Here is a 53,080-nt window from a genome sequence, read left to right on the forward strand (position 1 = left end):
TTCGTCGTGAAAGCGGGGTTAGGACCGAGCCTGCCGGGTTCGATTTCACAGTGCTGGCAACGCTCGCCAGACGAAACGAATCGATCGGGTCGAGGCTTGTGCACACCAGACGCGACCCAAGAAAAATGGGGCCGGCATCGCTGCCAGCCCCACTCTCACCGATGCGTGGTCACTCCCGAAGGAATGAACCTGGCATCCGATGCTTTCGCCTATCGTCCGCACCGAAGCGCGGATAGCAGGCTAACTCACCGGCGCTCGCACCGGCATCCGGACCAACCCTCCGGTCAACCTCCGTCAGTGCAACAGGCAGATGCCGTCGCACTTTCGGCGGAAAACCTTCAACAGGCTGTTCCGCGGTCGGAGCTCCAAGCCGGTCCCTCGAGTGGTGACGTTCCGACTGGCTCGAAAGCCAGCGAACCGCCCCCATCGGGCGCCGACCGGTTGCAGCCGGCCCGTGAACGGAAATACTTGGCGACACTTTCACCGTAGCTTGCCATATGGCCGAAGCCATTGCTGCTAAGCTACTCCAGCGCCGCGCAACCAGATCCCGCCACGTCTTCCCAGTTCGGTAGCCCTCTGAAAGTCAGGCTTTTCAGCCGTTTTTTCGAAGGGATTTCTCGCTGTTCCGATGGATCGAGAATGCGATTCCAGGGGGAGATCCGCAAGGTTTCCAGCCCCGGCTTATCCCCAATCCCCGAATTTCCCTGTGGAGGAGCGGGGATAACTCTTCATTTCATCGCAGAACGTGCGGACGCAACTATCTGTCGCGCTTGGCGAGCAAGCGAAGCCGTAAGGCATTCAGCTTGATGAAGCCCCCGGCATCCTTCTGATCGTAGGCACCGGCATCGTCTTCAAAGGTGACATGCGCTTCTGAGTAGAGCGACTGGGGCGATTTGCGCCCCACCACGCTCGCCAACCCCTTGTACAGTTTGAGGCGGACGGTGCCTTCCACCCGCTCCTGGCTGTGATCGCACGCCGCCTGGAGCATTTCGCGTTCGGGGCTGAACCACAGGCCATTGTAGACCAGCTCCGCATAGCGGGGCATCAGTTCGTCCTTGAGGTGGGCCGCGCCACGATCGAGTGTGATCTGCTCGATGCCCCGATGCGCCCGCGCGTAGATTTCACCGCCCGGGGTTTCGTACATGCCCCGGCTCTTCATCCCGACGAAGCGGTTTTCGACCAGATCGAGGCGACCGATGCCATGTTTGCGGCCGAGCTCGTTCAGCGCGGTGAGAAGCGCGGCCGGGCTCATCGCTTCACCGTTGAGAGCGACACCGTCGCCGCGCTCGAAATCGATGGTGATATAGTCCGGCTGGTCAGGCGCATCCTCAGGGTTCTGCGTGCGCGAATACACGTAGTCGGGGGTCTCCTCCCACGGGTCTTCCAACACCTTTCCCTCGCTGGAGGTGTGCAGAAGGTTGGCATCGGTGGAGAAGGGGCTCTCGCCGCGCTTGTCCTTGGGCACCTGGATCTGATGCGCCTCCGCCCAGGCGATCAATGCCGTGCGGCTCGTCAAATCCCATTCGCGCCACGGAGCGATGACCTTGATGTCGGGGTCGAGAGCATAGGCGGACAGTTCGAACCGCACCTGATCGTTGCCCTTGCCCGTCGCGCCGTGCGCAATGGCGTCGGCGCCGGTTTCGTGGGCGATTTCGACAAGTCGCTTCGAAATGAGCGGACGCGCGATACTGGTGCCGAGCAGGTAATCGCCCTCGTAGCGGGCATTCATGCGCATCATTGGGAACACGAAGTCCCTGACGAATTCCTCCCGCAGATCTTCGATGAAGATGTGCTTTTCGGGTATGCCCATGGCACGCGCCTTGTCGCGCGCCGGGCCGAGTTCCTCACCCTGACCGAGGTCGGCCGTGAAGGTGACCACCTCGCATCCGCGCTCCACCTCAAGCCACTTCGCAATGACGCTCGTATCCAGGCCTCCCGAATATGCGAGGACGACGCGGCGAACGGACGATGTGGAAGGATCGGGCATCTTTGGTAGGTCCTGGAAAGACGGGATGGAAGGCGCGGGGGCGACTATCAGCCAACGCCGGGCGCTTCAATCCACCGTTTCGTTGGCCGCATTTCTTCGGCCACTTCGCGAAGGCAGGGCGTGCGACGAGCCGGGATGCGCAAATCGGCTCGACACCGCTATTATGCCAAACTGCCGGGCGGAGGCTTATTCTGCCGCTTCGCGAAACATCGGATCGAGGTGCCATGTCGGCACCGCTTCGGCGGCGCGAAGCCGCGCGGACTCCTCTTCGATATAGTCGCGTGTCATCGGGATGGCGGCGCGGTCTTTCACGTAAAGGAGCTGCCAGTTGACCATCGTCCCATGGCGGAAGCTCTGCTCCGCGCCCGCGAGGTAGAACAGCCACATGCGATAGAACTGTTCGTCGTACAGCGCCTCGATCTCTTCGCGATGCATCACGGTACGACGGTACCATTCCTCGAGGGTGTGCGAATAATGGAAGCGCATCGCTTCCACGTCCATGATCTGCCAGCCGGCCTGCTCGCTCTCGGTCACAAGTTCGGAAAGGGCGGGGATATAGCCGCCGGGAAAGATATATTTGCGCGTCCAGGCGTCCGTATGGCCCGGAGGGCCGGCACGACCGCAGCAATGGCTCAGCATCACGCCGTCGGGCGAAAGCAGCCGGTGGGTATGCTTGAAGAACTCAGGATAGTGCGGCGTGCCGACATGTTCGAGCAGGCCCACCGAACTGATGCGATCGAACTGCCCTTCCACGTCGCGATAATCGGTCAGGGAGAACTTGCACTTGTCAGCAAGACCCGCCGCTTCCGCGCGTTCCTGGCAAAATGCGATCTGATCGGGCGCGAGCGCGACGCCGAGTACCTCGGCATCATAATGTTTGGCCAGGAACAGCGCGAAGCCGCCCCAGCCGCAGCCGATATCCAGGATCGTCATCCCCGGCTTGATGTACATCTTGGCCGCGAGATGCGCCTTCTTGTCGACCTGGGCCTGTTCCAGGCTGTTATCGACATTGCGATAATAGGCCATCGTGTATTGCCGGTCTTCGTCGAGGAACAGCTCGTAGAGGCGGCGGGTGAGGTTATAGGTGTGCTCCGCGTTCTTGCGCGCCTTGCCCTTGGGATTGAAACCGTCGACCGCCGCCAGCGCCTTCTCTGCGATCTTGCGGAGCGGTCCCTGCGCCTGGATCGCCTTGTCGCCATGCGCCTTGGAATTCATCGTGAAGAACAGGATGAGATCGCGAATATCGTGCGGTTCTTCCACCTGGAGCCAGCCCCACATGTAAGCTTCGCCTGCGCCGACCTGCGGATGGCGGGCGATATGGCTGGCGGCCTTCTTGTCGGTCAGGCGAATGCGCAGCGGCTGTTCGGACCCCTCCGCCGCTCCGTATTCGTATGTCTTGCCGTCATGATCGGTCACGATCATCCAGCCACGCGCGATGACCTGTTTCAGAAGTTTGTCGAGAAGCCACATCGGCGAGATATTCCCTGATTTCGAATTTTTCGGAGTTGTGCGCAGCCCCCTGCGTCAAGTCAACGCAGGGCCCGCCTAAATCCCGGCATACCATTGATAGCCGGAACGGTCCTCCCAATAGCCACCCTTGCCATCGCCGATGCCCTCGAGGCTCGCCACAGCCTCGATCCCCGTAAGATATTTGGCATGCTTGTAGCCGAGCTGGCGTTCTATCCGCATGCGAAGCGGCGCGCCGTTTTTGATCGGAAGAGCCTCTCCATTGAGGCTGTGCGCAACGATCGTCTGCGGATGAAAGGCATCGACGAGGTCGACGCTCTCGTAATAGTCCCTGCCGTTCAGATTGTCGGCGCAGCGAAACACGATGAACCTTGCTGCGGGAAGGATCCCTGCGGAATCCAGAAGCAGGGAAAGCTGCGGTCCGGTCCATTCTCCGATCGCGCTCCACCCTTCCACGCAGTCATGCCGCGTGATCTGCGTGCGCTGGGGCAGGGCGCGGATGTTTGCGAGCGTGAAATCGAGCGGATGTTCGACCAGCCCGCGCACCGAAAGCTGCCAATCGGAAAAACCGGCGGCGACGTGGCTCTGGTAATCGCCATTGGTCGGGTTGGTCGATCCGTTGCCCCGGAAGAAGGGCGAGATATCGGCAGGGGTGAATTCCGGCACCAATGCGCCCGGAGGATTGAAGAACCGCTGCACGCTTCGATGCCACCCGTCCGCCGAGCGCAGGAGCGCTCCGCCGGTGTCGGTTTCCGCGATACGATTGCATCCGGCGAGCAGGCTCGCACCCGCGCCGGCGAGAAAGTTTCTACGACGCACGTTCGTGTCCCCCGGTGATCATGTCGGTCATTTGCCGGATAGGGTTCGACAGCAGCACCAGCGCGACATGGAGCACGAAAAAGCCGAACACTGCCCATGCGAGGATGAAGTGAAACGAGCGTGCCGACTGCCGCCCTCCCATCAGATCGACCATCCAGCCGAAGCTTGGCTCCATGCCCGGACTTATGGCGATGCCGGTGAAGATCATGCCGGGCAGCAGGATACCAAACACCGCGCCATAGGCCAGCTTCTGAAGAAAATTGTATTTTCCCGCGCCATGATCGAACTGCAGGCGAAGATGCGCCTTGATATCTGCCGCGATCGCCCGCGGCGCCCATTCGCGTCGCCTGGTTGCGATGTCGCGCGCGAAATGCCGGGTGACGATCATCGCGCCCCAGTAGAACAGCAGCAGCAGCGCGAAGGGCCAGGCGGTGAAGACGTGCCAATCCCGGGCGACCGACAGGCTGTAATAGCCGGGAATGGTCATCCAGTCGGGAAACCGCGGTACGGCGAGCCATTCCGTTCCCGCCTCGAACCCCCAATCGCCCCAGTAAAGCCGCGGGTGCGCGTTCGAGATGGTCAGGCCGGACATGAACAGCGTGACCACGCAAGCCAGGTTGAGCCAGTGCCAGATACGTGTCGTGATCCCGTGCCGCTTCATGCGATGCTCCCGTCGCGACCCTGGCTTAGCATTTCGCGCGCAAGATAGATGACATCGCGATCCTGATCCAGCAGGTGCTGGCCGGAATCGACGAACAGGGTCTTCCCGCTCGCCAGCCAGCCATGCGCCAGAAACAGCGCGGCGTCGGCGATCTCGTCCGGCCCGGTCTTGCGGTGCAGAAGATTGAGGCGGTGGGAGATTTCGGTTTCCTCCTCGCTCTGGTCATGGCTTGCGAGGATCGCACCGGGGGCAAGGCCATAGACCCGGTCGCGCGTGTCGGACTGTGCCTTGGCCAGCATCGGGATCGTGCTCGCCAGCGCGTGCTTGCTCATGGTGTAGCTGAAGAAATCGGGATTGGGATTGGCGATCTTCTGATCGGTAATCTGGATGACGCGGCGCCCCCCCTTGGATCTGGCGCGGGCGAGAAAGGCCTGCGCCATGCGGCTGGGTGTTACCGCGTTGATCTGCATGGCGCGCATGTTCGTTTCGGGATCGAGCTCCGTCGCATCGTCGCGAGTGAAGACCCCGGCGCTGTTCACCAGCACGCGCCAATCGTCCAGATCGTTCGCCAGCCGCCGGACCATCGCCACGGCTGCGTCTCCATCCGTCAGATCGCAATGGATCGAATCCGCCGAAGGCAGGCTGGCGGCCAGCGCCTCCGCGGCGGCGTAGGAGCGGCCATAGTGGATGACGACATGCCAGCCGGCCTCGCCGAAGCGGCGCGCGATGGCGGCGCCGATACGTTTCGCGCCGCCGGTGACGAGGATGGCCGGTTTACTCACGCCCGCACAAAAGCACACCGGGCGCGTGCTGACAAAGACAAACGCGCCGCCACCCAGCAAGGAGCGACGGCGCGTCTTGCGACCCTCGAGGGAGTCGAGGGCAAGCCAATTAGCGGCAACTGATCTTGCGGCCCCTGTCCACTTCGCGTCCGAGCAGCGCGCCCGCAGCGGCGCCGACCACGGTGCCGAGCGTACGGTCGCCGTCGGTATCGATCGCGCGGCCCGCCAGTGCGCCCACTGCGCCGCCGACGATCAGACCGGTGGTTCCGTCCGAACGCTTGCAATAATAGCGGCCGTTGTCTCCGCGCCAGTACCTCACGCCATTGTCGGAGGTATAATAGCGGCGGTCGTCATGGCGCTTCTTTGCGACGGCGGCATCCATAGGGAGGGCCATTGAGCCCGAAACGGTCATCGTCGCGGCTGCCAGGGCCATAGCGAAAGTCTTCATGATGCTGTCCTCATGCTTGTTGTCGTTTGCGATCCCACCTTCAATCGCCGATCTCGTTCAGCGATCCCCAACCTCAGATTAACGGATTGTTGGATGGGGAAATGAGGGACGAACCGTGCATCGACCGGGCACGAGCCGAGCGTTTCAGAGGCGATGGTGCGTCCGGCGGGAGTCGGCCTTGGCCCGCCATTCTGCGGATAGCGCCTCGCATTCCGCCAGCGCGGTGAGCAGCGTGCCATCGGGCAGGGAGCCGGGTTGGGCGACGGCAGTGAAGGCTTCGCGCACGGTATACGGCGATCCCGTTTCGGGGATCGGCACCATCCGATCGCCGGCCTGCGCCTCGCCTTCCTCGATCACGCGGCAGTACCAGCCGCAGCGGCCGCTTTCCAGGATGGCGGCAACCATTCCCTTGTGTTCGAAGCGCCGCTCTATCGTGGCGCAAGGCATGCGCGGCTGGCTGATTTCGATGACCGCGCTGCCGAGCCTGAAGCGTTCCCCGATCCGCACGTCGGTCTCATCGACGCCGCGCAAACCGATGTTGCCCCCGAACGCGCCCGCATCGTCCAGCGCTCCGTGACCGTCCAGCAAATCGCTCCAGAATTCATGATGATCGAGCGGATAAACATGGACCGCCATCTCCGGCCCGCCATGATGGCGCTTGTCCACCTGGGTATCCCCGGCAAGGCCCAGGAAGGAGACATGGACCGGCCCTTCCACCGGGCGTTTCACGATCGCGGAGAGCTTGCCGCCCGGCAGCGTGGAGGGTTTGCCGACGCACATATCCTCGATTCGCCAGCCCGATGCGGTCATTCCGGCGCCCCCGACAGGCGAGACATGGACCACTTGGACCACGGTTCAGGAGATGAAAAACCCGCCGGATTTTGGCTGTTTGTCGAGGCAGGACGAAGGGCGTTGTCGCGATTGGTCATGCCCCCTGTCTGTCACATCAGGAGGCATGTAGGACAGCGCGAATTATCGGCGCCTTGCGGTAAGCGCATACCAATCGCGGACCACGCCGTCGGCCCCTTCGCCGCGATAGCGTTCCGTGTGTTCCACTGCGAAGCCGGCGCCGCGATAGACATTATCCAGCCAGTCGGCAGTCGGCAGATTGGTCAGCCGCCCCAGCGGATCGCGCCCCTCCTGCGGGTCCGGCCCTTCGCCCAGCTTGTAATTTGCGAAGTGCCAGCCGCCGGGGCGCAGCGCGCGGTGAATGGCCGAGAGAACGGAGGGCAGGTCCCTGCGCGCCACGTGCAGCAGGCAGGCATGGGCCCAGACCGCGTCATAGGCGCCAATCGCGTCGAGATCCTCGAACCGCATGACGCGCGCCGGGATATCCCACCGTTCGCGCGCCTTTGCCGCCATGGCAGGGGTGCCGTCCGTAGCATCGAGGTCGAAGCCACGCTCCAAGATCCGCGCACTGTCGCGGCCCGCGCCGCATCCCAGTTCCAGCACGCGCGCACCCGGTTCCAGGCGGTCGAGAAAGCAATCGAGATGGCGGCTGGGCGCCTGTCCGAAGCTCAGCGTGTAGCGCGGCGCCGCCGCCTGATAATAGGCGATGGTTGCCGGGTCGGTGCTCAACGGTCGCTTATTCGGCAGGCGCGGGGGCCGCGCCTTTCAAATGTTCGGCCAGGAATTGCAATGTGGCAGGCCATATCCGTTGCTGCGCCGCGAGCGTCGCCTCGTCATACTGGGGTTGCCCGTCGGGACGCTGGATGCCCGGTCCCGACAGCGCATGGCTCGCACCCGGAAAGATCAGTGCGACGGTTTCCAGACCGCCCTTCTCGGCGCGGCGCTCTGCGATGGTCTGCGCCATGCCGCCCGAATTCCAGGTGTCGTCCGCATCCCCGCCCGCGACCAGCACCGGCTCGTCGATGTCCTCGACGCGAATGCGCGCCGGGGGAACCCGGAAGGGATTGGCGCGGCGCCCCGCATCCTGCGGCGTTCGCAGGCGGACCTTGGCGCCGGGGATGGCGTATTTCTTGAACTCTTCCTCCATGCCCAGATAGGGAACGTAGGGCAGGGGCTCCCCCTGCCACGAAAAGCTGCTGACCTGATCGGGTGTGATGCCCGGGCCCCAGCCTTCCCAGATGACATCGCTCGGCACGATGGCGACCACGGCGGCGAAACCGTCGATCCGGCTGGCGCCCGCCAGAACGAATTCCGCGCCCTTGGATACGCCATAAAGGCCGATGCTGTCCGCCTTCACATCGTCGCGCTTGCGCAGCCAGTCGCGCGCAATGGCAAGCTTTTCGAGCGGGATCGCATCGAAACCTTTCGGCAGCTCGGGAAGCTGGCGTTCGGGGGGCAGATATCCCGGCGAATAGTAGGGCAGGCCAAGCACGGCATAGCCCTGTTCGAGGAAGCGCGGCGCGCTGCCCCGCGATCCGCCGTCGCCGCCCTCGCTTCCCCCAAGCACGATCACGACGGGGAAGGGGCCCGGGCCCTCGGGCGTCGCGAAAAAGGCGTAGGGAAGCGGATCGCCGACCATGACTTCCGTAAGTGCGACCGGCGCGCCTGCCCCCGCGGCGAGCGGTGCGGCACTGGCCAGTCCGAATGCGGCGGCCAAGGCAAACAGAACACGCAAAGATCTTTTCTCCTCCGGTGGTGTGTTGTGCAACTATGTCACCTTGCGGAGGTCCCTGCAACGCCTTTGGTCGCCCGCGGGACAATGTCGCAGTCGCGAGCGATGTTGCTGTCCGCTGCGTTTCGGGGCTGGAATTTGATCCATTGTGCCGTTAGCGGCGACAGTCGATTTACGGTTATTTCGCATTTGCGGCCTAACGCAAGCCACGCTCAACAGCCGAAATTCATGACAGCCGCATTCATCCTCTGCATCAATCTGTTTGTTGTCGCGACCTTCGCGATTGCTTTCGGCGTGGTCGCGTCGACCAACCCGACGGTGAAGGGCGCACGCTGGCTGGAGGCCGCTTATGGGCTCGGGGTCTTCGACGTCGCGATGGAATTCGTACTGCGCTGGTGGGCGCATCCCAACGTGGCGATGTTCGCAATCTATACGCTTTATATGATCGCGTTGAGCTGCGGCGTTGTGGGGATCGCCGCGCATTACGGTGTCAGGCAACCGAAGAAGACCCTTGCGTTGATCGGGCTCGGCGGCCTGATGCTGTTCCCGGTGATGCTGAGCCTGCCCTATGGCACGCCGACCCGGATATTGCTGTATCAATTGCCCTATGCCGCCCTCCAGGTGCTGATGGCCTGGATCGTCCTGGTGTCGGGGCGCAGGATGGCGCTGGATCGGATTCTGATAGTGGTCAGCGGTCTGGCCGCGGCGACCTATCTGTCGAAGCCGCTCATCGCCATGAAGATCGGTGCGGCGCGCGCTCCGCAGGGTTATCTGGCCTCCGAATACGGGGCGATTTCGCAGACCCTGGGTTCGATCACGCTTGTGGCGCTAGCGCTCGTGCTGCTGCTGGTCATCATGCGCGATACGACCAGAGAGATGTTGGCCCGTTCGGAAACGGATTCCCTTTCGGGCGTACTCAACCGGCGCGGTTTCGAGAACCAGGCGCCGCCCCTGCTCGCAAGGGCCAGGAAAGCCGGGGAGCCGATGTCGCTGGTGGCGCTCGATCTCGACCGGTTCAAGGCCATCAACGACAGCTTCGGACACGCCGCCGGGGATCGGGTGATCAGCGAGGTCGCGGATCTGCTGGGCGCATCGGTGGCCAAGGGGGATCTGGTCGCACGCATGGGGGGCGAAGAGTTCGCCTTGCTTTTGCCCGGGCGCAATTCGGCACAGGCCCACGCCGTTGCGGAGGCCATACGAACCGCCATTGCCGAGGCGTTGCCAAGCAATCTCGGCGGCGATTTCCGCGTGTCGGCATCCTTCGGGGTCGCCGAACTGCTGATTCACGAAGGCCTTTCGGACGTGAGCCGGCGCGCCGATTTGGCGCTCTACGAAGCGAAGTCCGCCGGGCGCAACCGGGTGGCGAGCGCGAAACGGGTGAGCCCGATAGATACGAAGCCATGCAAGACCATGGCGGCGCGGTGATGAGGAGCCACGAATGTCAGGGGTCGAAACTGCGTAGTTGCAAGCTGGAATGAAAACGGGCGGCACTGGGTGCCGCCCGTTCCTGATTGCGAAATATCAGCGGTTCACGTTCCGCTGCGTCGGGTGACGACCACGACGCCGCGCTTCCTCTTGTAACTGCGCTTGGACGGCTTGAAGTACCGGCTCTCCTCGACGGGATCGATATAGGCGTCGCCGTCGCGGATCTCGATCTCGCTCACGGGCACACCGCGTCCGTCTTCCAGCACCAGCGCCGCCACGTGATCGTGTTCCGGATCCACGAGCATCCGGCTCACGGTTCCCAGGCGCTTGCCATCGGTGCTGTAAAGGCCGTGGCCTCGCAGGTCCTGCCCTTCGTGCTCGAGTTGATATTCGTCGAGCTCGGCCAGGTCGGTATATTGGTCTGTCATGTGAAGTCTCCTCAATCCGGGCCGGCTCAGGCGCCTTCGACTATTTCGATATTGCTCTCATCAACCACGAGCACGGCTTCCTGGCCCTGCATTGCGTTGATCGTATCCTGATCCATCGGGACTCCGGGAAGGTTTTCGACGTCGGCCGGGTTGCGGATCGTCCCGCCGGAGATACGAAGCGTCTGGCCTGGATTGATGTCCAGGGGAACTTCACGCGGTTCGTCGATGATGATGGCGAGCATGCGGCTGCCATCGTTCTCGATCCAGAACCCGCGATCGGTCAGGGGACCCCCCACCGCAACTTCGCCGGTGAATCCTTCGCGTCCGTAATAATCGGAAGGATTGGCGAGTATGGAAGCGATGGTCATTGTGCCCGCCATTTCCGGCGCGGCGGTCGCGACCTCGGCAGTCTGTTCCACGGCGACCGGTTCGGTCACCACGGCGTCGTCGTTGTTATCGGCTAGTAGCCACCAGAGCAGCAGTCCGAGCAGGACCGCCGCCAAGAGTATCCAGATCCATGTCTTGCTGGATTTCTTCTCGATTGGGATTTCGGCCATTGGCTCTTCCTCTCTGTGGGTTTTGCGCAGAAATCGGAGCAACGCGCCCAGGATGGGGCATGCCGACCCTCCAGGGTTGCGATCTGCGTATAGAAGGAAGAGCTGGGAGACGGGGATGTTCCCCGAAACCCGGCCTACTGATTAATATCATGTGAACCGCGAGTGTTTCCGCGGTGGTTACAGACCCGCGTCAAGCAGCGCTCGCCTCGCGATCGCGCTCGGCGCGGCTCTTCTTTTCGGCCGCCGTTTTCAACTGGCCGCAGGCGGCATCGATATCGCGTCCGCGAGGCGTGCGGACGGGCGCGCTGATGCCGGCTTCAAACACGATGTCGGAAAAGGCTCGCACCCGTTCGGGCGTAGAGCATTCGTAGGGCGCACCGGGCCAGGGGTTGAAGGGGATAAGATTGACCTTGGCGGGCAGTTTGAACTGCTTGATCAGGCGAACCAGTTCGCGCGCATCCTCGTCGCTGTCGTTCTTGCCCTTCAGCATGACATATTCGAAGGTAATGCGCCGGGCGTTGCTGGCGCCGGGGTAGGCGGCGCAGGCGGTCAGCAGCTCTTCGATGCCGTATTTGCGGTTCAGCGGCACGATCTCGTCGCGCAAATCCTTGGTCACCGCGTGCAGGCTGACCGCGAGGTTCACGCCGATTTCCTCTCCGCAACGCTCCATCATCGGCACCACGCCGCTGGTGGAAAGCGTGATGCGCCGTTTCGACAGGGCAAGCCCCTCGCCATCCATCACGATGGCAAGCGCGCCCTTCACATTGTCGAAATTGTAGAGCGGTTCGCCCATACCCATCATCACGATGTTTGTGAGAAGGCGACCGTCGGCGCGATATTCGCTTTCGCTGGCATCATCTGCCACGTCCATCGCCCCCTTGGGCCATTCGCCCAGCGCATCGCGCGCCAGCATCACCTGGCCCACGATCTCGCCCGGGGTCAGATTGCGCACCAGCCGCATCGTGCCGGTATGGCAGAAGCGGCAGTTGAGCGTGCAGCCGACCTGGCTCGATACGCACAGCGTCCCGCGATCCGCGTCGGGGATGAACACCATCTCGTAATCATGGCCGTCGCTGGTCCTCAGCAACCATTTGCGGGTGCCGTCGGTCGAATGCTGCGCTTCGACCACCTCGGGCCGATCAATGACGAAGCGTTCCGCCAGCCAGGGGCGCATCGTCTTGGCGATGTCGGTCATCGCCTCGAACCCGGTGGTCCCGCGGTGGTAGATCCAGTGGAATATCTGTTTGGCGCGCAGCTTGGCCTGCCGGTCGTCCAGCCCCGCTTCGGACAGAAGCTCGCGAATGCGGGCCTTGGGAAGGCCGAGCAAATCGGCGCGGCCGTCCGCGCGCGGCGTGATGTCGCGGGCGACGGGCACCGGATCGACGGTGCCGGGGATGGGCATGAGAGCGGTATCGGACATGAGAGGATGTCATATAGGCGATACGCCGGCGGTTCGCCAGCACTCGCGCAATGACCGGCTGCCTCTCGGTTCGTCGACCAAGCCGGTTCATCTCGTCGCAAGAATGTTACATCTTTGCCACAGATTTATGTTGTCTCACGTTCATGAAACTGCGTCGGCTTTTGCGCATTCCTCCCATCGACCCGCCAATGCGGGGACAACGATTGGAGTACCGAATATGAAAACTACCCTGCTTCTCGCCGCCGCTTCACTGGCTGTTGCCGCAAGCCCGGCCGCTGCCCAGAGCGTTGACGACAACACCTTTACGGGCCTGTGGGGCGGCGTGATCGCCGGTTATGACGTTTCGACCGCTGGCAGCGAAGTCGACGACGATGGTGCGGACCTCGAGGATCAGTCCATCGACGGGTTCGGCTATGGCGTGCAGCTCGGCTATGACATCGATGTCGGCGGCGTGGTCCTGGGCGCCGAGGCGGAACTGGCCGAAAGCACCGCCACCGTCGATTACAGCGATCCCGACTTCCAGGGCATCGGCCTGGGCACCGTGGACGCCAGCCGCGATCTCTATCTCGGCGCGCGCCTCGGCTACAAGGTGGCGCCCGACGCCATGGTCTATGTCAAGGGCGGCTATACCAACGCCAAGTATGACATTCTCGCGTCCGACGGCACGACCGATTTCGAAAACGATTTCGATCTGGACGGTTACCGCATCGGCGCGGGTGCCGAATACGCCATCAATCGCAATTCCTTCGTGAAGCTCGAATACCGTTATTCGAACTATTCGGAGGGCGAGATCGACTTCGACGGCGACAATCTCGACGACAGCAACCGCTTCGACGTGGATCTCGACCGTCATCAGATCATGGCAGGCGTCGGCTTCCGCTTCTAAGGTACGGCTTAGTCTAAAGAGAATGACGGGGGCCGCTTGGGCGGTCCCCGTTTCTCGTTTCTGGATACGACGGATTTTTACACATTGACCGCGGTGGAATGCTACTTCATCAGTATATGATGTCTTAGCCCTAAAGCGCGGTATATGCTGGAAGATTCGCTTGAGCTGCATTCCGGAATTCCCGCGATCGACATCGCCTTTCAGCCCATATTCGACATCTACACCAGCCGCGTAAGGTTCTACGAGGCGCTGGTACGCGGCCCGAACGGTGAAAGTGCCGCCAGCGTTCTCGAACAGGTACCGCCGGTACTTACCATGGCGTTCGACCAGACGGTCCGCTTCGCGGCCGTCGAAAAGGCGGTTCGGCTCGGCCTGCTGGACACCGATGCCGGTCTGTCCATCAACATGAATTTCGCCCTGGACATCATGAAGCCCGCGGCCCTCGATCGCTTCGCGCTGACATTATCCCGCCTCGGTCTCCATAACTGGAGGATAATCTTCGAACTGACCGAAAACACACGGCTGGACCCGGTCGAAATCGCCGCTGTCGTATCGCGATATTCCGCCAATGGGTTCAGTACCGCGCTAGACGATTTCGGTTCGGGCTATTCAGGCCTCATCACCCTGGCGGAGGTTCCCACCGATTTCGTGAAGCTGGATATGGAACTGATCCAGGATATCGACACCTCTCCGAACCGGGCCAAGATCGTGGACGGCATCGTGCGCGTTCTGGAGTCGCTGGGGCGGCGTATCGTCGCGGAGGGCGTGGAAACCCCCGCTGAACTCCACAGTGTCCGCAGGCTGGGCATCCGCAAGGTTCAGGGATTTCTGCTGGGCAAGCCTTCGCTTACGGAGCTGCAGAAGGAGCCCCTGATCCATACCCTCGTTGCCTGACGCCTGACAGCGCGGCCCAGCCGGTCCACAAGAAACGTGATCAGTGGTAGGCGATCGAGATCACTTCCCATTCGCGCTCCCCGCCGGGCAGGCGCACGGTCCTGAGATCGCCCACCGCGGCACCCCGCAATGCGCGGGCGAGGGGGCTGGACCAGCCGATCCGGTCCGCGCCGGCATCCTGTTCGTCGTCGCCCACGATGGTGAGCGTGCGGCGCGCGTCGTCCTCGTCGGCAATTTCAACGCTTGCGCCGAAGAACACGCGGCTTTTGTCGGGCTGCTCTGTGGGTTCGAGCACGCGCGCAATCTTCATGCGGCGCGCCAGATGCGCCAGTTCGCGATCGATCTCGCGCATTCGCTTGCGGCCATAGAGATAGTCGCCGTTCTCCGACCGGTCGCCATTGCCGGCGGCCCAGCTCACGATCTCCACGATCTCCGGCCGCTCCTTGCCCAGCAGATGATCGTAACGCGCCTTGAGCGCGGCATAGCCTGCGGGGGTGATCGGATTGGATGGAACTGCGCTCGACGCCACAGGATCGTGTCGCCGAGCGCGGAAAATTAATCAAGAGCAAGACGAACGAGACTCGACGCCTTGCTTGGAGTCCGTCAGGCGAAGGACACGCTGGTCCGCTGCCGCCGGGCGCTACGCATGGCTGCGCCGACGATGCCAAAACCGAGAATCAGCATAGCCCAGGTGCTCGGCTCCGGTACGGAATTCGCAAGCAGTTCGAACCGTGCGGAAACATTGGCCGAACCCGGGGTTTCGAACGTGGTCTGCGACAGGGTCATGGAAAACGAACCACCGTTGCCGAAATTGAAGATGGTCGGGTTCGACCAGGATACTCGACCGCACCCGCCGGCCAGCAGCCCACAGGATGTGAAAAGCTGGATGAAGCCATAGCTCTGACCATTGGCGGTTCCGGCAGCGCCTGCAGGGGAGCTGAAGGTAAAATTAGCGGAAATTGGCTTTGCGACAGTGTCCTCACCGATATTCACGCTGCCTTCCTGCGTACCGATGGTCATGACATCAACGGTGTGAGTATCCCCCACATTGGCGAGAACGAAATCGGCAAACGAGAGGGCCGAGCCGTAAAGGACCAGGCCCGGGTCACTATCGTTAAGAACCATGCTGTCCACGGAACCGCTTACGGTCACCGCAGCTGTGGCTGGCGCCGCGACGGCAGCGATCGACGCAGAGGCAATTGCCCCGACGGTCAAGTATTTGTTCATGAGATTAAACCCCCAAAAAAGTACGGATGGATCGCGACCCGTCTCGTCCTTTTCTGAGACTCAAGTTAATGATACTTGATAAGGCAATCAAGAGTAATTTATTAGGTATGAATCCCAAGTTCGCGGTCTTCAGCCGCCGCGCTCGGCGAGCCAGCCCTCCAGCCACTTGATGGAGTAATCGCCCGAAAGCACGTCGTCCTGCTGCAACAGGGCCTGATGCAGCGGGATGTTGGTCTTGACGCCCTCCACGACCATTTCCTCCAAAGCCCGGCGGAGCCGCATGATGCAGCGTTCGCGGTTGCGGCCATAGACGATCAGCTTGGCGATCATGCTGTCGTAATAGGGGGGAACCCGATAGCCCGCGTAAAGCCCGCTATCCACGCGAACGTGCATGCCGCCCGCCGCGTGATAATAGGTGATGTCGCCGGGGCTAGGCGCGAAGGTCCACGGATCTTCCGCATTGATGCGGCATTCGATCGCGTGGCCGCGGAAGGTGATGTCTTCCTGCTTGCAGGACAGGTCCTTTCCGTCGGCGATGCGGATCTGTTCGCGCACCAGATCGACTCCGGTGATCATCTCGGTAACGGGATGTTCGACCTGCAGGCGGGTGTTCATTTCGATGAAGTAGAACTCGCCGTTTTCCCACAGGAACTCGATCGTGCCCGCGCCGCGATAGCCCATGTCGCGCATCGCCTGCGCGCAGATGTCGCCCATGCGGTCGCGCTCTTCGCTGGAAAGCACGGGGGAGGGCGCTTCCTCCAGCACCTTCTGGTGGCGGCGCTGGAGCGAGCAGTCGCGCTCTCCCAGATGGATCGCGCCGCCCCGCCCGTCGCCGAAAACCTGGAATTCGATGTGGCGCGGATTGCCCAGATATTTCTCGATGTAGACGGTGGCATCGCCGAAAGCCGCCTTCGCCTCGCTTCCGGCCTGCTTCATCAGCGTTTCGAGCTGGTCTTCGGATTCGCACACCTTCATGCCGCGTCCGCCGCCGCCCGATGCAGCCTTGATGATGACGGGATAACCGATGTCGGCCGCGATCTCGCGCGCTTCCTCGATCTCGGAAACTGCGCCGTCGCTGCCGGGCACCAGCGGCAACCCCAGCTTGCCCGCCGTGCGCTTGGCTTCCACCTTGTCGCCCATGGTGCGGATATGTTCGGGCTTGGGCCCGATCCAGGCGATGTCATGCGCCTCCACGATCTCCGCGAACCGCGCATTTTCGGACAGGAAGCCGTATCCGGGATGGATTGCATCGGCCTGCGCGATTTCGGCGGCCGAGATGATATTGGCGATATTGAGATAGCTGTCGGTTGCAGGCGGCGGGCCGATGCAAACCGCGTGGTCCGCCAGGCGCACATGCATGGCCTCGGCATCGGCGGTGGAGTGCACCGCCACCGTTTCTATGCCCATTTCATGCGCGGCGCGGTGAATGCGAAGCGCGATTTCGCCTCTGTTGGCGATCAATATGCGGCTGATGGTCATAGCTGTGCGCCGCTTAGCCGATGACGACCAGCGGCTGGCCGAATTCGACCGGCTGGGCATTGCCGACCAGGATCGCCTTTACCGTGCCCGATTTGTCCGCGGCGATCGGGTTCATGACCTTCATCGCCTCGATGATCAGCAGGGTCTGGCCCTCCTTCACATTGTCGCCCACGTTGACGAAGTCGCCGGCTCCGGGTTCGGGGGCGAGATAGACGGTGCCCACCATCGGGGAGGTCATCGCGCCTTCCACGTCCTGGCCCGGGGCCTGCGGCGCGGGGGCGGCGGAATTGACCGGGGCTGGCTGGGCGGGATCGCGGCTCATGTTCGCCGCGGCGTGATCGTCCCCGCCGTGCGACATCGACATGGGAGAAACGGATACGGTTCCGCCCCGCGCAACGCGGATCTTGCGTTCGCCGTCTTCCACCTCGATTTCCGAAAGTCCCGTTTCGGCGAGGAGTTCGGCCAGTTCCCGTACTAGGGAGGTGTCGACCTCGATGCCGCCCCTGCGGCTCGAGCGTCCCGAAGGTTTGCCGTTGTCAGCCATAATCGTCCTTGTTCGTATGCGGGCCAAAGCGTGCGCGCCTATGCGCGCATGGCCCGAATTGGGCAAGGGCGAGCCGCAGTTACACCTGGGGGAAGGACCGGACGCGCATGGCTCAAACATAGGGGCGAGCCCTTAAGCGCGCGCTAACCACGCTTTTCCGCACAAGACCTACACGAGGGGCAGGAGATAGCATTGGGTCTGCTAAAAGAATTCGACGGCATGATCGGTTTGCATACCGACAATCCCGTCGCCGATAAGTTCAGTCGTGAGCGCGTGCGCTCCATCCGCCGATTCATCGGCTTCTATTATCTTGCCATCATCGCACCCTTCGCCGCAGTGGCCGTGGATCACCCTGATCACGTTGCGACCTGGTTCATGGCGGCGGTCATCGTGCTCGCAATACTCTTCCGGTTTCGACACTGGTTTTTCCCCGCGCCATCGGAGAAGTCCGAGGATACCAGTGCCTCCGCGGCACGGATCACGGCTGCGGTTGCGATAGGGCTCACGCTCTCCCAGCTTATCTTTTACGCAGCCCTCTCCAGCCAGAACGCCGAGCCATCGCGCCATGGACTTTTCATCGTCGCGGTCGGCGTAGTGGCAGGTCTCACACAGGCAACGGCGCTGACCGGCGTCATCTTCGCAGCCAGAGTGATCTACGTGGGGCTGCTTGCCCCGCTCTTGCTGTGCATCCCTTTCGTACTGCCGCTTGGCGGAATGCCGGTGGCGATCGCCTTCATGGTGCTGTGCGCAATCTCATTCAGGCTCGCGGAAGCCAGCCACGTCACCCAGCTCAACCTGTTCGGCGCGCAGTTCGAAACCGAGGATGCACGTCATCGGGCCGAGGAGGTGAACGAAGAACTCCAGCGCGCGCGGCTGGAAGCGCAGTCTCGGGCAGATACCGACAGCCTGACCGGCCTGCGCAACCGCTTCGCATTCCTGCGCGATATCAGGTCGCGCATGGAGCGGGGCAGGGCAGGGGTGCTGATGCTAATCGACCTCGATCGGTTCAAGCCGATCAACGATCTCTACGGTCATTACGCCGGGGACATTGCGCTGCGCTTCGTGGCTCGGCGCCTCAAGCGCGCGTTACCAGCGCAAGCGATCATCGGGCGATTGGGGGGCGATGAGTTCGGCGTCTACATCGAATTCGACGATGCGCTCACATCCCGGCAAAAGGTGCTGTTGCTATGCGATGCGGCGCTGGCCCGATCCCGCCGGCCCATGCGGATTTCGAAAGCGAGCATGCGGATGGGCGCCAGCGGGGGCGCGCGCGTGATCGGGACCGAACTCAGGAGCGTCGAGGACGCGTTGCGCGATGCCGATTATGCGCTGTACACGGCGAAGAAGGCGGGCATGGACACGCTGCGGCTTTTCGACGATGACATTCGCGACGAAGCGCTGCGTACCGCTTCTGTTGAGGCCGCGCTGCTCGCCCTCGATCCGGAAACCGCGCTGAGCCTCGTCTATCAGCCCATCGTGAGGCTCGATAGCGGCGAATTGACCTGCTTCGAGGCGCTCGCGCGTTGGCACGATCCGGTGCTGGGCACCGTGCCGCCAATGGAATTCATTCCGCTGGCCGAGCAAAAGGGCCGGATCGAGGAATTTACTCTGGTGTTGCTGCGAAAGGCGCTCCACTTCGCCCGGACGTGGGGGGGCAAGTGCGAGCTCTCCTTCAATCTGAGCGCCGCGCACATCTGTAGTGCGGGCGCGGCAGCGGTTCTTGTCGAGGTCGTTCGGGAAAGTGGATTTCCCGCCGACCACCTGCAGTTCGAGATCACCGAAACCGCGATGCTGGTGAATTTCGAGGCTGCCCGCGAAAACGTGCAGCAATTGCGCGATGCGGGATGCCGGATCGCGCTTGACGATTTCGGCGCCGGGTTCGCATCGCTGGTCCACCTGCGGGAGATCCGCTTCGACAAAGTGAAGATCGACGGCTCCCTCACCAGAGCAGCGCACACGCAACAGGGGCGCGACATGCTGCGAGGGGTTATCACCATGATCGATGCCATGAAGCTGGAAGCGGTGCTGGAATATGTCGCCACGTGCGAGGATCTGGATATCGCGCGCGAACTCGGCGCGGCATTTGGCCAAGGCTTCTACCTTGGCGCACCGTACAATGAAGACGGGGTGCTGGCCGTGCTGCGTCAGTGCAGAAAGGCGTATCGCCGGCCGCAGGGTTGCGAGGACGAATGGGGCGGGAAGGCCCTACGCCTTTCCGCCTGACTGTCCCGGTCTACGCGGACTTCACTCATCCACCCCCCTTGATCTTGCCCCATTGGCGAGCCGCCGTGTACCCGAGGTAACCGGTCCCGAAGAGGGCATAGAGCGCGTCTGGCAAAGCCGCGACATACTGCGTCATCCCGTTACCGATCGCGTTTGCCGTGGCGGGATCGAAGGCCGCGATGACCCCCATCGGTACGCTGAACAGGATCAGCGCATACATCACGTAAAGGAAGCTCGGCCGTGCGCGACTGGTCCACGGGTCAGAGCTCTGCGCTTCCGCGACAATAGCTCCCAGGCGGGCCTCTATCAGCTGCATTTCCTGGGTCCCCTGAAGCTGCAGCAATTCCACCTTGGCGCGTTCGCGCGCGGCCTTGTCCGGTATGACCTTGTCCAGGATCGAAGCGATGGGTGTGAGAAGAGAATCGAAAAGTGCCATGAAAGAACCTCCATGGCGCTTATATAACCAAATAGGCTAATATAGGAAAGAACATTATGCCGCTCTGGTTCTTCGAGCGATGTCGACTATTCGTTCGTAAAGATCGAAGAGTTCCGAGAAATGGTCTTCCATGCTTCGCACTGCGATAGCAGGCGATGCTTCGGAAAAACGGTCCGGTAGAGCAAGGATGGCGCGCACGGCATCCTCGGTATCCACGGCCCGGAATTGCAGTGGACCTTCGGCGAAATCCGACGCGCCGCCGCGATCGGGTGCGATCACAGGGATGCCGCTGGCGCGCGCTTCCGCCGTGGTCATCCCGAAAGTTTCCGCCTCGCAACCGTGGAGCAGCGCATCCGCGCTGGCTACGATCGTCGCGAACCGATCGCGATCCCGCACGGGCTTGAACAGGCGAATATGGGGATTTCCCGCGATCGCTTTCACGATCTTGTTGTGTGACCGCCCCTCACCGAAAATCACGAATCCGATGGGACGCTGGGCCCCGGCACGCGTCGCAGCTTCTACCAGCATGGGCAGACGTTTCTCGTTCGCCAGCCGCCCGGCGGCAAGCAGGAGCGTGGCATCGGGGCCCAGCGAACATTCCGACAGCAGTTCCTGCCGAAGCGCCTCGTCCCGGTGTCGAGGGTCGAAAACGCCCGGCTGCACGCCCATCGGGATCGTCTTGACGTTGCCCACGCCGCCTTCCGCCATGCGGGCGGCAAGATGCGAATTGGCACAAACCACGGCGGAGAAGGTCCGCCCGAACTCACGCAGACGCTCCCAGAACCAGTCGAATTGCCGGTCCACGGCCTCGGGCTCGGCCAGCCTTTCGAACCAGCGGTAGACATGCGCCGAGAGCGGTTCGGAATGCATGATGAAGGATTTGGGCACATCGGGACGCCAGCTCATCGCGATCGATGCACTGCGCCAGGGACTGGACGCTTCGACGAAGTCAGGGTTCAGCGCATCCAGTTCGCGATGAATCGGCGCCGCTTCGGTAAACGCGAAATACTTCCGGTCGAGAGGAAATCTCGGGCTCGGCACCCCGATGATGCGTGCACATGACGACACCTCCCGAACGGTGCGTTCGGCATTCGGAGCCAGGATGGTGACATCGTGCCCGAACTTCTCCGCCATCGCCAGCTTCTGTTCGACATAGGTCCGTATGCCGCCCCCATGGGGGGTATAAAAGCCGCATACGTCGACGATTCGCATGGCCCCTAATGGGGGTTAGAGGGGCCGCATGCCAAGCCCGCGCTGATAGTTCATGATTACATCGATGTTGGTGGGGCGTGTGCCGGCGGTGGCACTGGCCTTGGAAGACTTCGGTTTGGAAAACCCCAGGCGCGGGTTTCCGGAGAACCCGATCCCATCCGTACGCCAGCCGAATTTGCGATTGGAATCACGATCGTGGAGGACGCTTACGGCATAATTGCCGGGGGCAGGCAAGCGCACGCAGATCCGCGGGACCGGATCACTGGGCACGTCGATTTCCACTCGGCGGAATATCTTGCCGGCGTTGATAAGGACGTTGTCGTCGGCGAGAAAATCATCGTCGTTGGCCGGGTAGACCTCGACCTTGAGCCTGCCCTTGCGATCTTTCAGTCCCTCGACATCGACGAGGAAGGCGGGACCGCTTTCATTCGGGCGGCAGCGCGCCTCGGCTTTGCCGAGATCGGGGCTGGAGGGTATCGGGCCGGCGGCTGCAACGAGGGGCAGCATGGCGGCGCCCAGAAGTGCGCGGGTCATTGTCTGTCTCCTTTCATGAGGTCGTAAAGCCCGAAAATCAGGGCTGTCACGAGATGAGTGGCGAGTGTCAGCGCCGCCATCATCGCGATGAGAGCGGCAAGCTGTATATCCTCCCCAAGAGCCAGCACGGCGATGCCGGCGAACACGATTTCTTTGTTGGTCACGAACGGCAGGCGCCCAACAAGGAGGCGGATCGCGGCGAGTACGAACCACCAGCCGATCTGAACATCCGGCAGCACCAGATGCCAGAGCAGTGCCGTGAGCAGCGTGCTCAGCAGGATCCGGCCCATATGCACCGCAAAAACCATGCTCAGCTCGCCGCGTGCCAGCGAGAAGATCCGTCGACGCCAGATGAACGGGATCAGCGACGTGCCTATCAGAAACGCCAGAGACCAGGCGATGGCCCGGGCATGTTCGTCCAACGGCAACAGATCCACGAAGGGGTAGGCAAGCGCGATCAGCAGCAGCGTGGTGATGTTGCCGGCAATCGCCGACAGGATGGCCACGTCCTTCACCGCGCCGAAGGGCGTGGTTTCCATCGAAACGTTGCGGCGCGCCCAGGTGTAGAAGTAAACCTCACCCAGATAACCCAGCAGCAGCTCGTTATAGATCACCTTGCGGATGGACGCGGTGAACCCGCTGGGGCCGACATGCCAGAGCATGCGGAAGATCAGAAAATTGCTGGCCGGCCCAACCAGGTAGGTTACGCCGAAAACCAGCCAGAATACGGGCGATGACGGAATCAGGCTGGCCACCTGGCTCAGGTCGAGTTTGGTTGCCTGCCACAGCGCTGCGCCCAGCACGAAAAGCGACAGTCCGATCGTCAGCGCGCGCCCCCAGCTCATGCCGGAGGGGCGGTCTTGCGCTTCAAGCGCAAAATCCTGTCGCGGATCGAGAGCGATGTCAGTCACGGGCTTTTCAGTCGGCTTGTCATTCAGCATCGCCGCACTCCGGCGCACGATGCGAAATTGTTCTCGCAATTGAGAGTGTTAGCGTTCCAATAGGCTCGACCGGCTTTCGCTGCACTGAACGGGCAAACAGGAAGGTCAGCAACATATCGGCGGCACCTCGTTCGGATCAACGCGCCAACAGATCGGCGTAGCGCCCGATTGCGCGCCGCGATGCGAAAGCGGCAAGCGTGCGGTCGATACTGTCCACGATCGATTGCTTGGTGATGTCACCGGGGTGGACCGCGATGCGAACGGTCGGCAAACCGTGCAGGAACGCCCGGCCCAGCGCGGCTGCAATCAGCGACGAGGCCGTCCGGGCGCTGCTGCGGCTGGCCCAGGTGAGCACGGGGCCCTTGGCCAGCACCGATCCGGTCGCCGGTTCCCACACCTTCATATGGTCTTCCGCCAGGGCGAAGCCCCCCTTCTCGAGCGCCGCCATCGCGCCTGGACCGTACAGCCAGGCGGGGGCGATAAATCCCGCCACTGGTCCACCGATCGCGTCTTCAACCAGAGCTTTGCCGTCGCGCATGCGCTGTGCCGCTTCCTTTTCGGACAGGCCCAGAAACTCACCCTCGCTCGCCGTCATGTGGCGTGCCTTCAGCGCCGCCACGCCGCTATGCTCCGACCGATCCTGGTGGAACCAGCCGTGCACGAACATTTCGATGCCGCTGTCCGCCCATGCCCGCAATCTCGCCTTGAAAACCCGGTTGCCCGCGACCGGGTTCTGGCCCCAGTGGTCCGGCACCACGAGCATCGCGAAGCGCGGCCCGCCAAGATGTCTTTCGAACTGCGCGGACAGCCGCTCCACCGCATCGATGGAACCGGGATGGACATCGTGGATCGATGCCAAGAGGCGTTTGCTGATCGCATGCGCGCTCGCCGAGTCGCTCGGCGAGGAGGATGCCGCAGGCGCGGCCCCTGGTTCATCGGGATGAAAAGCGCGTTCGGCCATCGGACCGCGCATGTAGGCGCGGCCAGCACAATCCGCAAATCGCGAAGAGCTGGGCTAGGGTTCGTTCGAGCGCTGTCCTTCTGCGAACGGCACGCTGTCGGCCATCACCGTCGCCTGATCCCCGCCCAGCACCCGATAGAGCGTGACGCGGTTGAGCAGTGAAGCCAGTCGGATGGTGACCAGCTGTTGCCGCGCGGCAAAAAGGCTGCGCTGGGCCACCAGGCTATCGAGGAAGCTGTCGATACCGTTGCGGTAGCGGGCCTCGATCAGGCGCGCGCTGGTGGCGGCGGCGGTGGCATTTGCCCGCGCGGCATCGTCGCGTCTGCCGAGCGTTCCCTGATCGGCGAGTGCGTCGGCGGTTTCGCGGAACGCGGCCTGGATCGCGCGTTCATAAGCGGCAAGGGCGGCATCGCGCTGCGCTTCGCTCACCGCGACATTGGCGCGCCTGCCGCCCGCATCGAAGATCCCGTAGCCTGCGCCTGCTCCTGCGCTCCAGCTGAAGGCATGGCCGGTGAAGAGATCGCCCAGCGCCGTACTGGCAACTCCGAGCAAGCCGGTGAGCGAAAGCGAGGGGAAGAGCGCGGCGCGCGCAACGCCGATATCGGCATTCGCCGCGCGCAGTTCATATTCCGCCTGGATCACATCCGGGCGCCGCAGCAGGATTTGCGAGTTGAGCCCGGCGGGCAGGACTTCGTAAGTTTCGGCGATTTCCTCGAGCCCATCGGGCAGCAAGGCATCGTCGAACTCGGCCCCGACCAGCAAGCGCAATAGATTGCGGTCCTGCGCCAGCGCGGTCACTTGCGCGGCGATGGCCAACTCCGCGCTCGCGAGGACCTGCTGCGCTTGGGTCAGGTCCGTACGGGGCGCGATCCCGCCTTCCAGCCGCATGCGGGTCAGACGAACGCTTTCGCGCGCATTGTCCGCGGTTGCTTGCGCTATGGCGAGCAAGTCCCGGTCGGCGGCATAGGTTGCCCAGGCGCCGGCCAGATCCGCCACCAGCCCAAGACGCACCGTCCGCGCCGCAGCTTCCGTGGCCAAGGCCCGGTCCCTCTGGGCTTCGGTCGCATTGGCGAGCCGCCCGAAGAGATCCAGCTCGAAGCTCGTCACGCCGCCGCGGATGGTGTAGATTGTGCGTGTATCGCTCGACCCCGCTCCGGCGACGGCCCCGTTCTGGAAACTTCCCGAGCCACCGCTGGTAATGCCCACCCCGCCGGTTACTCCGAGCTGCGGCAGTTGCGCCGAACGGTTGACGCGCACTTGCGCCCTGGCAGCGGTAAGGTTTGCCGCCGCGATATCGAGGTCGCGGTTATTGACGAGCGCCGCTTCTACCAGTTGCCGGAGCCGGGGATCGGTAAACACGTCCCGGTAGGACAGGATCGGCAGAGTGGCTTCCGACTGGGCCAGATAAGCGTCACCCGCCGGCCAGGACTGGGGCACAGGGGGAGGCGGAAGGTCGGTCGCGGGCGCCAGCGAGCAGGCGGAAAGGGCCAGCATACCCATCGTCGGCAGGATGTTGCGGCGGATCATGTCTGTACGCCTTCCATGCCTTCGTCACGGTGCATGCGTTCGCGCACCGCCGCAATGCCGTCACGCACCCCGCGGCGCACGATTACGAAGAAAAGCGGGATGTAGAAGATGGCGAGAAGGGTCGCCGCCAGCATGCCGCCGATGACCGAGGTGCCGATGGCGATGCGGCTGTTCGCCCCGGCGCCCGTGGAAAGCGCGAGTGGCAGGACGCCGAAGATGAAGGCGAAGCTTGTCATCAGGATCGGGCGCAGGCGGATGCGCGCCGCCTGCAGGGCTGCGTCGATCACCCTCGCGCCTTCGCGTTCCGCCTGTTCTGCGAACTCGATCATCAAAATGGCGTTTTTCGCCGCCAGACCCATGGTCGTGAGCAGGCCGATCTGCAGATAGACGTCGTTTTCCAGCCCCCGCAGCGTCGTTGCGAGGACCGCGCCGAGCAGGCCGAGCGGGATCACCAGAAGCACCGCGACGGGGATCGACCAGCTTTCGTAGAGGGCTGCCAGACACAGGAATACGACCAGCAGCGAAAGGGCGTAGAGAAGCGGCGCTTGGCTGGACGCATTGCGCTCTTCATAGGACGAGCCGGACCAAGCCACGCTGGTGCCCGGATATTCTTGCGCGAGTTCGGCGATGGCATCCATCGCTTCGCCGGAGCTGGTACCGCCGGTCGCCTGGCCAGAGAAGGACGCAGAAGGAACCCCGTTGAAACGCGATGTACTGGGCGGCGCGCTCGACCAGTCGAGGGAGGCGAACGCAGAGAAGGGCGTCATTTCGCCGCCGGTCCCGCGCACATACCACTGGCCGAGGTCCGAAGGCCGCGCGCGATATGGTGCATCGCCCTGGACGTAGACCTGCTTGACTCGGCCCTTGTCGATGAAATCGTTGACGTATCGGCCGCCCCAGGCGGTGGCGATGGTCGAATTGACCGCCTCCTGCGTCAATCCATAGGCAGCGAGGCGCTGCGGGTCGATATCGACCCTGAGCGTCGCGAGATCGGGCAGGTCTCCCAGCCTGACGCCGGTGAGGCGCGGGTCCGCCATCGCAGCTTCCAGCAGCGCGTCGCGATGGGACTGGAATTGTTCGGTGCTGAGGCTTCCCGTGTTGCGGAACTCCATCGAAAAACCGTTGGAGGACGACAGCCCGCGCACCGCGCCGGGGACATTCACGAAAACGCGGGCATCGCGCAGACCCCTGAAGGCCGCGGTTGCACGATCCGCGATGGCCTGCGCGGTGCGGTCTTCGCCGGGGCGCTCTTCCCAGGGAACAAGCCTCAGGAATGCCAGGCCTTGATTCTGTCCGCCCGCTCCGCGTCCGGCGCCCGAAAGGACGAACAGGACGCCGATGTTTTCGCCCTCTTCTTCGAGGAAATATTTCTCGATGGTATCGGCGACCTCCTGGCTACGCGCGATGGTGGCGCCCGGCGGTAACTGATATTGCAGGAAGACCCCGCCCTGGTCCTCATTCGGCAGGAAGCCGGTCGGCAATCTGACGAACAACAGGGCGAGAATGGCGACCAGCACCGCGTAGATGCCGAGGAACATCCATTTACGATCGACGACCGTCTGGATTGAGTTGCGGTAACGATCGGACAGCCGATCGAACCCGGTATTGAAGCGGTGCGTGGCGCGATGGAACAGGGCGTTCGCGCGGGGGAACCGCCTGGCCATCCAGCCGCCGCCCTCGGCTTCCTCGTCCTTGCGCTTGAGGAGGTTCGCGGTCAGCGCTGGACTGAGTATCAGCGCGACAAACACCGATAGAACCATTGCGGCCACGATGGTGATCGAGAATTGCTTGTAGATTACTCCGGTCGATCCGCCGAAGAACGCCATGGGCAAAAATACCGCGGAAAGCACCAGGGCGATCGCGACCAGCGCGACCTGGATCTCCTTCATCGACTGGATCGTGGCTTCCCGTGGAGTCATGCCGGGATTTTCCTCGAGCAGGCGCTCGACGTTTTCGACCACGACGATGGCGTCGTCGACCAGCAGGCCGATGGATAGCACCATCCCGAAAAGGGTGAGTGTGTTGATGGAAAATCCGGCGATGGAAAAGACGGCGAATGTCCCCAGAAGGACCACCGGGACGGCGATGGCCGGCACCAGCGTTGCGCGCCAGCTTTGCAGGAACACGAACATGACGATCATCACCAGGACGATCGCTTCCAGCAGCGACTTCTGGACCTCTTCGACCGACAGTTTGATGAAATCGGTCGAATCGTTGGCGTAGTTGACGACAAGGCCCTCGGGCATGGTGCGCTGAAGTTGTGTGACGAGCGCCTTGACCCGTTCGGCCGTCGCGAGCGCGTCTGCTCCCGGGGACAAGGATATGGAGATGCCGGCGCCGGGATGGCCATTCACGCTTCGCCTGGTGCCATAGCTTTGTGAACCCAGTTCGACCCGTGCCACATCCGAAAGGCGTACGGTGGAACCGTCGGCAGCGGTCTTGAGCACGATCGCCTCGAACTCTTCCGGCGTCTGGAGCTTCGACATGGCTGTGACCGTGGCATTGAGCATCTGGTCCTCGGGCGAGGGCAGCCCGCCGACTTCGCCTGCGGCGACTTCGGTATTCTGCGATTGGATCGCTGCGATCACGTCGCTCGGCATCAGGGAGACCGCAGCCAGGCGCTGGGGATTCAGCCAGATCCTCATCGCGTTGGCGGCACCATAGACGTTGATGTCGCCCACCCCCTCCACGCGCGAAAGTGGGTCCTGAATGGCGGTGATCAGATAGTCCGAAACATCGTCGCTGGTGCGGGTGTCGGTGGTGTCCCAGACGACAACCGTCAGCAGCTGGTCCGGGTTTGACTTCGTAACGCGCACACCCTGCGTCTGGACCTGTTGAGGCAGGCGCGAAATGGCCGCCTGCACCTTGTTCTGGACCTGCACCTGCGCGATGTCCGGGTCGGTCCCCTTCGCGAAGGTGGCGGTGATGGAAGCCGAGCCCTGGGACGAGGATTGGGAGCTGAAATAGAGCAAACCGTCGAGGCCACTCAACTGCTGCTCTATGATCTGGGTGACGCTGTTTTCCACCGTCTCCGCAGAGGCGCCGGGGTAGCTGGCGCGGATATTCACATTGGTGGGGGCGATGTCCGGATATTGCTCGATCGGCAAGGTGAGCAGCGCCCCGACCCCGCCCAGCATCACGATGATAGCCAGAACCCAGGCGAAAATCGGACGATCGATGAATATCCGCGACATGGGCGGATCAGCCGGCCAGGGCGGCGGGCTTGCCTTCGCCGTCGGCCTTCGGCGCACCGACCGGCTGCGGCGCCGACGCGGGCACCGGCTTGATCTTCGCGCCGGACTTCAACTGGTCCAGACCCTGGACGATGACCTTCACGCCGGGCGTCAGACCCTCGGTTACGACCCAGTATTGGCCGGAGGTCCGCTCTGCGGTGACCGCGCGGCGGATCGCAGTCCCGTCTTTCCCGACGAGGAAGACGTATCCCTGGCCGTTGAAATCGCGCTGCAATGCGGCCTGCGGAACCAGATAGGCCCCTTTTTCAACAACTTGATCGAAGATCGCGTTCACGAACATGCCCGGCAACAGCAGTCCGTCGGGATTCGGGAAACGGGCGCGCAAGGTCACGGTGCCGGTATCTTCGCTGACGGTCACTTCGGAAAACTCGACCGTGCCGGTAGCTCCATACGTGCTGCCATCGTCGAGCTTGAGGCGGACCCGCGTGCTTCCGGCAGCGGCGTTTCCGGATGCAAGCTCCTGTCTCAATCGCACCAGATCTGCGGCGGATTGCCGCATGTCCACATACACGCTGTCGGTACGCTGGATGACGGCGAGAGGGTCGGGCTGGTTGCTGCTGACCAAAGCGCCTTCGGTTACCAGCGGACGCCCGATGCGCCCGCTAATTGGCGCGGGCACGGTGGTGAAGCGCAGATTGATGCGCGCCGTCTCGAGGCTGGCCTGCTGCTGTGCCACGGCCGCCCTCGCTGCGCGCGCGGCGGCGGCGGCATCGTCGTAATCCTGCTGCGAGACCGCCTCCATCTCCGCAAGCGGCTTCAGCCGTTCCGCCCGGGAGGTCGCGGCCGCGGCGTTGGCTTGGGCGCTCGCCAAATTGGCACGCGCCTGAGAAGCTGCGGCGTTGTACAGGCTCGGGTCTATGCGAAAGAGCGGCTGGCCCGCGCGCACATAGCCGCCGGGCCGGAAGTTTATGCTGCGCACCAGGCCGCTGATCTGCGGACGAACTTCGCTGGTTTCCTGCGCCACCACGCGTCCGCCCAAGGTGGTCGGCGCTGCCACGTCGCGGGGCTGCAACACGACGTACCCGACCTCTTTTGGTCCGCCCTCTCGAGAGCGTTCGGCATCGCCCCCCGCGCAGGCGGACAAAACGAGGGCGAGGGGAAGCAGCAGGGCGCCAGCCCGGCTTTTTAAAACGCTAAGCATAGGGGCATGAACTTTTTCTTGCGCCGGCCCTTCGCGGATTGCCGGCAGTGACGCAAGTGCGAAAAGACGCCTAGAAACGCCGGCTTTCCGTGTTTAGCGGCCCTCGGTTTGAATCAGTTCGTCGAGGTATGTAAACAAGGTGTCCGCCAAAGATTGCGCCGCTGCCGATGCCGCTTCCCTCGAGGTGTCATCCCCGACCTCGTAGGTGATCGCAGGGATGGCATAGGTTTCGTGGAACCAATTCTTGCTGGTCCCGGAGCCTGGATTGGCGTTCCTCGGTTCGAGTGTGAAGTCATAGCCCGGAAACGCCCGCTCCTTGCCTTCGAGCCATTTGCGGATCATCAGCGCCTGCGTAGGCGATGCCTCATCACCTTGCACATAGAATAGATTTCGGCCGGTCGAGTGGAAATCGATCATCATGACCGGGCGCACCGATGACGGCAGGCTTGCCAGCCAATTCCGAACCGCACGGGTTTCCGGTTGTGAAAAAGCACCCCAATCGCGGTTGAGGTCGACGCCACCCCGGTTCGCGCGCCAATTCCCATGAACAACCCCATCCGGGTTGAGCAGAGGGATGGCCACAACCTGATAACGAGCCGACAGTGCAGTATCTTCCGAAAGACGCCGGCCGATCTGTTCCAGAAACGGTTCCATCGCGTAGTGACCGGTAACCTCGGGCGGGTGCTGGCGCCCCAGAAGTATCAGCAGGTGCGGGGCGTCGGGCGAGCCCATGCGGACCCCTTCGATCGCGCGTCCGTCCAGAGTGCGCCCCAAATCCTCCCGCCGTGCGGAAAAATCTGCGGCGAGCCGTGTGAGCAAATCCTCATAGTAAGCTGGCCCGAGGATGGGTTGGGCGCTCACGGTTCCTCGACCCGAGGGGAGCGACAGCACTGCATCCTTGCCTTCCGGGCCGACCCTGACGGCGATTTCCGTGATCCCGCCCTCATTTGTCAGCTTGGGCGCGTAGCGATGGCGGCCTTCGAGATATTTCAGGGTAAGCGTCAGCGGGGCGCCTTCAGCCGCTTCGTAACGGAAGGCGTACCAGGGACTGGGATTGATCGGCGGCGCATGCTCCGGCGAGATCAACAGCGTGAAATCGCGAGGGCCGCCGACCACGCAGGGCGCGGCGGAGGCCCCCTCGAAATCGAAGCTCAGTCGGGCTTCGTCGGTGAAGCACGCTGGTGCCGCGACGAAGGTGCCAGCCGCCGCGATCGAAGCGGGTGGCACCATGCCGCCGGCGCAAGCTCCCAAAGCGAGTATGGGGGTGATGAACAGGGCTCTGATCATCACCCCCACCGATTTCCTCACGTCAGAACTTCTTGCGCAGTTCGATGTGGAACACGCGTCCGCGCGCGCTGTGGAGTTCGCTGAAGAAGCCATAGTTTTCATCTGCCAGCGGGGGATCCTCGTCGAACAGGTTGTTGATGGCGAAACGCAGCCGAGTGCCATCGAGCGCCGTGTCGTTCTCGATCGTGTAGGAGATCGACAGGTTCATCGTAAACGATTCATCGACCGGGAAGTAGTTGGCGTTCGGGTCGTCAGAATCGATCAGAACGTCTCGAACCACGCTGGTATCATAAACCATGCCGACATACTGGCCGTAGACACCCACTTCGACCGGGCCTTTTTCCCAGTTGATCGATCCGTTGGCGCGCCATTTTGGTCGGCCTTCGATTTCGAGCAGTTCGCCAAGGCCGCCAACGGTCACGTCGAGAGGGAGCGTGCCATCGGCGACCGCATCGACGATTTCCTGCCCGTCCGCGCCAGCCGACTGTTCGAAGCCAAGCAGCCGCGCGGCATTTGCTCGCAAGGTGAAGCGGCCCGCACCAAAATCGGGAACGCGGTAGTAAAGACCGAAGTCCAGTCCCTTGGACACACGCCTGTCGAGATTGAGGTAATCGTCGATCACGAAATCTATCCGCCCGGCAGGCGCGAGACCGGTACCGGCGAACAGCGCAATCTCTTCGGCCGTAGGGGCAAGGCGTACGACATTGGGATTGGTGCTGCCGTTCAGACGGCGAAGCAGATCGAGCGCGATCGCGTTATCGTCCCCAAAGGTTCCGACAAGGCCGGTCTGCTTCACGCGCCAGAAGTCGGCGGTCAATGTCAGACCCGGAATGAAATCCGGCTCCAGCACGATGCCGAGATTGACGCTGGTGCTATCTTCCGGAACGAGGTTTTCCGTGCCCGCTCGGAAGCTGATGACGCCCGCTCCCGCGCAGGAGCCGAGATCCTCGATCACGTCTTTCAGAACTTGCGCCTGGCAGATCACGAAATCATCGCGCGTGTTGGATCGCGTCGTTCCGCCATCGTTGACCTGGACAAGGTTCGGCGCGCGGAATCCGCGCGACCACGCACCCCTCAGCGTTACGCCGGGAAAGGTGGTCCACGACGCTGCAACCCGCGGCACGGCGGCGGTTTCGTTGATGTCGTCGAAATGTTCGAGCCGGCCGGCCAGCTGCACGTTGAACTCCTCGACCAAAGGGATGTCCATGTCAGGGCTCACCACCGGGACGAAGAGCTCGGCGAAGCCGGAATAGACGTTACGCCGTCCATCCGTATCCGGGGAAGGGCTTGTCCCCGCCACGTCGCTGCCGTTGAATTCGCCCGTCACGCTGTCGGTAAAGGTGATCGTCCCATCGAGCCGGGGATCGCGGTCGTCGAAGAAGGTTTCGCGGCGCCATTCGACGCCTGCTGCGACGCCCCGGTTCCCACCCGGCAGCGTGAACAGGTCATCACGGCTGATCTTGAAATCGGCAAGAGCAAGCGAGGTGCCACCGCGGCGATACACGTCGATCCGGAAGGGGTCGATAGAGGAAGCCGGGTTGGGCGTGCAGTCTCCGTTGCCAGGATCGGAATTTACGCAGCCGCCGTTGAAAGGATTATAGGCATCGGGCGTCGTCAGATTGATCTGCTTCTGCATCAGGGTGAGCGAAACGCGATTGTTCGCCACATCGAGGGCCTCTGCCTCGGAGTAGACAAACCCGGTGTCGAAGTCCCAGGCGCCGAAATTGCCGCGCAGACCGGTGACGAAACGGTAGGTATCCTTGTCCACGCTGACCACGCGGTTGCCGGCGTCCACGAACCGGTAACGTTCCATGATGACATCCGCACCGCCGTTGGCGATCGTTGTGTCCGGCAGTCGGTTGGGGCTCCCCACCGGCCCGAACGGGTTCCAATAGGCGTTGCGAGAAATGCCCACCGGCACGGCGCTCAGAATGGCCGAAGCGTCGATGGTACGCTCGCTCTCTGAACGGTAGTAGCTACCCTCGAAATACGCTTCCACCGCGTTGCTGAGTTCGTAGCTGAGCAAAGCCGTGGCATTGTAACGGTTCTTGGTGCTGAACAGGCTGTTGCCGAAAATCGTGTTGTAGCGAACGTCTGACGTGGGCGTAGTGCCATTGCGGGCGCATAGACCTGGCCCGAAGGTCAGGCGGCATCCGGGAAAGCTCGACGGCTGGAGATAGAAGTCGTCGTCACCGATCGGGGTGCGGTTGCTCGGCGCCTGGATGTCGAATTGTCCGAATGGCCCGAAGGTGTTGCGATTGTTGAAGGATGAATCGCCTTCGAAATCGGTGCCGACCACCAAGGGCAGACGATTGTCGTCAGCCGCGTAATCGCGCTCGGCATTCGACATTCCGTTTTCGTGGAAATAGCCACCATAGACCGTCAGGTTTCCGCGCCCGCCGCCGAAATCTAAACCATAGCCGCCGCTTATCTGCGCGCTGTACATGCTGGTGCCATCGTACAGGCGATAATCGCCTTCGATAAAGCCGCCGCGGCGGTTGCCCCTCAATACGGTGTTGATCACACCCGCGACCGCGTCGGCACCATAGATTGCGGAGGCGCCGTCACGCAGGACCTCAACGCGCCTGACCGATCCCGGCGCGATCTCATTGGCATCCGAAGAGACCACCGGCACGAGGAGTTCGGTCTGGAAGCCGGGGTGCAATGTCATGCGCCGTCCGTTGATCAGCAACAGCGTATTGCCCGTTCCGAGATCGCGAAGGTTCACCGACGCAACGTCGCCGCGCGCGCTATTGACGGAATCGGCATTCTGTTCGTTGAAAGCGACCGTCCCGGTTTGGGGGATGGAACGGAACAATTCGTCACCTGAGGCGGCGCCGGTGTTCTCGATGGCTTGCTCATCCAGAACCGTAACGGGCAGGACATCGTTTATCTGCGCGCCCTGGATTTGCGTGCCCGTGACGATGATCTGGTTTTCCGTGTAGGTCTCGTCCGTGTCGGTTGCGGCATCGGCCTGCTGAGCCTGACCCGCTTCCGTGGTCGTGGTGGTCTGCGCAAAGATCGGGGCAGCGCACAGCCCCGTCCCGCAAAGTAAAGCGATCCTCGTTGCTACCGTAAAACGCATAGCTTCCTCCCGTTTTTAGTTTGTGATTGAAATTTGTGTTCGGAGCCATTCTTCGAAAAGCGTGGGCCACTGGCTCAAAGTCTGGTCCGGGGTTCCGAGACCCCATCCGTGACCGCCTTGCGAAAAGATGTGCATCTCCGGTTTCGCCCCGGCGCCCGTGAGCGCCTGGAAAAGGGCGATGTTGTGGCCTGGCGGCGTAATCGGATCGTCCGCGGCCGAGAACAGGATCATCGGCGGTGCATTTTTCGCCGCATAGGTTTCAAGCGACCAGGCGGCCTGCGCCTTCTCGTCCGGGTCTCGACCTACGATCTCGCGCCGGGTCCGGGTGGTGGTGAAAGGCGCGCGCATGGTGACGACAGGAAACAGCAGGGCCGCGAAATCGGGCCGGGCGGACACGCCTTCGTAGGCGTCTTTTCCCGAATTCAATGAGCGGTCGGGTTGCAAGGCGGTGAAGCCCGCAAGATGGCCGCCAGCAGAAAAGCCCAGAATGCCGATCCTGTCCGGTTGGAGCCCGAAATCCTTCGCGCGGCTGCGTACGATCTTCATGGCGCGTTGCGCGTCGGCGAAGGGGGCGATCGCTTCGGACCCATCCGCGGGCAATCGGTAGATCAGTTCGAACGCCGTATAGCCGCGGCTTTGCAGCCAGAGCGCTACGGGAGTGCTCTCCTTCTGAAGCTGGATCCGGAAATAGCCGCCACCTCCGCATAGCAGAACCGCGATACCGTTGGGCTTCAGCGGTCGGTACACTCGCATGCGGGGATTGGAGATGTTCGAGACCGCGCCCTTGCCTGCACCGCTATCGCCGATAACCTCGGGGCCTTTAACCGTGCTGTGCCCCGGTGGAGGGCCGGGCCAGAGCGAAATCTCTTCCAGATCATGGGCGTGGGCCGAACTGGCGGGGAGCGATGCGGCGACACCAAGGGCTGACATCGTCGCGAGGAGGTGGCGTCGGTCCATCATGCGCTTTCTCCCCCCAGGGCGCCCGCCTGATGGGCATCGGGCGAAGTGCGCTCATGTCGCTCGCTGTCGAGGATCGGAAGCGCCATCGGCGATCCAGCCATGGCGGCAGCCAGCCGCTCACGATCGAGCGCCTTCTCCCATTTCGCGATGACGATCGTGGCAACCGCATTGCCGGTGAAGTTCGTCAGCGCGCGGCACTCGCTCATGAAGCGATCGATGCCCAGGATCAGAGCCATGCCCGCGACCGGGACCGAAGGCACGACCGATAGCGTGGCCGCCAGGATCACGAAGCCCGCCCCGGTCACCCCGGCTGCGCCCTTGGAGCTGACCATGGCGACGAGGACCAGCGACAGCTGCTCGCCGAGCGACAAATCGATATCGAGCGCCTGCGCGATGAACAGCGCGGCCAGGGTCATATAGATATTCGTGCCGTCGAGATTGAATGAATAACCGGTTGGCACGACCAGGCCCACGACATTTCGGCGACAGCCGGCGATCTCGAGCTTTTCCATCAGGCTCGGGAGGGCGGCTTCCGATGAGGACGTGCCAAGCACCAGCAGCAGCTCTTCCCGCAGGAACCGGATCAGAGAGAAAATCGAGAACCCGGCAGCCCAGGCGATCCCCCCAAGAACCACGATCACGAACAGCAACGATGTGAGGTAGAAGGTCGCCACCAGGCCGGCGAGCTGCGCCAGGGTCCCTATGCCGAAACTGCCGATCGTAAATGCGATGGCGCCGAACGCACCGATAGGCGCCAGGCGCATCAGCATGTGGACCAGCTTGAAGACGACTTCTCCCGCCGCGACGAGCGTGTCGAGCACCAGATCGCTGCGCGGTCGCGTCATCGAAATGGCCGCGCCGCTCAGTATGGCTACAAGAAGCGCCTGAAGGATGCTGCCGCTGGTGAGCGCGGAAATCAGCGTTTCGGGAATGATCGCGAGGATGAAAGCCGACAGCGTCTGTTCGTGAGCGGTCTCGGCATATTGCGCCACGGCTTGCGCATCGAGGGTGGCTGGGTCGATGGATAGACCGCTGCCCGGATGAACCAGGTTCGCGACAGCCAGACCGATAATCAGCGCCAGAGTGGACACCGCCAGGAAATAGGCGATGGCCTTGGCGGCGACCCCGCCTACGCTCGCCATGTCGCGCATCCCGGCAATCCCGGTCGCCACGGTAATGAAAATGACCGGGGCGATAATCATTTTGACGAGCGCGATGAAGCCGTCGCCGAGGGGCTTGAGCGCGGTGCCCAGATCCGGGAAAAAATGCCCGAGAAGTGCGCCCACGACGATCGCGGCGACGACCTGGATGTAAAGCCGACCATACCACGGGCTTCGCGTCGGTGCCGGAGTTGCCTCCACCCCTGGGGCTCTCATTGCATTCTCCCTGTATTTTCTTTGCAGCGAGCATATCGCCCGGCAGGGCGGGGGAGAAATCGAAGCTGAAAATTGAGGGGGCAAATATAAATCAATGGGTTAGCGTTGAAAAACTTGCCATGATGGGCGGAAAAGCGCACAATTTCCTTGCCATTTGTGCGGCTTTCCGCACAACAAGCCGTGACTTTCAGAGCTTTTCGATCGCGACGCATTGCACTGCTGCTTCCCATCGGGATCGCGTTGATCGTGGCGGCGGCCCTGCTGATAGGTTTCGTTGATCGCAGGTCTCGGCAGGCGGCGTATGGCGAAGCGCGTGCGGTGGCGGTGAACGATGCCGCGATCCTTTCGGCCGGCCTCCAGGCGGAACTCGACAAGTTCAGCTTGGTGCCGCTGGTTTTGGCCGAGGACGCGACAGTACGCGACGCTCTTTTTGCAAGCCAGGGGAGCGCCGCAGAACTCAACCGCCGCTTCGAAACGCTGGCCAAGCAAACGAACGCCGCTGCGATCTACCTTATGGATCGGAGGGGCAGGACGGTGGCCGCCAGCAATTGGCGCCTGCCCACTAGTTTCGTGGGCTCGGACTACAGCTTCCGCGACTATTTTCGAGAGGCTTCGGCTTCCGGCTCCGCGACGCAGTTCGCCTTGGGAACCGTGAGCCGCACGCCAGGTCTATACATCGCGCAACGGGTCGAGGCTGGCGGCAGACCCCTGGGCATAGTCGCGGTAAAGGTCGAATTTCAGGAGCTGGAGGAAAGCTGGCGACGGATCGGCGCGGGCGTTTTCGTCACCGATCCCAGCGGAGTCGTATTGATAACCAGTCGGCAGGGTTGGCGGTTCAACACCACTCGTCCGGAAGCGGCGCCGGCGCGTGATCGAGGAGATGATGTCCAGCAATTCGGGATTTCCGATCTGCCGCCTCTTCCCCTGGCTGAGTTCGGGCCCGAAGCCCCGGTGGACGCGCCGCTGGTGGATGCCGACCAACCAATCAACTTCAATGGCTGGCGGCTCCATTTGCTGATCGACCCCACGTCGGAAGTGCGCGGGGCGGTGGCGCGCGCGCGTTTCTACGCTTTGGCGGCGCTGGTTGCGCTCATCGGCCTGGTTGCATTTGCCTTCGTCTTGAGGCGTCGGCGAGAAGTTGTAGCGCAGCGACTCATCGAAAGGCGTACCCAGGATCTGCGCGAACAACTTGGGCAGGCAAACCGATTGGCGATTCTGGGACAGGTGACGGCGGGTATAGGGCACGAAATCAATCAACCCGTGGCGGCGGTGCAGATTTATGCGGAGAACGGCACTAAGCTCATCGAGCGTCATGATTATACTGAAGCCAAGGCAAATTTCCGACATATCGTGGATCTGACAGGCAGGATCGGGCGCATCACCACGGAATTGAGAGGCTTTGCCCGGCGCGGCTCCGCAGAGCCGGAGATCTTTGCCATCGGGTCCGCCATCGACGGGGCGTTGCTGCTTTTGCATGATCGGCTGGAGCGGTGTGGGGCCACCCTCCATCTTCCCGAGCCGGCCGAAACCGCATTGACGGTGCGCGCCGAGCCGGTGCGGCTGGAGCAGGTTCTGGTCAATCTTTTGCAGAATGCAATCGATGCGGTGGGAAGGGGCGGTTCTATATCGCTGGCAATCGAGCCCCATGAAAATCACTGCCTCCTGCGTGTAAGAGACGATGGTCCGGGTGTGTCTGGCAAGGAGGATCAGCTCTTTCAGCCGTTTGCCACCACCAAGCCCGATGGGCTTGGGCTGGGCCTCGTGATCTCACGCGAAATCATGCGTGCGCTGGGCGGTGAATTGACCGTCGAACGGGTGGAAACGGGTGCTTCCTTCCTCATGAAGATACCGCGCGGATGAACGCTCAAGTCACGCGCAGCATCGTTTTCGTGGAAGACGATCCGGCCTTGCGCGAAGCTATGCTGCAATCATTGCGGCTGGAAGGGATCGACGTTGCAGCGCATGATCGCGCAGCGCCTGCGCTGAAGACAATCACGCCGGATTTCGCCGGCGTGGTCGTTAGCGACATTCGTCTACCCGGTATGGATGGGCTAGAATTTTTCGCAGCGCTCCGAGAAATCGACGCCGAATTGCCCGTCATCTTCACCACTGGCCATGGCGACGTTGAGATGGCTGTCGATGCGATGAAGCAAGGTGCAGCCGATTTTCTCACCAAACCCTATTCCCCCGCAGCGCTGATTGGCGCGATCGAGCGCGCGTTGGAAAACCGCACCCTTGTGCTTGAGAACCGCAAGCTTCGCGCCGCGCTGCGCGATCGCGAATCCACAGGGCTGATCGGGAAGTCGGAGCGAACCCAGCGGCTTGAAAGCCTGGTGGGCGAAGTGGCGCGGACGGAAATGGATGTCATCCTTACCGGCGCCCCCGGAACCGGTAAGACCCATCTCGCTAAACGCATTCATGAGTTGAGCCCCCGCCAAAACAGGTCTTTCGTTGCGATCGATGCAGGTGTCTGGACCCACCCGGACGTAGAGTTGATCGTCTTCGGTAGGGACCCATCCGAGCGGGGGTCTCGTTCCGGGCTGATCGAACGGGCGCAGGGCGGGACGCTGCTGCTCGACAATCTCGATAGCGTGCCGTCTACCCTCCACGGTCGCATCGGCAGTTTGATGGACACAAAGAGCTTTCGAGCGCTTGGCGCAGACCGTCAGTCAAAGGTCGACGTCAGGATCGTGGCCGTGGGGGACACGCAGAATGCTGTCTCGCGAGACTTGCTCGCCCAACTTGGGGGTGTCGCTGTCGAACTGCCATCGCTTGCGGATAGGCGGGAGGATATACCCGCACTCTTTCGCCATTTCGTCGCGGAGTTCGAGGCCGGGCTCGAAACATCCTCAAGACCCTTGCGGGCCGAGGAGTGGCGGCTGCTTCTGGCGTCGGACTGGCCTGGCAACATCCGCGAGCTGCGAGATTTTGCGCGCAATTTTGCTTATGGCCTGACTCATCTCGAGCAGGCCGCGATCCCCTCGGATACGCAGGACGGATCGCTCTCCGCGATGGTCATGGCGTTCGAAAAATCCTTGCTGGTGGATGCCCTGACCCGCCATCGCGGAAGCATTCAGGACGTGACCCGGGCTCTGAAGGTCAAACGCAAGACGCTGTATGACAAGCTCGCGCGGCACGAGTTGCTGCCGGCGCAATTCCGGGAGAACTCCAGCGGGCGGTAACAAAGTTACAAATTTGGCAAGCGTCGTTCCGATGCCGTGTTGGCTATGGACCGCAATCCCGGCTAGTCGCTAGTCATGCTTGCCGATCAGACAGTCGCCCCATTTCCGCTCGCGAGCCGGGAGGACGAAGATCATCGCGCTCTTGCCGCTTGCGCTGAACCCGGGGCGGCGCTTTGCACTGTCGTGGGGATCGAGGGCAGCTTTTCGCGCCGGCTCGGGGCGCAACTGGCGATAACCCCCGAAGGCAGGATCGCCGGGAGTCTGGCGGACGGATGCCTCGAACAGCAACTGGCCAGCGATTGCCGCGATACGGAAGTCCCGATCGTCAAACGCTACGGACGCGGGTCCCGGCAGATCGATTTCCGGCTGCCTTGCGGCGGTGGGCTCGATATTCTTATCGACCCGGTGCCGGATCGCGACGCGTGCCGCCAAGCGTTGAACGCACTGCATCTGCGTGAGGACGTTAAGCTTGCCTTGGCGCCAAATCGGCTGATGACCAGCCGCCGATACATTCCGCGTCTCGCGATCCGTGCTTTTGGGGAAGGGCCCGAACTGGAAGCGCTTGCCACTATTGCCAGCGCGGCGGGCGTCGCCTGCGACGTCACCGACAAGGGTGAGTTGGCCTTGGGCGGCACCAGCGGCGGGGGACCGACAGATCCGTGGACCGCGGTGGTGATGTTGTTTCACGATCACGATTGGGAGGTGCCACTGTTGGAAGAGGCGCTTTCGGGCCCGGCCTTCTATATCGGAGCGCAGGGCGGCTTGCAGGCGCGGCGTGCTCGGCTCGCGGCGCTGTCGGCGCGGGGCCTAGGCGAGGATCAACTGCACCGGGTGCGAAGCCCGATCGGTACGCCCAGAGGCAGCCGAACACCTCAGGCATTGGCACTTTCCGTTCTAGCCGAAATTGTGGGCGAATATGAGCGACTGCGCCCGGCCGCTTGATCCCTCCATCGGTTTCGCCCTGCTCGCGGCAGGGCGCGGCAGGCGCTTCGGGGACGGCAAGCTCGCGGCCGATCTTGGCGGGATGCCCCTATGGCGCTGGGCCGCGCGTTGTGCGGAGAGGGCGGGTTTCACGACCCGGTATTTGATCGTAGCGGGGGAGGGTGCTCTGCCTAGAACCGAGGACGCCGTCGGTTGGCAGCAGGCGGTAAATCCCAGGGCGGACGAGGGCATTTCGACATCGATCCAGCTGGCTTGCCGCCTTGCGGCGGACTGTGATCGCCTCGTCCTTGGACTCGCCGATATGCCCTTCGTTGAAGCTTCACATCTGAGGCAGATTGCCCTGGAGGATGGCGTGGTGTTCACGCGCTATCCCTCGGGACGCAACGGCGTTCCAGCCGGGTTTCCCAACTCGGAGTTCGCCACGCTTGCTGGCGTGCGCGGTGATCGGGGGGCGGCCAGTCTGGATTGGACGATGCCGGTGGAATCCTGCTCCGCACCGCCGGACAGCCTGATGGATGTGGACCGGCAAGCCGATCTCCATCTTGCAAGAGCCCGACTGGAGCGGGAAAGCAATTAACTCCCGCTCAGGCAGGCTCCGGCATGTTTTCGATCAGTTTGTCGAGCGTGATGGGATAATCGCGCACGCGCACTCCAGTAGCGTTGTAGATCGCGTTGGCGACCGCCGAGGCAGGTCCGCAGATGCCGAGCTCGCCGACGCCCTTGGCCTTGAGCGGGCTGATGATCGGATCAAGCGTATCCAGAAATACCACATCCTGGTGTGGAATGTCCGCGTGAACCGGGACTTCGTAACCAGCCAGATCGTGATTGACGAAGAACCCGAACCGATCGTCGACGGCCAGCTCCTCCATCAGGGCGGCGCCTGCCGACATCACCATCGCGCCGATCACCTGGCTGCGCGCCGATAGCGGATTGAGGATGCGGCCAGCATCGCACACGGCCAGCATTCGGCGAATGCGTATCTCGCCGGTATAGACGTCGACGCCGACCTCGCAGAAATGACCGGCATAGGTGCCGACATCGTAGTCGCTCTTGAAATCTCCATACGTCATATCGCCATCGGCTGAGATCGGGCCGGCATCGCGAAGCGACGCCCTCTTGCTGCCCTGGCTGATCCTGCCATTTGCAAATTGTGCTTCGTCGGCATCAAACCCGAGCTTGTCGGCGATCGCCTTCCTCAGAGCGACGCAGGCGGCATAAACACCGGCCGTCGAGCTGGCGGCACCCCACTGGCCGCCGGAGCCCGATGATACGGGAAATCTCGAATCGCCAAGGTGTACGGTCACATCCTCGAGTGGGACGCCCATGCATTCGGCGGCGACCTGCGCGATGATGGTGTAGCTTCCCGTGCCGATGTCTGTCATGTCGGTCGAAACCGATATCCGGCCTTTTCCGTCCAGGCCAACGCGGGCAGCAGATTTGGTGGCCGGGGCGCCGCGGTATCCGGCGGCCACGCCCATGCCAACCAGCCACCGTCCATCGCGCACGCTGCCCGGTTTGGCATTCCGCTTGGACCACTCGAACCGCTTGGCGCCTTCGCGAAGGCATTCGGCAAGGTGGCGGTCCGAAAACCGCTTGGACGGATCGGCCGGCACGGTTTTGGCATCGTTGCGGATGCGCAGTTCCACCGGGTCCATGCCGAGCTTTTCGGCCAGTTCGTCCATCGCCACTTCCAGCGCCATGTGCCCCGGCGCTTCGCCCGGTGCGCGCATGGCATTCCCTTCCGGCAAATCGAGCTGCCCGATGTAGCATGAGGTTAGGTGATTGGCGCCCGCATAAAGCTTGCGCGTCTGGGCGACGCCATTTTCCGGGTCCTCGCCAGTTATGTTGCCGGACCAGCATTCGTGCCCCACTGCCGTCAGCGTTCCATCGCGGTCCGCACCCAGGCGAACGCGCTGGATGGTGGCTGGTCTATGGGTGGTGTTGTTGAAAATCAGCGGACGTTGTAGCGCGATCTTGACCGGTCGTTTCGTGGCTTTCGACGCCAAAGCCGCGAGCACGGCATCCGCACGAACGAAAAGCTTCCCACCGAATCCGCCGCCTATGAAGGGAGAATCGACACGGATTTTTTCCCTCGGCATTGCCAGGATTTCGGCCAGGGCGCGGGCGCTCCAGGCGATCATCTGGTTGCTGGTCCACAAGGTCAGTTCATCGCCCTGCCATGCGGCGATGGTCGCATGCGGCTCCATCATCGCGTGGCTTTCATCCGGGGTCGTATATGTCGCGTCGACCGTCACCGGGGCGGACGAGAACGCGGCATCGAAATCCCCACGGCTCACCTGATCGGGCTTGCCGCCGTTCCCCTCGGCCAGCTTCGATCCCGGCTTGATTTTGGCCAGGTCGTATGCGCCCTTTTGCGAATTGTAACGTGTGCGGATCATGCCCGCTGCGGCTCGGGCCTGTTCGAAGGTCTCGGCCACGACACAGGCAATCGCCTGGTGATAATGCGCGATCTGACGCCCGCCGAACAGCGGGGCGTGGTTGAAGCGACTGGTGCCCACCGGATCGGTCTCGGTCGCCGCGACGATCGTGATGACGCCTGGGGCCTTTCGCGCTTCGGCAAGATCCATTTCGGTAATGGTGCCCTTGGCAATTCCGGCGCCGAGAATGAAGCCGTAGGCCTGGTTGGCGGCAACATCGTGGCGCTCGAAGGCATAAGGCGCGGTGCCGCTGACCTTGCGGGGCCCATCGATGCGTTTGGTTGATTTCCCGATGATTTTCGGATCGTCGAGCAGATCGGCGGGAGCGGGTTGTTCGAATTTCATCGCGTCAGCTCCTTGCCTCGGCCAGGATTCCGGCCAATGTCCGCTCTGCCAGAGCAATCTTGAATCGGTTGTCGTCGCGCGGTGTAGCCTCGGCAAAGGCGGTATTGATGACCGCGCGGGCGCCTTGAGGCAATAAAGCGTCTGCCTCGGCGCTGCGCCATGGGCGTGGTGCGACACCGCCAAAGGCGACGCGTCCCGAACCGTCCGAATGAATGATAGCCGCCACGGAAACCAGCGCGAAGGCATAAGATGCGCGGTCCCTCACCTTGCGGTAGAAATGCCGGCCTCCGGGCGGTTTGGGTAAGGTAACGTGCGTTATCAGCTCGCCGTGTTCCAGCGTGGTTTCGATCTGAGGTGTGTCGCCCCAAAGTCGATGAAATTCGCCGATGGGGATGGACCGTGTGGCACCATCTGGCTTCACCGTCTCTACGATGGCGTCCAGGACGCTCAGCGCATTCGCCATATCTCCCGGATAGGTCGCGATGCATGCGTCGGATATGCCGATGACGCCAAGCTGACGCGAATATCCCCCGATCGCGCCGCAGCCGCTGCCGGGCTTGCGCTTGTTGCATGGCATATTGGGATCATAGAAATAGGAACACCGCGTTCGCTGAAGTAGATTTCCTCCGGTAGTCGCCTTGTTGCGCAACTGACCGCTGGCGCCCGCCTGTATTGCACGCGTGAGCACGGCATAATCGTTGCGGACACGCGGGTGGGCGGACAACGCGGTGTTGCTGACGAAGGTGCCTATCTTCAATCCGCCCTCCGCGGTTTCCTCTACCTTGTCGAGGCCGAGATCCTGGACATCGACGAGATGGGTCGGTGTCTCGATTTCCAGCTTCATCAGGTCCAGAAGGTTCGTTCCGCCGGCAAGAAACTTCGCGCCTTGCTGTGTCGAAACGGCTGCGGCTGCGGCTTGCGCGGAGGCGGCGCGTTCATAAGTGAAGCTGCGCATCGATCAGGCCTCCGAAACTTGAGAAATCGCCGCAACGATGTTGGAATAGGCGCCGCATCGGCAAATGTTGCCACTCATTCGCTCGCGAATTTCCGCCCCCGTCGGCCTCATTCTCGCGTCGAGATCGTCGGTTACATGGCTCGGGACGCCACGCTTTATTTCCTCCAGCATTGCGACGGAGGAACAAATCTGTCCGGGTGTGCAATACCCGCACTGATATCCGTCGTGCTCGACGAAGGCCGTCTGCATCGGGTGGAGATCGTCTGGTGATCCGAGGCCTTCGATCGTAGTGACCTCGTCACCATCGTGCTGCACGGCGAGGCTGAGGCAGGAGTTGATCCGCTCGCCGTTGACGATGACCGTGCAAGCACCGCACTGCCCATGATCGCACCCCTTCTTGGTGCCCGTCAGTTTCAGGTGCTCGCGTAACGTATCGAGCAGCGTTGTGCGCGTATCGAGGTCAAGTCGATGCTGCGTGCCGTTGACCGTCATGGAAACTGGCTTTGATGGTATCGATCCAGAGCCTTGCGCTTTATCCTGGGACCATGCGGGACCCGTTTTTGCGACAGCGACCGAAGCGGCGGAAGATACCAGGACCCCCCGCCGTGAAATCGATAGCATAGAGTCGGTCATCAATGTTCTCCGCGAGTTGCGCGGAGGTCTTGGCATGTCTGGCAATGGCGCGCAAATGCCGCGTCCCGGCAGCGCGGTCAGCGTAGGGGGCAGGCGAGTAGCCCGCTACCTAGTCCAGCCAGGAGATCCAGTCTCCATACGGATGGCAGATGGCCAGGACCTTGCTACAGTTCCATGGCCAGATGCGGAGGGAGAGTTCTACCTGCGATCGGTCTTTGGTCCATTCGAAGGCAATATGCGCAAGCGGCCGTTCTTCCGTAGATCGCGATCCTGCCTGCTCGATCGCCGCCATCGTACTCGCGCGTTCGTCATCCGAGAAATATTGCAGGACCATCGAGTGGAATACGACGCGGCAGGTCCGGTTGTCCTGAGGCTCCGATAATCTTCGGACAACCCAGGGAAGCGCGCTTGCCTGATCGACCTTGGTGGGCAAAGCCTTGGCGAGTTGCAATGCGACGGAGAGGCGCTCGAGCCTTTTGGGCTGGTCCGCAAATACAAAGGACATCAATCGTTCGGCGGTTTCCGGATTGGTCGGATCCATGGGGCTGAGATCGACGCCCCGCGCGCCGATCACCTGCACCGGGGCAGCCGGTGGAGAGCGCCCATGCCAATCGGGCTGAAGCTGGAGCTTGCTGCCCCGGTCGCCAAGCGCAATCGACCCAAGCCGATAGCCATAGCGAGCGAGGTTGAGGTTGAGGCCCGAACTGGAGCCGAGTTCGAGCAATTCGCATGGCATGCCCGTCCATGTAGCCAGGCGCGCAAGCGCGGCATAAATCGCCGCAGTCCGGCCCACTTCGTTCGTTTGGGTCGGATGACGCAGGGCCTCCGCAATGGTCTCGTCGTGAAGCGTGAAGGCGAGCGCGATGGCTTCATCGAAGTCACGGTGCGCGCCGGCATAGAGTTCGCTGAGATAGAGGAGCCGGCCGCTGCGCGCCAACGCGTGCAGGCCCGCATTCAATCGCAGGGCAAGCGCCGCCGCCCCGGTATCGCCGGGCCAGCCGTCGATAAGGGCGCTGATCTGCCGCCCGTTATCCAGTTGACGGAAGGCAGCTTCCAGCACCTCGGCCACGAAGGGAGATCCCATCGATCGGGCATTGTCCGCTTGTATGAGGAGGCAGGCGCGCTGACCGAAGAATGCTTCCACATATCGGCGAAGACGATGAATCGGATTGACCGGATCGGAACGCGTTTCGACAGCCGTCTTCAGCAATAACGGTGACGGCCATGTTTCTGCCTCGACGGAGGCGCGCGGGCGCATGAGCGGTAATCCTTGCACTGGTTCCCTCCTCATCCCGGATCAGCCGCCGCTCGAAGCGCACGCCTGCGCCCAGGGATCAGAATTCGCTCCAGTCGTCGTCGAAGTCGACCGCCAGGTTGCCCTGAACCGGCGCGGGCACGCAGGCGCGAACCGGCGCTGGTGCGCTTACCGGGCTCCGGAAGGTGGCAACGCGCGAATGGTCGACGGTCGCATCCCGCCGCAGGCTGAATTGATTGACCAACCGGGCGAGCTGTTCGGCCTCGTCCGAAAGGCTGCGGGCGCAGGCCGTGCTCTGTTCGACCATTGCCGCGTTCTGCTGCGTCATCTTGTCCATTTCGCCGACCGCGTCGTTGACCTTGGCCAGACTTCCCGCCTGCCCTTCGGTCGCGTGGACCACCGTCTTCATCAGGCCGCTCACATCGGTCAGCTTGGCGGCGATATTGTTCAGGACCTTTCCTGTATCCCCCACCATGGACACGCCCTGGGCAACCTGTTCGCTCGACGTCGAGATCAGCGCCTTGATGCTGCTGGCGGCATCGGCCGAACGCTGCGCGAGCGCTCGCACTTCATTCGCGACGACGGCAAAGCCCTTGCCGGATTCGCCGGCGCGGGCCGCTTCCACGCCCGCATTGAGCGCCAGCAGGTTTGTCTGGAAGGCGATTCCATCGATGACATCGGTGATGTTCTCGATTTCGACGGAAGACTTTTCGATCGCCGCCATCGCTTCCACTGCTTTGCCCATGACTTCGCCGCCCTTGGCTGCATCCGCCTCGACCAATTCGATTGCACGCTGGGCCTGAGAGGTTCCGTCGGCGGTTTCCGCAACCGCGCTGGTTACCTGCTTGCTGGAGGCGGTGGTCTGCTCCAGCGAAGAGGCCTGCTGCTCGGTCCGGCGAGAAAGGTCTTCCGTGGCGACGCGAATTTCCGACGAGCTCACCGATACGATACCCGCCGAGTGAGAGACCTGACGCAGGCTCTCCTCCAGCGTTTCGACCGCGTGGTTGAAAGTGGTGCGCAGGGAATCGTAGGAACCATCGAAGGGTTCGGAAATGGTGTAGGTGAGGTCCCCCTTGGCGATAGCCTCGAGGCCCTCTGCCAGCGATTCCACGACATGCGCCTGGGCATGGTCGGCACTCGCCTTGGCCCGCGCTGCATCGCGAAAGACAACCACCGCCTTCGCCATATCGCCGATCTCATCGGATCGATCCGTCGAGGGTACGACCACGTCCGACCGACCACCTGCGAGATCGCTCATGGCGTTCGTGAGGGCGGTCACGGGTTTCGCAATCGCCCGGGACAACGCCATCGCCAGGCTGACGGCCACTGCGATCAGCATAAGGCCGCCGACAACCAGCGTGACGCGGGCGGTCGAGATCGCCGCGTCCTGCGACTGCGAGTTCGCGGCTATTTCCGCCTGCTCGAATTCCTTGATATCCCGCAGCGGGAGGACGGCGTCGCTGACCATGACCGCCTTGCCCGCCGCACGAACCTCGTCGCCAGCTTCTAGGCGATATCCAGCGCGTACCTTGTCGATCAGCCGGTCGCCCCAATTGGCACGCCACTTGAGCGTTTCTTCTCGCGAGGCTTTCAGCAGGCCGAGCATCTCTGGGTTTGTGAACTCAGCTTCCAACTCGGCTGAAACCTTGTCGTAGTCGTCGCGCCCCTCGTAGTAGGATTTGAGATAACTCTCGTCGCCGGTCACAAGGAAACCGCGAAACTGGCTGTTCTGTCGCAGTATGGACGTTTCGAGCGTCTGTACCTGCGCATAGAGATCCTGATGCCGATTGTTGGCCTCGGTCGTTTCGCTGACCATGCCGATCTTGAGGAAGAAAAGGATCATCATGACTGCTGCGGTGGCGTTGATCGCCATGAAGGCGAAGCCGAGCTTGCGGGGAATGGTCAGCGATTTGAACATTGGGCGACCTGCTATGATTCTGTAGTTGGAACGGCGGTCGGGGACACGCTTTCGCGCGCCCCCGTAAGCCTCAAAAGTTGAAACGGAGTGAAGCCGAGATCGTGCGGCCATAGAGTGTACGGGCCGCGACCACTCCGGTCACGGGAATCGTCCCGTCTATCGTTTCCGTTATTGCCAGCTCGTCGAACAGATTACTTCCGTTCAGCGAGAGCACTATGTTGTTCACCGGTCGGACCTGTATGAAAGCACCGACGGTGGTATAGGCGGGAAGGCGCAGCTTGTTATTGTCTTGCGCATAGCTGCCGGTCGTGCCGATGATCTGAGTGCCGACGCTGAATAAGTCGGTATCGATCTGCGGTGTCACCGAATAGATCAGCGTGGCTTGGTGCCTGGGCTTGTTTCCGATGAGGGCCGGTTCGAACCGGTCGGCGGTAATTTCGGCACCTGTGATCGTGGCGCCCGCATTCACGGTGAAAATACCACGCGTGTACTTGCCTTCCAGTTCAGCGCCATAAGCCTTGTATTTGCGCTGAAGCAGTCGGATCGACGGAATGCCGTCGGCCCCACGAACGATCTGGGTATTGGTCTCGTCGACGTTGGCGAGGAAGCCGGTCACGTTAAACAGCGCATTCGGCTTGCGGAATTTGAACCCGCCTTCAAGCTGGCGCACTTCATCGTAGGCCGCACCCTCGTCTGCCAGTGATCCATCGCTGGTATCGATTGCAGCGGAATAAAGGATGCGATCGGCCGCCGCCCGCCCGCCGACGCTGTAGCGAGCAAACAGCGAGAAGTCGGGCAGCATGTGGAAATTGGCGCTGAGCGAGTACGACAGATAATCGTAGTCGTAATCGACCGGGTCGGCGGCGCGATTTGCAGCGCGAATAGCGACGGTTTCGGCATAGGACGAAGGAACGCCATTGCCATCGACGTCGATGAAACCCACATCCGCCGGACGGTCGATCTGAGCGGTTCCGCGAACCTTGCCGATGTCGTAACGGATGCTTCCGCCAAGAGCCAGCCGGCCCTTCTGGAAGTTGAGCGACCCGTATGGCGCATCGACCGTGTAATCTAGATCGGTTGCACGATTGTAGCCCGCGACGTTGAACGAGATTACGCCGCCCTGGGTTATGGGCATCCCGGCTGCCGTACGGATATTCACCAGCGCGGACTCAGCGTTGCCGACAACATCCTGGAGCACGCCCAGCCAGCGCCAGTCAGACCCGAGGCCCTGCTCCGAATGATAATAGCCGGCAGTGAAGGTCAGTTTGCCGCCGCTCAGGTCCCACACGCGGCTGGCGCGCAGGTCATTGGTCAGGTTGTTCAGGTCGTCGAACTTGAAGTCCGTCGCCACGGTGTAGGAGATTAAACCGTTGCCATTCAGCGTATTCGGGTTGGCGATCACGGTGCCGGCGTTTGGTCCGGTGGCATAGCTGAGCACAGCGCCCGGCCCGCCATAGTTGAAGGCAACGAATGCTGCCGGCAGAATTCGCGTCGAAGCCAGCGTATTTGCCGAAATCGACATGTCCGCATAGCGGAACTTTTCAATGATGCTCCATCCCGAAAGGTCGATCTTGCCTTCGAGACCAATCGATTTGGCGCTCACCTGTGTGAAGTCATTGGCACTGCCCGCCTGCACCCGGTCCTGCTTGTCCAGAAAGGGCAGGGTGGTGATGTTGCGCGCGTGCAGGGTGTCTTCGGTGGCCGAGAATGCGGATAGGCTTTCGTAGACCGGGTCGCTGTTGGTTCCCGAGACGCGCAATGGGACGACATAGTATTGCGGGACCTGCTCATCGAGATATTTGCCGTATAAGCGGACATAGCCGCCAGCAAAATCCTTCGTAAGATTGGCCTTGATCTGCCCCCCCTCGTAAGCGGAATCGCTACCGACGTTGCGGGCACCCTCACCCGTGCGATAGTAACCACCGATGTGCATGCGGAGCGTGTCGTCGAGTTTCACGCCATAGTCCGCATCCACACGGTAGAGATCATAATTGAGACCGCTGCTGAACTGGATCGATCCGCCTTCCACGTCGCCGGTTTTTTCGATCAGGTTGATGATGCCGCCAGGCGCGTTCGAAGCGAACGTCGATGCCGAACCGCCGCGAATGGTCTGGATGCCCGCGAGATTGATATCGACGCGCATGAAATTGTCGGGTGTTGCCTGAAACAGGTCGCCGAATTCGAGCACCGGCAGCCCGTTTTCCTGAAGCTGGATGTATTTCGAACCGTCAGAGACCAGCGGAAGGCCGCGCACGGTGTAGCTGTTGTTGATGTCCCCGGCTGCGGCTTCGGAACGGATGCCTGGGATGGAACGGAAAATTTCCGCCATCGAACGCGGCGCAACCTGGGTGATCTGGGTCTCGATCAACGTGCTGGTCGAAACCGCCGTGTCGAGCGGATCGCGAGCGCGAGCAACACCCGTATTGAACGCCTGCTTCGTCGGACGCGGCGTCGCTACTTCGGGCGCCTCGTCGGCGGCTGCCTGGTTGGCATCGCTGGTCTGCGATAGAAGGTCGTTTTCCGCATAAGCGGGGTAAGCAAAAATGGTTGCGGCAGACAGAAGCAGTGCGGTCTTGAACACCGATAATCCCTTTGTATTGTGGGTAAGTCGGTGCCTGTTAAGGATGATGCTCTAAAAGATCGTGATGTCAGCGTGTCCGAATAATCACGTACGTCGTTTCCATGATCTTTTAGCGGCGCAGTTTTAGTCAATTCGGTTGGTTAGTCGGGCGAAGACGAAGGCAGGAAGCCCGGCCGCCGTCTTCAATCCGGCATTGCTGCCAACACACGGTCCGGGGTAATGGGATAGGACAAGACCCGAGCGCCGCTGGCGTTGTAGATCGCATTGGCGATCGCGGCCGCCCCGCCGCACATGCCGAGTTCGCCGATACCCTTGGCCTGTATCGGGCTCGCCACCGGGTCTCGTTCCTCGATCAGCATGACCTCGCAATCGGGGACATCGCGATGGACGGGCACGTGGTATTCGGCAAGATCGCAGTTTACAAGATGGCCGTCGAGGGGATCGAACAACAAAGCTTCCGTCAGCGCTGCCCCGATGCTCCAGGTCATTCCGCCCAGGCATTGCGACCTTGCGGTCTTGGCGTTGAGCACCCGACCGAAGCCAAATGCCCCCAGCATGCGCTGGACACGCGTCTCGCCCGTGAAGCGGTTCACCCTTACCTCGGCAAAGAACGCGCCGTATCCGGCGGCGACCCAGTCTTCGGCATTCTTGCCGGGTTCGTAGTGCCCTTCTTCCGACCATTCCTCCCCGCCCGACAAATCAGTAAGGGCCTGTCCTTCGGCCGCATGGCCGTCTTTCAGGACCAGATCTTCCTCGTCCTTGCCCGCCGCTTTGGCGAGCCTCTGGCGCAGACCCTTGCAGGCCAGGTAAACGGCCGAACCCACGGAGGATGCGCCCCAGCTTCCGCCCGAACCCGGCCCGCGCGGATGGTCCGTGTCGCCCAGCTCGACGAGCACCTTCTCGACCGGGAGGCCCAGCATTTCGGCGACGACCTGCGCGACGATCGTGTAGGTGCCTGTGCCGATATCGGTCATGTCGCTGGCCACGAGGGCGGTTCCATCGGGCTTCAAAGTTACGCGTGCCTTTGCTTCGCCCACGTTGTGGACGCGGGCCGCGCTGGCCATACCGGTTCCGACCCACCATTCGCCTTCGCGGGTGTGGCGCGGCTTGCGAGGCCCGCTGTCCCAATCGAAGGCTTCGGCCCCCTTGGTGAGGCATTCGGCGAGCTTGCGGGACGAGAACGGCGTGCCTTCGACGGGATGTTTTTCAGGAATGTTTTGCAGGCGCAGTTCGACCGGATCGATGCCGGCCTTCTCCGCGAGCATATCCATCGCCAGTTCGAGCGCAGGCATGCCCACCGCTTCGCCCGGCGCGCGGACAGAACCGGCGGTCATCCGATGGATGCGGGCGACTTCCAGTTGCAGCAGGCGATTGTCGCCGCGGTAAAGAAACTCGCTTGATTGCAGCACCGGCTCGGCGAACTCCTCTCCGGGAAGATTGGAAACGCGTGCCTCGTGTCCGAAGCCGGAAAGCTTGCCATCCTCGCCCACGGCAAGCCGCAGGCGCTGGTCGGTTTCCGAGCGGCGCATGATGCACTGAAAGACCTGTTGCCGGCTCATCACGACGCGGACGGGGCGCTGCAACTCCATCGCGGCAACCGAGGCTGCTACGGTTTCCTCGCTTATGCCCAGCTTGGACCCGAAGCCGCCGCCGACGTAGCGGGAAATCAGCCGCACCTGATCCTCCTCAAGATCGAGCGCATCGGCAAGTTCGGAGATATTGTAGTTCAACATCTGCAAGGATGCGTGAACTTTAAGGTTCTTACCGTCCCACTCCGCAATCGCGGCGTGCGGCTCCATGGCGGCGGAGGCGTGGCCATCGGTGGTGATGGCGACATCGACCGCGTGCGTGGCATCGGCCATGGCCTGCGCCAGATCGCCCTGGCGGGTGGGGCCTTCCTCGACTTCCGCATCTGCTTTTGCGGGATCGAGAAGAAAATCGGAATCCTTCCTGTATTCGACTACGAGATGCTTGGCCGCATCGCGTGCCTGTTCGAAGGTTTGGGCCACCACCAGCGCGATGGGCTGGCCGAAATAGCCGATCTTGCGCGCGGGCTGTTCGGGCGCCTCGCCAGCGGTGCCCTGGGCCGCGCGGGCGGTGAGGCGCGGATCGTCGATCACTGCCACCACCCCGTCGCGATCGAGGACCGAAGCGGCGTTGATACGGATCACTTCGCCTTTCGTGATAGTGGCCGTGACCAGCACGCCTTCGAGGCAGTCCTCCACAGGATACTCGGCCGAATAGGGTGCGGTGCCGGTAACCTTCGCCAGTCCGTCCAGCCGGGAGATC

The 53,080-nt window shown here is 62.3% G+C and carries 43 protein-coding genes; 8 read left to right on the plus strand and 35 right to left on the minus strand.

Annotation, left to right across the window (positions count from 1 at the left end; genetic code table 11):
• Positions 1-757: 757 nt before the first annotated feature.
• The 9 genes from ACFDTG_RS05970 to ACFDTG_RS06010 form a co-directional block, all read right to left on the minus strand.
• Positions 758-1,987, minus strand: a complete 1,230-nt coding sequence (locus ACFDTG_RS05970; protein WP_375290103.1) for an argininosuccinate synthase — start codon at positions 1,985-1,987, stop codon at positions 758-760.
• Between the two features lie 186 nt (positions 1,988-2,173).
• The gene (locus ACFDTG_RS05975) at positions 2,174-3,457 is read right to left on the minus strand and encodes a class I SAM-dependent methyltransferase (RefSeq protein WP_375290104.1); all 1,284 of its coding nucleotides are present in this window, start codon (positions 3,455-3,457) and stop codon (positions 2,174-2,176) included.
• Positions 3,458-3,532: 75 nt separating this feature from the next.
• A complete protein-coding gene (locus ACFDTG_RS05980; protein ID WP_375290105.1) occupies positions 3,533-4,273 on the minus strand; it encodes a molybdopterin-dependent oxidoreductase in 741 nt (246 codons plus the stop codon).
• A complete protein-coding gene (locus tag ACFDTG_RS05985; protein ID WP_375290106.1) occupies positions 4,263-4,934 on the minus strand; it encodes a cytochrome b/b6 domain-containing protein in 672 nt (223 codons plus the stop codon). Before ACFDTG_RS05985 ends, ACFDTG_RS05980 begins: the two co-directional genes overlap by 11 nt.
• Complete coding sequence (locus ACFDTG_RS05990) at positions 4,931-5,716, minus strand: SDR family oxidoreductase (RefSeq protein ID WP_375290107.1); 786 nt, start codon at positions 5,714-5,716, stop codon at positions 4,931-4,933. Before ACFDTG_RS05990 ends, ACFDTG_RS05985 begins: the two co-directional genes overlap by 4 nt.
• A gap of 109 nt (positions 5,717-5,825) precedes the next feature.
• Positions 5,826-6,164: a glycine zipper 2TM domain-containing protein gene (locus ACFDTG_RS05995; RefSeq protein ID WP_375290108.1), complete on the minus strand. Its 339-nt coding sequence runs from the start codon at positions 6,162-6,164 to the stop codon at positions 5,826-5,828.
• Between the two features lie 144 nt (positions 6,165-6,308).
• A complete protein-coding gene (locus ACFDTG_RS06000; protein ID WP_375290109.1) occupies positions 6,309-6,974 on the minus strand; it encodes an MOSC domain-containing protein in 666 nt (221 codons plus the stop codon).
• A gap of 162 nt (positions 6,975-7,136) precedes the next feature.
• Positions 7,137-7,742 (minus strand): class I SAM-dependent methyltransferase, encoded by a 606-nt coding sequence (locus ACFDTG_RS06005; protein ID WP_375290110.1) that lies wholly within the window; start codon positions 7,740-7,742, stop codon positions 7,137-7,139.
• 7 nt (positions 7,743-7,749) lie between these two features.
• Positions 7,750-8,748 (minus strand): acyl-CoA thioester hydrolase/BAAT C-terminal domain-containing protein, encoded by a 999-nt coding sequence (locus ACFDTG_RS06010; protein WP_375290111.1) that lies wholly within the window; start codon positions 8,746-8,748, stop codon positions 7,750-7,752.
• Between the two features lie 225 nt (positions 8,749-8,973).
• On the opposite strand from ACFDTG_RS06010, the gene ACFDTG_RS06015 reads away from it, so the two are divergent.
• Positions 8,974-10,170, plus strand: coding sequence for a diguanylate cyclase domain-containing protein (locus ACFDTG_RS06015; RefSeq protein WP_375290112.1), 1,197 nt, complete (start codon positions 8,974-8,976; stop codon positions 10,168-10,170).
• A 104-nt stretch (positions 10,171-10,274) separates the two neighbouring features.
• Here the strand turns inward: ACFDTG_RS06015 and ACFDTG_RS06020 are convergent, their stop codons facing one another.
• From ACFDTG_RS06020 to rlmN, 3 genes are all read right to left on the minus strand, one after another.
• Positions 10,275-10,598, minus strand: a complete 324-nt coding sequence (locus ACFDTG_RS06020) for a PRC-barrel domain-containing protein (RefSeq protein WP_375290113.1) — start codon at positions 10,596-10,598, stop codon at positions 10,275-10,277.
• Between the two features lie 26 nt (positions 10,599-10,624).
• Complete coding sequence (locus ACFDTG_RS06025; protein WP_375290114.1) at positions 10,625-11,155, minus strand: hypothetical protein; 531 nt, start codon at positions 11,153-11,155, stop codon at positions 10,625-10,627.
• Between the two features lie 190 nt (positions 11,156-11,345).
• Positions 11,346-12,575 carry a 23S rRNA (adenine(2503)-C(2))-methyltransferase RlmN gene (gene rlmN, locus ACFDTG_RS06030; RefSeq protein ID WP_375290115.1) on the minus strand — a complete coding sequence of 410 codons (1,230 nt, stop codon included), beginning with the start codon at positions 12,573-12,575 and terminating at the stop codon, positions 11,346-11,348.
• 217 nt (positions 12,576-12,792) lie between these two features.
• Between rlmN and ACFDTG_RS06035 the strand changes: the two genes are divergently transcribed.
• Complete coding sequence (locus tag ACFDTG_RS06035; protein WP_375290116.1) at positions 12,793-13,461, plus strand: outer membrane protein; 669 nt, start codon at positions 12,793-12,795, stop codon at positions 13,459-13,461.
• Positions 13,462-13,605: 144 nt separating this feature from the next.
• Positions 13,606-14,355 (plus strand): EAL domain-containing protein, encoded by a 750-nt coding sequence (locus ACFDTG_RS06040; RefSeq protein WP_375290117.1) that lies wholly within the window; start codon positions 13,606-13,608, stop codon positions 14,353-14,355.
• 40 nt (positions 14,356-14,395) lie between these two features.
• On the opposite strand, the gene greB is transcribed toward ACFDTG_RS06040, so the two are convergent.
• The 4 genes from greB to accB form a co-directional block, all read right to left on the minus strand.
• Entirely contained in the window at positions 14,396-14,884 is a 489-nt protein-coding gene (gene greB / locus ACFDTG_RS06045; RefSeq protein ID WP_375290118.1) for a transcription elongation factor GreB, read from the minus strand.
• A 74-nt stretch (positions 14,885-14,958) separates the two neighbouring features.
• On the minus strand, positions 14,959-15,582 hold the full coding sequence (locus tag ACFDTG_RS06050; protein ID WP_375290119.1) for a PEPxxWA-CTERM sorting domain-containing protein: 624 nt from the start codon (positions 15,580-15,582) through the stop codon (positions 14,959-14,961).
• A gap of 129 nt (positions 15,583-15,711) precedes the next feature.
• Positions 15,712-17,061 carry an acetyl-CoA carboxylase biotin carboxylase subunit gene (accC, locus tag ACFDTG_RS06055; RefSeq protein ID WP_375290120.1) on the minus strand — a complete coding sequence of 450 codons (1,350 nt, stop codon included), beginning with the start codon at positions 17,059-17,061 and terminating at the stop codon, positions 15,712-15,714.
• 13 nt (positions 17,062-17,074) lie between these two features.
• The gene (gene accB / locus ACFDTG_RS06060; RefSeq protein ID WP_375290121.1) at positions 17,075-17,605 is read right to left on the minus strand and encodes an acetyl-CoA carboxylase biotin carboxyl carrier protein; all 531 of its coding nucleotides are present in this window, start codon (positions 17,603-17,605) and stop codon (positions 17,075-17,077) included.
• Positions 17,606-17,797: 192 nt separating this feature from the next.
• On the opposite strand from accB, the gene ACFDTG_RS06065 reads away from it, so the two are divergent.
• A complete protein-coding gene (locus tag ACFDTG_RS06065) occupies positions 17,798-19,828 on the plus strand; it encodes a putative bifunctional diguanylate cyclase/phosphodiesterase (RefSeq protein ID WP_375290122.1) in 2,031 nt (676 codons plus the stop codon).
• Between the two features lie 25 nt (positions 19,829-19,853).
• On the opposite strand, the gene ACFDTG_RS06070 is transcribed toward ACFDTG_RS06065, so the two are convergent.
• The 12 genes from ACFDTG_RS06070 to ACFDTG_RS06125 form a co-directional block, all read right to left on the minus strand.
• Entirely contained in the window at positions 19,854-20,264 is a 411-nt protein-coding gene (locus tag ACFDTG_RS06070) for a holin family protein (RefSeq protein WP_375290123.1), read from the minus strand.
• 54 nt (positions 20,265-20,318) lie between these two features.
• The gene (locus ACFDTG_RS06075) at positions 20,319-21,476 is read right to left on the minus strand and encodes a glycosyltransferase (RefSeq protein WP_375290124.1); all 1,158 of its coding nucleotides are present in this window, start codon (positions 21,474-21,476) and stop codon (positions 20,319-20,321) included.
• Positions 21,477-21,491: 15 nt separating this feature from the next.
• Positions 21,492-22,010 (minus strand): DUF2141 domain-containing protein, encoded by a 519-nt coding sequence (locus ACFDTG_RS06080; protein ID WP_375290125.1) that lies wholly within the window; start codon positions 22,008-22,010, stop codon positions 21,492-21,494.
• Positions 22,007-22,951 carry a hypothetical protein gene (locus ACFDTG_RS06085; protein WP_375290126.1) on the minus strand — a complete coding sequence of 315 codons (945 nt, stop codon included), beginning with the start codon at positions 22,949-22,951 and terminating at the stop codon, positions 22,007-22,009. Before ACFDTG_RS06085 ends, ACFDTG_RS06080 begins: the two co-directional genes overlap by 4 nt.
• Before the next feature lie 136 nt (positions 22,952-23,087).
• Positions 23,088-23,912, minus strand: coding sequence for a DUF2334 domain-containing protein (locus ACFDTG_RS06090; protein ID WP_375290127.1), 825 nt, complete (start codon positions 23,910-23,912; stop codon positions 23,088-23,090).
• Between the two features lie 54 nt (positions 23,913-23,966).
• Complete coding sequence (locus ACFDTG_RS06095; RefSeq protein WP_375290128.1) at positions 23,967-25,439, minus strand: efflux transporter outer membrane subunit; 1,473 nt, start codon at positions 25,437-25,439, stop codon at positions 23,967-23,969.
• Positions 25,436-28,633, minus strand: coding sequence for a multidrug efflux RND transporter permease subunit (locus ACFDTG_RS06100; protein WP_375290129.1), 3,198 nt, complete (start codon positions 28,631-28,633; stop codon positions 25,436-25,438). The genes ACFDTG_RS06095 and ACFDTG_RS06100 overlap by 4 nt, the downstream gene beginning before the upstream one ends.
• Before the next feature lie 7 nt (positions 28,634-28,640).
• Positions 28,641-29,834, minus strand: a complete 1,194-nt coding sequence (locus tag ACFDTG_RS06105; RefSeq protein WP_375290130.1) for an efflux RND transporter periplasmic adaptor subunit — start codon at positions 29,832-29,834, stop codon at positions 28,641-28,643.
• A gap of 93 nt (positions 29,835-29,927) precedes the next feature.
• Positions 29,928-31,121 carry a M14 family metallopeptidase gene (locus ACFDTG_RS06110; protein WP_375290145.1) on the minus strand — a complete coding sequence of 398 codons (1,194 nt, stop codon included), beginning with the start codon at positions 31,119-31,121 and terminating at the stop codon, positions 29,928-29,930.
• A 22-nt stretch (positions 31,122-31,143) separates the two neighbouring features.
• Entirely contained in the window at positions 31,144-34,206 is a 3,063-nt protein-coding gene (locus tag ACFDTG_RS06115) for a TonB-dependent receptor domain-containing protein (protein ID WP_375290131.1), read from the minus strand.
• A 15-nt stretch (positions 34,207-34,221) separates the two neighbouring features.
• On the minus strand, positions 34,222-35,166 hold the full coding sequence (locus ACFDTG_RS06120) for an alpha/beta hydrolase (RefSeq protein WP_375290132.1): 945 nt from the start codon (positions 35,164-35,166) through the stop codon (positions 34,222-34,224).
• Positions 35,163-36,542 (minus strand): dicarboxylate/amino acid:cation symporter, encoded by a 1,380-nt coding sequence (locus ACFDTG_RS06125; protein WP_375290133.1) that lies wholly within the window; start codon positions 36,540-36,542, stop codon positions 35,163-35,165. Before ACFDTG_RS06125 ends, ACFDTG_RS06120 begins: the two co-directional genes overlap by 4 nt.
• Positions 36,543-36,722: 180 nt before the next feature.
• On the opposite strand from ACFDTG_RS06125, the gene ACFDTG_RS06130 reads away from it, so the two are divergent.
• The 4 genes from ACFDTG_RS06130 to ACFDTG_RS06145 all read left to right on the plus strand — a co-directional run bounded on the left by ACFDTG_RS06130 (position 36,723) and on the right by ACFDTG_RS06145 (position 41,243).
• Positions 36,723-38,402, plus strand: a complete 1,680-nt coding sequence (locus tag ACFDTG_RS06130) for an ATP-binding protein (protein ID WP_375290134.1) — start codon at positions 36,723-36,725, stop codon at positions 38,400-38,402.
• Positions 38,399-39,724 (plus strand): sigma-54-dependent transcriptional regulator, encoded by a 1,326-nt coding sequence (locus tag ACFDTG_RS06135; protein WP_375290135.1) that lies wholly within the window; start codon positions 38,399-38,401, stop codon positions 39,722-39,724. The genes ACFDTG_RS06130 and ACFDTG_RS06135 overlap by 4 nt, the downstream gene beginning before the upstream one ends.
• A gap of 75 nt (positions 39,725-39,799) precedes the next feature.
• Positions 39,800-40,666: an XdhC family protein gene (locus ACFDTG_RS06140; RefSeq protein ID WP_375290136.1), complete on the plus strand. Its 867-nt coding sequence runs from the start codon at positions 39,800-39,802 to the stop codon at positions 40,664-40,666.
• The gene (locus ACFDTG_RS06145) at positions 40,641-41,243 is read left to right on the plus strand and encodes a nucleotidyltransferase family protein (RefSeq protein ID WP_375290137.1); all 603 of its coding nucleotides are present in this window, start codon (positions 40,641-40,643) and stop codon (positions 41,241-41,243) included. Before ACFDTG_RS06140 ends, ACFDTG_RS06145 begins: the two co-directional genes overlap by 26 nt.
• 7 nt (positions 41,244-41,250) lie before the next feature.
• Here the strand turns inward: ACFDTG_RS06145 and paoC are convergent, their stop codons facing one another.
• From paoC to ACFDTG_RS06180, 7 genes are all read right to left on the minus strand, one after another.
• The gene (paoC, locus tag ACFDTG_RS06150; RefSeq protein ID WP_375290138.1) at positions 41,251-43,449 is read right to left on the minus strand and encodes an aldehyde oxidoreductase molybdenum-binding subunit PaoC; all 2,199 of its coding nucleotides are present in this window, start codon (positions 43,447-43,449) and stop codon (positions 41,251-41,253) included.
• Positions 43,450-43,453: 4 nt separating this feature from the next.
• Positions 43,454-44,404 (minus strand): FAD binding domain-containing protein, encoded by a 951-nt coding sequence (locus ACFDTG_RS06155; protein ID WP_375290139.1) that lies wholly within the window; start codon positions 44,402-44,404, stop codon positions 43,454-43,456.
• 3 nt (positions 44,405-44,407) lie between these two features.
• A complete protein-coding gene (gene paoA, locus ACFDTG_RS06160) occupies positions 44,408-45,037 on the minus strand; it encodes an aldehyde dehydrogenase iron-sulfur subunit PaoA (protein WP_375290140.1) in 630 nt (209 codons plus the stop codon).
• Positions 45,038-45,146: 109 nt separating this feature from the next.
• Positions 45,147-46,295 (minus strand): DUF2332 domain-containing protein, encoded by a 1,149-nt coding sequence (locus ACFDTG_RS06165; RefSeq protein ID WP_375290141.1) that lies wholly within the window; start codon positions 46,293-46,295, stop codon positions 45,147-45,149.
• Positions 46,296-46,371: 76 nt separating this feature from the next.
• Positions 46,372-48,210, minus strand: coding sequence for a methyl-accepting chemotaxis protein (locus ACFDTG_RS06170; RefSeq protein ID WP_375290142.1), 1,839 nt, complete (start codon positions 48,208-48,210; stop codon positions 46,372-46,374).
• Between the two features lie 70 nt (positions 48,211-48,280).
• Complete coding sequence (locus ACFDTG_RS06175) at positions 48,281-50,791, minus strand: TonB-dependent receptor domain-containing protein (protein WP_375290143.1); 2,511 nt, start codon at positions 50,789-50,791, stop codon at positions 48,281-48,283.
• Between the two features lie 182 nt (positions 50,792-50,973).
• The coding region (locus tag ACFDTG_RS06180) for a xanthine dehydrogenase family protein molybdopterin-binding subunit (RefSeq protein WP_375290144.1) at positions 50,974-53,080 on the minus strand (2,107 nt) is incomplete at its 5' end.

This window comes from Qipengyuania sp., from assembly GCF_042095715.1.
GTDB lineage: Bacteria > Pseudomonadota > Alphaproteobacteria > Sphingomonadales > Sphingomonadaceae > Qipengyuania.

What these genes read in the sequence shown, in the direction of transcription:
- ACFDTG_RS05995 (WP_375290108.1), bottom strand. Translation starts at nt 6,164, where the DNA reads ATGAAGACTTTCGCTATGGCCCTGGCAGCCGCGACGATGACCGTTTCG.
- paoA (WP_375290140.1), bottom strand. Translation starts at nt 45,037, where the DNA reads ATGACCGACTCTATGCTATCGATTTCACGGCGGGGGGTCCTGGTATCT.
- ACFDTG_RS06025 (WP_375290114.1), bottom strand. Translation starts at nt 11,155, where the DNA reads ATGGCCGAAATCCCAATCGAGAAGAAATCCAGCAAGACATGGATCTGG.
- ACFDTG_RS06115 (WP_375290131.1), bottom strand. Translation starts at nt 34,206, where the DNA reads ATGCGTTTTACGGTAGCAACGAGGATCGCTTTACTTTGCGGGACGGGG.
- ACFDTG_RS05985 (WP_375290106.1), bottom strand. Translation starts at nt 4,934, where the DNA reads ATGAAGCGGCACGGGATCACGACACGTATCTGGCACTGGCTCAACCTG.
- ACFDTG_RS06000 (WP_375290109.1), bottom strand. Translation starts at nt 6,974, where the DNA reads ATGACCGCATCGGGCTGGCGAATCGAGGATATGTGCGTCGGCAAACCC.
- ACFDTG_RS06090 (WP_375290127.1), bottom strand. Translation starts at nt 23,912, where the DNA reads ATGGCCGAACGCGCTTTTCATCCCGATGAACCAGGGGCCGCGCCTGCG.
- ACFDTG_RS06080 (WP_375290125.1), bottom strand. Translation starts at nt 22,010, where the DNA reads ATGACCCGCGCACTTCTGGGCGCCGCCATGCTGCCCCTCGTTGCAGCC.
- ACFDTG_RS06140 (WP_375290136.1), top strand. Translation starts at nt 39,800, where the DNA reads ATGCTTGCCGATCAGACAGTCGCCCCATTTCCGCTCGCGAGCCGGGAG.
- ACFDTG_RS06035 (WP_375290116.1), top strand. Translation starts at nt 12,793, where the DNA reads ATGAAAACTACCCTGCTTCTCGCCGCCGCTTCACTGGCTGTTGCCGCA.
- ACFDTG_RS06120 (WP_375290132.1), bottom strand. Translation starts at nt 35,166, where the DNA reads ATGATGGACCGACGCCACCTCCTCGCGACGATGTCAGCCCTTGGTGTC.
- ACFDTG_RS06070 (WP_375290123.1), bottom strand. Translation starts at nt 20,264, where the DNA reads ATGGCACTTTTCGATTCTCTTCTCACACCCATCGCTTCGATCCTGGAC.
- ACFDTG_RS06050 (WP_375290119.1), bottom strand. Translation starts at nt 15,582, where the DNA reads ATGAACAAATACTTGACCGTCGGGGCAATTGCCTCTGCGTCGATCGCT.
- rlmN (WP_375290115.1), bottom strand. Translation starts at nt 12,575, where the DNA reads ATGTCCGATACCGCTCTCATGCCCATCCCCGGCACCGTCGATCCGGTG.
- ACFDTG_RS06105 (WP_375290130.1), bottom strand. Translation starts at nt 29,834, where the DNA reads ATGCTTAGCGTTTTAAAAAGCCGGGCTGGCGCCCTGCTGCTTCCCCTC.
- ACFDTG_RS06020 (WP_375290113.1), bottom strand. Translation starts at nt 10,598, where the DNA reads ATGACAGACCAATATACCGACCTGGCCGAGCTCGACGAATATCAACTC.
- ACFDTG_RS05970 (WP_375290103.1), bottom strand. Translation starts at nt 1,987, where the DNA reads ATGCCCGATCCTTCCACATCGTCCGTTCGCCGCGTCGTCCTCGCATAT.
- ACFDTG_RS06085 (WP_375290126.1), bottom strand. Translation starts at nt 22,951, where the DNA reads ATGCTGAATGACAAGCCGACTGAAAAGCCCGTGACTGACATCGCTCTC.
- ACFDTG_RS06125 (WP_375290133.1), bottom strand. Translation starts at nt 36,542, where the DNA reads ATGAGAGCCCCAGGGGTGGAGGCAACTCCGGCACCGACGCGAAGCCCG.
- accB (WP_375290121.1), bottom strand. Translation starts at nt 17,605, where the DNA reads ATGGCTGACAACGGCAAACCTTCGGGACGCTCGAGCCGCAGGGGCGGC.
- ACFDTG_RS06015 (WP_375290112.1), top strand. Translation starts at nt 8,974, where the DNA reads ATGACAGCCGCATTCATCCTCTGCATCAATCTGTTTGTTGTCGCGACC.
- accC (WP_375290120.1), bottom strand. Translation starts at nt 17,061, where the DNA reads ATGACCATCAGCCGCATATTGATCGCCAACAGAGGCGAAATCGCGCTT.
- paoC (WP_375290138.1), bottom strand. Translation starts at nt 43,449, where the DNA reads ATGAAATTCGAACAACCCGCTCCCGCCGATCTGCTCGACGATCCGAAA.
- ACFDTG_RS06095 (WP_375290128.1), bottom strand. Translation starts at nt 25,439, where the DNA reads ATGATCCGCCGCAACATCCTGCCGACGATGGGTATGCTGGCCCTTTCC.
- ACFDTG_RS06165 (WP_375290141.1), bottom strand. Translation starts at nt 46,295, where the DNA reads ATGCGCCCGCGCGCCTCCGTCGAGGCAGAAACATGGCCGTCACCGTTA.
- ACFDTG_RS06110 (WP_375290145.1), bottom strand. Translation starts at nt 31,121, where the DNA reads ATGATCAGAGCCCTGTTCATCACCCCCATACTCGCTTTGGGAGCTTGC.
- ACFDTG_RS06145 (WP_375290137.1), top strand. Translation starts at nt 40,641, where the DNA reads ATGAGCGACTGCGCCCGGCCGCTTGATCCCTCCATCGGTTTCGCCCTG.
- ACFDTG_RS06155 (WP_375290139.1), bottom strand. Translation starts at nt 44,404, where the DNA reads ATGCGCAGCTTCACTTATGAACGCGCCGCCTCCGCGCAAGCCGCAGCC.
- ACFDTG_RS06100 (WP_375290129.1), bottom strand. Translation starts at nt 28,633, where the DNA reads ATGTCGCGGATATTCATCGATCGTCCGATTTTCGCCTGGGTTCTGGCT.
- ACFDTG_RS06135 (WP_375290135.1), top strand. Translation starts at nt 38,399, where the DNA reads ATGAACGCTCAAGTCACGCGCAGCATCGTTTTCGTGGAAGACGATCCG.
- ACFDTG_RS06040 (WP_375290117.1), top strand. Translation starts at nt 13,606, where the DNA reads ATGCTGGAAGATTCGCTTGAGCTGCATTCCGGAATTCCCGCGATCGAC.
- ACFDTG_RS06170 (WP_375290142.1), bottom strand. Translation starts at nt 48,210, where the DNA reads ATGTTCAAATCGCTGACCATTCCCCGCAAGCTCGGCTTCGCCTTCATG.
- ACFDTG_RS05975 (WP_375290104.1), bottom strand. Translation starts at nt 3,457, where the DNA reads ATGTGGCTTCTCGACAAACTTCTGAAACAGGTCATCGCGCGTGGCTGG.
- ACFDTG_RS06075 (WP_375290124.1), bottom strand. Translation starts at nt 21,476, where the DNA reads ATGCGAATCGTCGACGTATGCGGCTTTTATACCCCCCATGGGGGCGGC.